Here is a 57,671-nt window from a genome sequence, read left to right on the forward strand (position 1 = left end):
TAACATCTGTAAATAAAGTCACAAACCCAATTCTAAATCAAATCCAAAACTGACTCGAATACGTGTCCCCCGCTGGCGGGGGTGGATTCGACGACAGGAGGAAGGAGAAGACGGGGGTGGGAAGTTCGTCCCGCCTATCGCGGGAACTTCGTCTACCGCTCACTTTTTGTCCACGGATGTGCACCAATGGGCACGAATGGATTCGAATGGATATAAATGAGCACATATGAGAGTTATACCAAAATAGAGTCGAACACGTGTCCCCCTCGGAGGAGTGGGTGCCGACGAAGGAGGCGGGGTGGGACTATTTTGGCTTGCAGCCAAAACCTAGCATCAGGAAGCCCAACCTCTTCTCTTTAATCCCATATTGTCAGCAACCGGAAGAGTGCTAATTTCACCCCAAATTCAAAAACCATGCTCCCACCCTTTCACCTGGCCATACCCGTTAGCGATTTAGCATTAACCCGCAACTTCTACCACAAGGTATTGGGTTGTGAAGAAGGAAGAACGGATACCCATTGGGTGGACTTCAACTTCTTCGGTCACCAACTGGTTTTACACCAAAAAGAAGGATTGAAGAAGGAGTCCGTTTCCAATCCCGTGGACGGAAAAGAGGTGCCCGTCCCCCATTTCGGTGTGGTCCTTTCCATCGACGATTGGAATGCGCTCGCCGAGCGTTTGAAAAGTCAACATATCAAATTCATTATCGAACCTTATATCCGTTTCGAGGGTGAGGTGGGCGAACAACGGACCATGTTTTTTCAAGACCCTGAGGGAAATGCTTTGGAATTTAAAGCATTTGCCGACATAAGCGGACTCTTTGCAAAGGATTGATCCTGAAAAGCCTCAAGTATTTACGAAGACTGAAAATATGTATCTTCGCGGAAATTTAAAACACATAACCATTATGAAAGGCTTACTATTGGGATTGTTCGTGATTGCTCTCGGGACAACTGTTTCAGCGCAGACAACTAAGAGCATGAAAAAAATGAAGAAAGACGCGAAAACGGAAGTGAATGCTACTGCCGATAAGCAAGACGAGCAGATCAAGGATGCTTTGATGAAAGATGAGGAGATTCAGAAAGCGACTCTTGACTACTTGACAGAAAATGAAGAAACACAAAAACAGGTGGCAAAGATTGCCAAGGAAGCCGAAGGTTCTAAAACAGGAATCATGGACGCAATCCTAAAGAACGAAGCATTGACGACTGCAGCGATTGATTATGTGAAGAGCAATCCTGAATTGCTGGAAAAAGCAATGAGCTTAATCGGAATGTAATTCGAATACCTATTGAATTGAAAAGAGCAATCTCTATGGAGGTTGCTCTTTTTTTGTGGGCTACTATTCCTGTTTTATTAATGAAGTTAAACTCCGATTCTCAATCATACCCAAAAGTGGACATCTGCGCACATCCTCCGCTTCAGGCGGATGAGAACTATCCAAACTTCACCACTTTTAGAACCTTGACTTTCGCATTATATTCGTCAGTATGAAACAGGCTCTTAAATTTTTTCTTTTTCTGATCTCCTTGTCGACATGCTTGAATGGAACTGCTCAGGAGCGAGAGATCAGCGTGCTCTTGTACCCGAGTTATGTTCGCGGAGGTTTCCCTGACGACCCCTCATCTTTGCAAGTTTGCTTTCTGCGCACGGCAGAGTGTGTTCCCGTTTCGAAAGAAGGCTTTTTCAGAATAAAATTACCTACGCACCGGGATACGGTGACCCTCTATGTTTCGAGCATTTACCGTGGTGTGGTTCCCATAGAGGTGTCCACTCATACCGATTCAATCCAATTTGTACGAAACGACAGGTATTCCATCCGTAACTGGATTTATCCATACAGCTACCCCAACTCGCCTACTGTTCAATCATCATTCGACTGGGGAGTTGACGGCAGTATCGGGGTGGATTTGTCAAACTATTCCCTAACGGGATTTGAAAACCTTCTCACTCCGGATGAGTTCGGGATGATGACGGATTCTGTCACATCCTTATTTCTTTTCGATATAAACATCCGCTACAAGAGACTGGAAATGGCCATTGGCTGGGGATTTGCAGATCGGTTCGAGGATAAGGAATCCATTCGTTACGACGCAAGAAGAAGACGGTACGATCTCCGTTTGGGATACCGCTTAATCGACAAAGACTACTTTTTCTTTACCGGATACGGATCCATTCGTTGGGCGAGATGGCGCATTCTAAGTGGATATGACAATAAAGTCGATGACGAAACCTTCAACGAACGAAGAGATACAGATATTCGCATCAATCAGTTTTTCTGGGAAACGGGTATTCGATCGGGGCTCATCCTTCGATTCAAGGACTCAGACTTAGCAATTCAAGCAGGCTTTTCCCTTGGTTATCTCTTCCGGATGCATGATTCGCCCGGTGTCGCTTCAGACATATCTCGAATTGACAATAACGCTAAAGTTACGGCTCAAGACCCCAGTTTCGGTATCTTCTTTAGTTTGGTAGTGCCCTGAAAAAAGGATTAAAATGGGGAGGACAAAATATTGTACCGAATTCAGTATCAATCCGTCCTTTTGTACTTGGAAATAGTGAGTCGGTTGAGGGTACCCGAAGAATCTGACTCTATTTCGAGGTTGGCCTCCAGTTGCCTGCTAAGGCTAGTGATCAGCTTTTGACCAAACCCTTCGCTTTCTGAATTGACTTTGGTATCGTACCCCTTCCCTGTATCACTTACCTCAAGAAGCAAGGTATTTCCTTCTTCTCGAAGAGCAATGGCAATGGTTCCTTCTGCGGTTTCGCTTTGGGAAAACGCGTACTTGAGGCTGTTTGTGATCAATTCATTGATGATCAAACCCAATGGAACAAGTGTATCAACATCCAAACTGAAGGGATCTATATCGAGCTTGAGTTCGATTTCATCAGATTCGATCTTGTAGGTAGAAAGTAGCTCTGCACTTAGTTTTTCGAGGTACGGTTTTACGGCCACCCCTGTCAGGTTCTCGCCCTTATACAAGTTTTGGTGAATAAGCGCCATCGAACGCACACGGCTCTTTCCTTCGTTGATGGCCTGTAGCACGCCCGCATCACTCACACTTCTGCTTTGTAAGGAGAGCAAGCTCGATACGATCTGCAAGTTGTTCTTAACCCGGTGGTGAATTTCTTTTAGCAGTAGTTCTTTGGCACTTAATGCCGAAGAAAGGGCCATTTTTTGACGAAGGTATTTCCGCACCAATATGTAGAGGCCCAAGATCAACAAGCCAAAAATGATCAGGGCCGCCGCCCCAATCCAGATGGTCTTATTCTTTTGGGCGATGACTTCAGCAGCAGCAGAATTTTGGGTATCAAGCAGAGCGACTTTATTCCGCTGTTCGGCCAAATCAAACTTGGCATCCTTCTCGGCCACCGTCTCCAGAATGTCTTCGTTTAGAATAGAATCTGAAATGAGTTTATAAGCCTTTTGCTGCTCCAATCCGAGGCGGTAGTTGCCCATAGCCTCATAAGCTCGAGCCAGCGTTTCATGCGCATTTTGTTGATGACTCAGTGAGTTGTGAAGGTCTTTATCAGCCAAAATCAAATTGGCCTGCTCGATGGCCTCGGGATAGCGCTCCATTTCGAGTAGAATATCACAAAGGCTAGAACGTGTTTCGCTCACATTGTAATGGCTCTCAAGTCCTTCCCTAATGCTCAAGGCAGTGAGGTGACTTTGATAGGCTTCGTCTAATCGGCCCTGCATACGCCGCAGGTAACCCATAAAGTCGAAGTAAAACCCAAGACCCCATTGCGTATTTAAGAGGCTATCGAGATGTCCTTGCTGATTCAGGTGGTACTCGGCGAGGTCGTACTCTTTCATATCGATAAGGAGGAGTCCCAAATTGGCGTGAACATTCCCACGACCCAAAGTATCATCCACTGCTTCATAAAGCACCAGTGCTTCTTCGTATCGGTCGCGGGCCTTTTCGTTTTGATTGATATTGCTGTAAAAAATGGCCAGACCATTAGTAGCTCCTGCAATTGCAGCAGTATCTCCTCGTGCTTTTTCCAATTCGTACACCTCGTTCATGTATTTCTGTGCAGCTTCATTGTAGCCCATAAATACATGCATGGATCCGAGATGATCGGCCGAAAAAACCCAACTGGACGTATCTTGATGATGACGGTAGTAGGCATAGCAGAGCTTTAATTCTTCGATGCTGCGCACGTAGTTTCCTATCCACCTGTTTGCACCACCCTGTATGCGCAGAGCTTCCATGTATAAGCTGCTATCGGCTTTTACGATGGGGTGCTCTAAAAGAACTGAGGTATATTCAACACAGCGCGGCCGATCTTCCGATTCAGCCATTTCAGCGGCCTCCATCATCAAGGCTACTTTTTTCTCTTCAGCATCGGTTTGTTTCAAAACCTCGTCGATACTGTCGAGCCGCGAGTCAACGGTCTGTCCATAGACGGAGTTGACACAAATCGATCCCACGAAAAACCATCCGATCACGGAGAATTTCAGCATTCTAATCACCATAACTTCCACCAAGGATAAGATTGTTTCTCAACCACTTTTGAAGATGTTAAACTCTCGCTTTCGGTGTCTCCACTCACGCGGGCTTCTTCCAGTTTTTTACTTAAATCCAGCAAATCTATCCCCAAATACAAGAGGCTCAACTCTTTCTCTGTCTCTCCTGTTTTTGGATCGCTCAAAGAGTCAATAAAACTATTTGCCTTAAATGAAGCCATAGATGCAACTACCCGAGATTGAATTCGGTATCTCGAAGCTACGAATTAAGGAAGTTTAATTGATTGGCGCTTCACCCTTATGGGTGATAATCAGAAATAGGAGGTGCGTTTGGCTTATCCTCGCTAGCAAAATTTAGTTCGCCAAGATTCTAGCGCTTTATCGGTTTGATTCTTCTTGTATTGAACGGCACGCCGATATAGCCGGAAATGGCAAAACTCACGTAAGTAACCGCTCCGGGCTGTGCTATCGCATTTTCCAAAAGGTCGGGGTACCATCCTCCTTCTACTTTTAAAAAGAGGTATTCATTTTTCTTTTCTTCTCTTTTCTCGGTACTTCTGAACAATTGCTGCAATTTAATATCCACGCAGAGGTTAAATCCATAAGCAATGAAGGAATCCGTTTCGACATCGTCCAAAACATCATCACCATCACTAAATTCAAATTTCCGCCTTGAACCCATAACCGACGGAGTGATGGTAAAAAAGTCGGAGTTCAATACCTGATAACCCAATCCCAACTCGCCACTTACTGAGGAAAGACTGGTATAAGATGTGTCCGGAGCTACCTCTGCGGCGGGCTCAAAGTCTAGAATAGATATCCTCGATGCCACCCGAACCCGATTAAATATGAAGCCCAAACTTACCGCATTGATGATATAGCCTCTATTTTCTTTCAGCCCTGATTCGCCATTGAACCAAGCAGGCCCCACTGCCGCAGGAATATCTGCGTATAATCCGAAATAGTCGAGGCCTGAGGCGAGTCTGTAATTTGATTCTTGTGGTTGGGTAGAGATGGAGTACTCTACAGTCGGCGATAGATCCCGATCCTTTAAGTAAGGTAAGGTTATGGATTTTCGATCTTTTGAAACCTGTACCCTCTTGAATCGACCAACTATGGTGGTGATGGGCTCCTCGAAATTCAGGATAAGTAGCGTGTATAACTCTTCATATAAACAACTCTCCGATTTTTTAGATTCGATTGATGGATAGTCTATTTGAATGTATTTCGCACTGTCACTCAGTGAAAAGGTTTGGTTGCCGCAGTGAGGAAAAACTTCAGAAATGCTATCAACCGGTACATTGTAGAAGGTGGTATCGACATACTGATGCACTTCTCCTTTCTCATAAAAAACGACTTTATTCACATCAGCTGTATCACCTTTTAAAGTGACGGTAGTGTACGCAGGGGCGCACGCCGCAGTGACCAGTAATAACAAAGCGCTGCGTGCCGCGATTTTTGAGAAATGCCTGACATCATCTGAAAATTTCATCGCGCAAAGGATTAAAATTGGAAATGACCTTAACAGAAACTCAAGGAGTGTGTTAATCCTCTATTTCGAATACCCACCTTTCACTGTTAGATCCAAGAACCAATATCAATTCACTATCAGAGATTCCAATGATGTTCCATACTTTTTTACCCTCATCACCGGTTATAATGATGGAAGAATTGTCCTCTCCTAATTGCCAGTTTGCCTTTTCAGTAATACCCATGATATGAGCTTCTGACTTTCCTTTTGCAGAAAGTTTAAGGTAACTGCCTTTGAATAATTCAGCCTTGGCTTCTTCTACAAATGCTGAGGTCTCGTTGGTACTTTCCTTGCTCTTCAAAAACCACTTTTTGGCTACTTGATCAGTAGTGGCACTAACCAACTCGTATTTTGGATTGACTTCAGTGAGCACCTCCATCTCTTCTACGGGCATTTTGACCATCACAAAAGAACTTCGCTGTATAGACATGGTCAGGTTTTCATCCGTCAGTTCCATTATATTCATTGGGTTTACCGCTCCCTTATCTGAAGCTAAGAGAACGCTTGTATCATCTTGCATCTCCCATTTACCCTGCTCTTCCGTTCCCATAATAAAGGCTTTGTACAATCCATCATCGTTGAACTGGAAGGTCATTTCTCCAAAAAGTTTCTCCATCATCGCGACTCCCGTCGAATCGAGTTTTTCACTTTCGTAGGCACTTTCAAATTTCCATTTTCCAATGAGTTTATCCGAATTGCTCTGACCAAATGCGATCAAAGTCAAGCAAAATGTGACTGCGGTTAATGCTGTTTTCATAGTAGTAAGTTTAATAATGTAATGTGCACTATTCGATTGTCGGCCCAAAGTATTAATGATTTTATGATTTCCGGCTTTGTTTTTAGAGTAAAGACGACAAGCTAAAAATGATCGGAGAGCCGAATGCAGCAGGTGTGCCTACCCACTTCTTGAGCATCCCGATTAATCCTCCGCTTATCATGGTAAGTGATAGCGTCGAAAATAGAGTACAAAAGATAATTATCAAACTTCAAATCCCGATGCATCACACATTGAGAAAATATTTACTTTCGGCATTTGGAACGAACGTTTTGTAAATAAAAAGAAATGACTGAGAGTAAAACAACCCTTAAAAAAATCCTATTTGCTTTTTTAGCTATAGGTATGATGACTGCTTGTTCTAATGAAGAACCAAAAGCTGCAGACGCGGAAGATTCAACAATGGAGCCAAGTGAGGAAACGACCGAGGTAATCATTGAAGAGTACGACTGGATTATATTGGAAGATGGCTTTGGCTCAGACGGAGAGGACAAAGTATCACTCACTGAAACGAAACCTGCTGAAGAAGGAGAAGCTGCTGCAACGGTTATGGAACCAATTTCTCACGATGAATTTGCTGAGAGAATCTCACCTGTGGTATACATTGAGCCTGCACCTATAGAAGTTGAGATTACGGAAACGATTATTCCCGTTTTAGAAACTGAAACAGTTACAGCATACAATAGCAAAGGAAAGGAAAAGGGAAGAATCGAAGTGGTTCACAACTCTCAATCCGGAGAAATCGTTTCGGTTTCGTACACTCACAAAGGCCACAAAGACGAATATGGCGCACAGCCTGGCATGAGTGCAAAGGAGGTGAAAAAGTTGCGTAAAGACATGAAGCACATGATGCACCGAGGGAAGTACTATCTCTACTCAGATGTATCGAATGTAATGTATGTGCTCGATGCCAAAGACAATATGGGTAATGAGATTACCGAAATGGAAATGGACGAATATGTAGTTCAAGCCATCGTTTGGAAGGATAAAAAGCACCACACCGATATGGCTGAAGTGACATTTCTAAGTGAGTAATGAACTCAGCAGAGTCAATATAGTAAAGGGGAGCTAGAGGCTCCCCTTTTTTGTTCAATGAATTCTCTATTACCGATACGGTCAGTCCTAAGAAGATGAGCCAACCGAAGAACCAAGGTTCTCTCCCTGTCTATTCTTTAGAATTCTCGGCTACCAATTTCACAAAATCCATGGCGCTGATCATTCCGCGAATTTCTCCATCGTCCATTACGACAAGGTGATGCACCTGATGCTTAATCATCATCTTGGCAGCAGCCTTGGCACTGGAAGTGGTGTGAACAACGTGGACAGTTGATGAAGTCATCACATCATTCATGACAGCATCATTGTGCAGTTCCTTGTTGATATCGCTGGAAGTCACAATGCCTTTGATTATCATTTTGCGATCTACGGTATCCGTAGTGTGGAATACAATCGGAATGGCATGGATGCCCTTATCCTTCATTAGCTCTCTGATATCTTCCACGCTGTTTTCTCCGATTGCAGTAATTACCGGTGCAGACATGAAATCCTTTACTTGAATGCGCATAGACCTTTTTTCTTTCAATATCGTCATTTTAAATTTTGTACGATATTTAAAATAGTCCTTGATTTACAGAAACAGTACATTCGCTGCTTGAGCCAACAGGAGCCCGGCGGAGGTAATTGAATAACCGAAAAATGTCAACAAACATCAAAGATCAGCCTGAAGACAAGCGTGATAATCTCACCGAATCAATTCTCAAGAAATTTGATATCGTCGCGCTCAATGCAATGCAAGAAGAGGCGCGGCATGCGATCCTGACAAAGTCGGATGTGGTACTCCTCTCCCCTACCGGTACGGGAAAGACGTTGGCTTTTCTCTTGCCGTTGATCGAATCGCTGGATGAGAGCTGTGAAGAAATCCAATTACTGATACTCGTTCCCTCGAGGGAGTTGGCGCAACAAATAGAGCAGGTAACTCGGGAAATGGGTTCCGGTTTTAAAGTTAATGCCGTTTACGGTGGCAGAGCAGGCGCCCTCGACAAGATTGATTTAAAACACCGTCCTGCCATTCTCATTGGCACACCGGGTCGCATAGCTGATCGATTTCGCAGGGATCGCTTTTCTTTGGAATCCATTCAAACCCTCGTTCTCGATGAGTACGACAAATCATTGGAAGTCGGCTTTGAAAATGAGATGTCGGAGATCATCGAAGCTCTTCCGAATGTCAAGCAAAGAGTGCTCACGTCGGCTACGAGCGATGTGGAAATACCAAGCTTCGTGGAATTGCACAAACCAATTGTGATCAATCATGTTCCTGAAGAGAAATCACAATTGAAAATCAAGACCCTGCTTACTTCTAAAAAGGACAAGCTGACCGCATTGGTGCAAGCTCTTGGGATCATTGGCAATGAACCCGGAATCATCTTCGTCAATTTTAAAGAATCACTTGAAAGGGTAAGCGATTTCTTAGCAGAGCACGAAATCCATCACCAGTGCTTCCACGGTGACATGGAGCAAATGGATCGAGAGCGATCTCTTATCAAGTTTCGAAATGGTACCACACGGCTCTTGTTAGCTACAGATTTGGCCGCTCGCGGTCTGGATATTCCCGAGATAAAGTTCATCCTGCACTATCATCTTCCACCTCGCCTCAAGGAATTTACCCATAGAAACGGACGCACCGCGCGTATGAACCGCGATGGTAGCGCTTATATCCTTCAATGGGATGGCGAGGAGCTTCCTGAGTTCATTCGTGAGATGGAGCCCGAGAGCTTGATTCTCGAAGAACAAGCTGTGCCGCCGATCTCCAAGTCTACTCAATGGGTTACCATGTATGTAACGGGCGGCCGAAGAGATAAAATTTCCAAAGGCGATCTGGCAGGATTATTCTTGAAGCAAGGTCAAATTCAGAAAGATCAACTTGGGGTTATTGAACTCCAACAAAACAGTTCCTACGTCGGAGTACGAGCAGAGGTAGCAGAGCAGTTGATTGAAAAGACCAATAACACCAAGCTAAAGAAGAAAAAGGTACGGATTAGCCTGATTTGAAATCGAGTGATTCAGTTGCTTAAAAGGAAGCAGAACGGGTTAAGCAAAAGCCTCCCACAACTCAGGATACCTGGATGGTAATTCCTTTTGCTTCCAAGGTTTTCCCGGTATTTTAAATCCCTCTTCATCATTATCCGGGCGAAGTGGAATTAGAGTGCTCGTTTTTTTAAAGTAGAGATCCGCAATCAAATCTTGGATGGTTCGTCCTTCCAATGCATTAAAAGACTTGCCAATAATCAGGTTAGGGTTATGACATGCATTTTTGAAAAATACTTCTCCTTGCATGATGAATAAATTCATCAGGAGAATGGCCGCACTTGGTGATCCATCGCCAAAAATAATGGCAGTGGTAGCAGTAAGATCCTGGTTGATATTTTCTTCTATTAAAAAAGAGTACAAATTATCGAGTTCAATCAATTCATCTTTCTCAAGATTGGACAACTTATCCCTCAAGACCCCTAGCTGAAAGGTGTAGCCGTCTTTAGCTCTTGAAGTGGTGTCATCAATCATTTTCCAAAATCGCTCTTCTGAAAACTTCTGATCGTTAGTGCGTTCTTCTCTGGTTTCGATGATGCGGGTCAACTCTTTTTTGCGAACCTCTTCTTGGTAGCTAGCTTCCTCAGATTGCTGCTTTTTTGCCTGAATATGGCGAAAAACGGTCAACACTAATAAAACCAATAGTGCGAATGAGCCGGGAAAGTAAAAGTCAGATATTGAAAGAAACATGTCGCAAAAATCTTAAAACTTATTTCAAGTCACAATTGCCGTAAATATCAAACATTGAAATTTTAAACGGAGTGAGGAGGTCGAGTACCTCCCACTCAGATTCGTAGTTTGACTAAACCCGAGAAACAAACCACATCTCAATATCTCCTTTCCCTTTGGCTTTGATTCTTCCACGGCTTTCAAAAGTGTATTTTGCTTCGTCCTTGATGACATCATAAACGGCTTTGCTGATATTTACTTTCCCCACTTCTCCATTCGACTCAATGCGACTGGCCGTATTTACCGTATCTCCCCATAAATCGTACTGAAACTTCTTGACACCTACGATACCTGCTACAACCGGACCTGCATGGATTCCGATCCGCATTTCAAAAGCAGGTATCCCCTTTTTGTCCATTGAAGATTTGCGCTCACGAATGAACTCCTGCATTTCCAATGCCGCATCTACTGTATCTTTTACAGTGTTTCCCTTTTGATGCGAGAGTCCGCCGGCTGCCATATAAGCATCGCCTATGGTTTTGATTTTTTCGACTTCGTACCTTTCCATGATGCCGTCAAAGGCTTGAAAGCAAGCACCGATTTCTGCTACTAATTCCTTTGGGCTAAATAGCTCCGACTTTCGCGTGAACTCTTTAAAATCAGAAAAGAGGATGGAGACTGTGTCGTACTCGCGGGCATCTGCTTCTCCCTTTGCCTTGAGTTCTTCCGCCACATCTTCGGGCAAAATATTCAGTAGAAGATCATCCGAACGCTTCTTTTCAAAAGTGATCGCTTCATTCAACTCAAGTAAGGACTTTTCTGAATCCCTCTTAATCTTGTATCGGTTGAAAACCAAGACAAGTAGAACCAGCAATAGTACGGATCCCAGTATAGTAGAATTGCGAATAATCTTTTCCTTTAATATTTCTGCTTCAGCAAGTTCCCTGTCCTTCTGTTGACTTAATTTTTGAAGATTCATTTCCTGCTCAAAGGCGAACATACTCTTCATATCAGCCACCTTTTGCTTCAGGCTACCTGCAGTTACGTTATCATTGGCCCTATTGAATATTTTGAGGTACCGATGTGCCTCCTCGTAGCTGCCTTTTTGCTCATAGGCTGCAGCCAATACCTTAGCCGCTTGAGTGATATTTATTTCATCTCTCGGGTTCTTTTTGCTGTCTTCGATTGCAAAGCATAACTGACCGTAGTAAATGGCTTTATCAGGATCTCCTGATTCCAAATACACCTCTGCAAGAAATGAGTATGGCCGCGAAAAGGAATAGGGATCGTCATCCTCACTTCTAACATCTATGGCTTTATTGATATAGTGAAAAGCCGAATCGAGAGAAGCCGTTTTTAAATATAGCTTGCCCAGATAGAGGTAGCACTCGCTAAGTCTGTAGGTATTCCTTTGATCGGCATAAGACGTAATGGCTTTAGAGAAATACATTTTAGCCAGATCAATACTATCAAGCTCGGTGTAAGAAAGAGCCATCAGATAAGTGGAAAAATCATTGTTAGAGGCATTCAATGAATTGCGAAAGTTTGCAATAGCATCTTCATAATACTCCAACATATAACTGATGAGCCCAAGCTGCATATAACACTTAGAAACGCCTGCATCATCTTTAAATGAGGAAAACAACTCCATAGATCGGAGCAAAAAACCCGTCGCATCAGCAGGATTATTCTTTATGGCCAAATGGTACTTCCCCAAATCGTAAAGTGCTTCTGCCCTACCGTGATCGTAATTTAGCTTCTCGGCCAGCGCATTGGCTTTGGTGGAAAACAAGAGTGATGAATCTTTTTGAATCGACGTGTTGCTCCGATAAAAAGCATCCGACAACTCACAGAGGAGATCGACTTGTTCGGTAGTTTCCGACTTCTCATCCAGGAGGCTGATCAGTGAATCTCGAACGGCTTGAGAAGCATTTTGAGCAGATACCATACAAGTCGAAAAGAGTATCAGCATGAAGAGAAATGCAGACTTCGTCCTTGCATTTTTTGCAAAGATCAGAATAGCTCTATGGATGGCAGAGTTCAAGAGGTTTAGTAGCTAGCGTGCAATTTAATCGAATTTTGGTTTTCACCTGATTAAAGATTCATTATTCACAGCTTTTCACGGATGGAGATGCTTACTTAAAAAAGGAAAAAAGACAAGCTGTGCGCCCTTTTCTGACCGCGGTTATTGCTTTTAAAAAGACACGCATAAAGAGGCTTTAAGTTACGAATTTTTCTGCTTTTGACATATAACCTAAGTCACTATAATTCAAAGTATCCAGAGTTAATTTTGCGGTGCAAACCATAATACCACACACCATGAAAAATACACTCTTTACGGCAGTGCTGTTCCTACTGTCGTTTTCTCTATTTTCTCAAACTACCCTTTACGTTTCACCTACGGGAACGGGTGATGGATTGTCGCCCGACGATCCAATTGAATTACAATTTGGTCTCAGCACTGCTTATAACAGCGGCGGCGACTATGAATTGCGCGTTTTACAAGGAAACTATTCAGGCTTTACTCTCTACATCGATTTCGATGATAATTCCGGTTTTGAAAACATCACCGTTTCCGGAGGCTGGTTGGCAGGTTATGTAACCCAAGAGGCCGATCCAAGCCTTACCATTCTCGATGGTGAGGAAGTTCGGCAAGTAATTGACATTACACCAGGCTCGCAAACTTTAAGTGGCGATTTGGAGTTCTCAAACCTTACAATCGCCAATGGGTACTCAAACGATAAAAGTGGAGGAGGTATATTGGTAGAATCAGGCGAGGGAGAAGTTAGTGCGCTTATCACTTTGGTTTTTGATCGAGTCCATTTCTTGAACAATGTCGCCGACGACATCTATTCAGGAGGCGCAATATCTACTGGTTTAGGGTTCCGCATCAATGATTGTCTCTTCGATGGGAATTCAGGTAGCAGCGGTGGAGCCATTCATTCATATTCGTCAGAAAACACGCTCGCCATGGATAGGCTGATTACAAATACCACCTTTGAGAACAACTCCAATTACGGAAACCAAGGTTCGTCGATCTACACGAGTAGTTCTACTTTGACGATCGAAGACTGCGAGTTTTATGGAATGACAGACGGTACCGATTCAGGGAATGGCTCAGGAATCTACTCTGCCCATGGTCACTTGATCGTAGACCGATGTAAGTTCGAAGGCATCCGTATTAATTATTGGGCCAGTGCCATTCAGGGATGGAACTCAAATGTAGATATCTACAACTCACTTTTTCTGGACAACAAAGCAGGAATTATGAACGGCTACGGTACTGTAGCGTACTACCATGCCAACGGCGTAGACGATCAATTGATGCGGATTGTCAATTCAACCTTTGCGGGAAATGAAGCCCAAGGAGCGGGTAATTTTGCCAGCGCCGTTCACTTCCGTGGAAACGGTAACGACCAAATAGATATTCACAATTCCATCTTTTGGGACAATGGAGCAACCGCCGTATACCGGGAGTCGGGTATTGCCAACATCGGATGGTGCATCAGCGAGAACGACGCGCTTGGGTTTACCAATGAAGGTTCTGTTATTAACGATGATCCACTGTTTGAAGATGGTCATAGATTGGCCACTAACTCACCTGCCATCGATGCAGGAAACAACAGCTACCTAGACCCCGAATGGACTGATCTGGATGGGGGCATTCGCCTGTTGGGTATGGCGGCTGACTTTGGAGCTTTCGAATTCAATGAACCTCCGTCAGACATATGGGTAGGTATTACCCAAATCGAAGAAAACAACATTGCGGGAATGAGCTTCACCACCCTCGAAGCTGAAGGGCAAACGGGAGATGAGCATGTCTTTACCCTCGCAACGGGAGATGGTTCAAATGATGCAGACAATGATAAATTTTCAATTGTAGACGACCTATTAGCCTTGGATGAATCTGCCAACTTTGAAGAGCAGAACACTTACTTCATTTACCTCAAAGCCACTGATACCGACGAACAGGAAGTAGAAGTGCCTGTACAGATTTTGGTATTGGATGTGAATGAAGCGCCATTCATCGTGGGCAACTTGATGGACCAAGACGGCTTGGTAGGGGAATTCTCTTCCTTCACTGTTGACCTCGGTATTTTTAACGACGAAGATGAAGGAGATGCGTTGACCTTCTCTTCTACCCTCGCCAATAGCGATGATCTTCCTGCATGGCTAAGCTTCGACCCCGAAACGGGAAGTTTTGAAGGAACACCAATACAAACGGAATTATTGGAAATCAAAATCATCGCTACGGATATGATGGGGCTTCAGGCCGAAGACACCTTTATTTTGAACGTCATGCCACTTGGACTTTATGATCGGGACTACTTAGACTTAAATATCTATCCAAATCCTACCCGAGATTATGTTTACTTCGATGGAGAAATCGGTCAAGGTCGATACACGATTTACAACTTGGAAGGAAAGGCCATGGAATCAGGAGTTCTGACGGTAAATTCCACGAGAATCGATGTCAGAGCGCTCAAGTCGGGAATATACATCCTTGTTCTTTCAGGCGAGGACTGGTATAGCTCCTACCGCTTCATATTTGAGTAATTTAGGAATCACTTTATCAAAAGATAGAATGGCCGACCAAAAGAAGGGCGAAATCTCAGGATTTCGCCCTTCCTCAATTTTGGGTTTGACGAATAACGAGTCAGTAAAGAGACAGAATGGATTTGGCTACCTCTTAGGCACCTCTCTTCTTGTAAAACCTCTCCATCACAATGGAGTGTGGAAGCGTAAGTACGGAAATGAGGATGAAAACCAAGAGTAAATTGGATATCGGGAGCCAATCCATGTAAGAAATAAAAAGCAATAGCCCTGATCCAAAAAGGCTCAAAAGTGTATACGGCCAAAGCATTTTGAGAAAAAGGCCAATGGAGAATTTAGTGCGAAGATTCAACATGAAATCGTATTCATCCGAAAGGACCTTCAGAGAATGAATTACCACAAAGAAAAGCGTGAACGAGGTCAAAATCGGGAATACCATAAAGCTGAATTGAATCAATCCCATTACAAAGACCTCAATTGCTAAGCGCTCGAATGTGATCATTCTTCGGCTAAGGCCAAATATCAATATGCCCGCTACTATAGCTCCTGATACGGCGAGTAGAATCAAGTAAAATTGTGGATCCATGACTGCAGAAAGGTTGGCCATTTCTTCATTCGAACGGGCGATTTCGGCTATCTCTGATCGATTGAAATAAATCAGCCCTGACAATACGGTACTTCCCCAAGCGAAATATAAGAGAGGTTTGAGCATTCGGGAAAAGGAAAGATCGGCAAACTGGGATTGACCAAAATGATAAGCTGACAGCGCCAAAAACAAAGCCATACTCAACGCTGGTGCCACCAGCCACAATGCTACGTAAAGCCCTATCAGACCAAGATAAAAAAGGTAGAAGACCAAAGGTGACCAAGATGATTTTTCCAAGAAGAGAATATGATCTATAGCACCATGAGGAATTCCCAAAAGGGCTATAAAGGCGATGGCGGGCACAACTTGTACGGTTGTATTAAACTCGCTGACGCCCGAATAGAGCGCTAACAAGATGAAGAAACAAGAAATGAAAACGAAGGTAATCTTGTTCATGGATGATGGATAGGTATCAGTATAACCGAGTTCGGTGCCGTATTGTTGGATTTGACTTTCCTATCGATTCGCATTTTGGTGATAACCGGAAACCAAAACAACTTTTTACCTTCGCACAATTGCTGGCTTTATTTAAAGAAATTCAATTGCAATAGATGAAATACCAACCCCAATCCTCTATCTTATTCACCTCGGGCCACACCATGAAGAACCGCTTTATGCTGGCCCCGATGACCAATACCCAAAGCCACGAAGACGGCACGCTCTCTGACGATGAATACCGTTGGCTGACCATGCGAGCAGAAGGTGGATTTGGCTTGACTATGACTTGCGCAAGCCATGTACAGGCTATCGGCAAGGGGTTTCCGGGTCAGTTGGGAATCTTCTCCGATGTGCACATTGAGGGTCACCAAAGACTGGTCGCAGGAATCAAATCCTACGACAGTCTGGCGGTGATTCAACTACACCACGCGGGAATGCGTTCTCCTGAAGAGCTGATTGGAGAAAAGCCAGTCTGTCCATCTGACAATGAGAAGACCGGCGCTCGTGCTATGACTTTAGCCGAAGTGGAGCAACTGCGCGACGATTTTATCACCGCTGCTTTGAGAGCCAAAAAATGTGGCTACGATGGTGTAGAGGTGCACGGAGCGCATGGGTATACCCTCACTCAGTTTCTCAGTAGCGAGATCAATCACCGCACCGACCGTTACGGCGGTAGCCTGGAAAACCGATCTCGTCTGATGTTTGAGATTGTGAACGCCATCCGCGAAAAATGCGGCCAAGATTTCCTTTTGGGAATAAGGCTTTCACCCGAGCGGTTTGGCATGAAGCTCAGTGAAGTGAAAGAAGTGGCTCAACGGTTTATCGACGAAGGAAAGATTGACTTCTTGGACATTTCCCTTTGGGATTCCTTCAAAGAACCCGAGGAGGAAGAACACCAGGGCAAGTCCTTGTTGGAGCATTTTGCCGAACTGAATCGAGGAGATATCAAGCTGACGGTAGCAGGACAAATAAGAACAGGAGAAGATGTTCGAAAAGTTTTAGATTCGGGAATTGACTTTGTTACCGTCGGTCGCGCAGCCGTGCTTCACCACGACTTCCCGGAATTGGTAATGAAAGATCCTTCCTTCACTCCCATCGATACGCCCGTATCCGAAGATTATCTTCGCAAAGAAGGCTTAGGTGAAAAGATGGTGACGTATATGAAGCGTTGGCCCGATTTCGTAGCTGAGTAACCTCAAAAACGAAAGAGTCAATTTAAACGAAGACCGCTATCTTTCGCATTCTTGATCTTATGGATGGTCGCATTGTTTGGTCTTTCCGACAATCCATTGAAAGCTCTAGATGAGAAATACAAATAGTATATGATCAAATTCTTTAGACGCATCCGTCAAAAATTGGTAGCCGAAAGCAAATTCTCGAAGTACCTGATCTATGCAGCTGGCGAAATCGTCCTGGTAGTCATCGGTATTCTCATAGCGCTGCAGATCAACAATGCAAACGAAAACAGAAAACTGCGGAATGCAGAAATCAAAATTCTGAAAGAGTTGGTGGTCAATCTGCGAACAGATTCAATTGACCATTCGGCAAATCTTGAATGGTACGTCAAGAGCGCGAATGCTTCGAGATTGGTTGTAGAGGCCCTCGAGTCGAAATCGCCTTGGAACGACTCTATGGGAGTTCATTATGGCTGGATATTCCTAAAAGGCTTGTCCAATCTCAACACATCGGCATACGATAACTTAAAAGCTCAAGGCTTTGGCCTGATCAGCAATGATAGCATCCGCCTTGGCTTAACCAATCTATACTCCGGTCATTATGACCGATACTTGAAGTACGAACAGGAATTTGCAGTAATGAACTACAACCAGGTGGTCTCGCCGGTGCTTCTCAGTCGTTTAAAAATGGACCGATGGTTTCATGCTACACCCTTAAATTACAACGCGTTGCTTGAAGATGAGGAGTTCAGGGAGGTCGTAAGATGGAAGGGGATTAATATGGCATTTGTCGGGACCCACTGCCGCACTGCCCGAGATGGTGCGAGTGAGCTTATCGCCGATATTGAACGTGAAATTCAACGACTTGAAAACTAGCTTTACCTAGCTGGTTTCATACGTAACATTTAGATTTGTCTACTTTTTTGCAAAAGCCTTAAACACAATCTGACATTTATGGCTTCTAGCTTTTTCGCCCTTTTCGATGATATCGCCGTGCTGATGGACGAAGAAGTGTTGGAGTTTGCTGATCACATCCAAACTTTTGCGATGGATGGATTTGACAGGGATAAGGCGCGGCAAGTCTATCTGGCTCGCTCTGTGTGGCGACCAAGGTTTTTAAAAGATCCCTCAAATCGGATCGAAGTTCCCGCTATGAGATACTCCGTTCCCGGTCAGGCCGGGATGTCTTTCAATCTAGCCTTTGGAACCAGAGAATCGTTAGAAAGAACATTGGAAACGCCTATTGAAGACAGAGATGAGGCGAAACAGTACATTGGTGCACTGCTTCAAGATAGTCTGCGACATGAGTCTCTATGCCGGAAATTGAAAGATTGCAATAGACCTGATGACGTCGAAAAAGGAATGAAGAGGGCTTTTGGCGATAATCTAACCACGATGGAGGAACCTGAGGAATTCAATGCGCAAACTATGGAGTCATATATCGGCATATTGGACTGGCAGCGAAAACACATTTTTTAGTTTAAGCAAAAAGTGTTGAAATAGGACATTGGATAGATGACTTGGTTTCTCACAATAGGACTACTTATTATCGGCATCATCTTGCTGGTCTCTCTGATCAGATGGAATGTAATCAGGGCACTCCGCAAAAGCCTTACTCTTTCAGATTACGATATCTACGATAATAAACGCGTAACGGCTATAGCCAAACGCAAAACGGGAGATACCTTCGGGTTTCCGTTAAAATGCACTGTGGCTATCGGTCAGCGCGACATTCACGTTATCCCACTTCGATTCAACCCGTTCTTATTTATGACCGACTACCCGATTGCGTTTTCTAAAGCCACCAATAAGAAATTGAAAATTCAGCGTTCAGAGTACACTGAAATTATCTTCATCGGAAAGCAACGAAAATCGAGCGTTTTTGGCTCAGTAGTTGAAATCACCATTCAGGTGTACGATCAAGAAGAAAAGAAGGAATTGGTCCGTAAGCTGAAGAATTGGAAATGAATGCCGGGTGTTCATATGCCCGATACCTTCTCAAACGATTTTCTATCGATCGAATTCGCGTAAGTTTTTATGATATTTTCGGCGTCTAATGAAGAAAAAAAAGAAAGGTCTTCTCCTACGCCTACTCACATCGCTAGGGTTTCCCATTCTCTTGGTGGTTTTACTTTTTGGGCATTCCGATATTCCGCTGAAGGATCTCAAAGACAAATATGCTTTGACGTCATCTGAGTTTATGCCACTTGAAGGAATGGACGTTCACTACGCCAACGAGGGCAATCAGAGCGATTCTATCCCGGTAGTTTTGATCCACGGAACGGGATCCAGCCTGCATACCTTCGATGGATGGGCTGATCGCTTGCAGGAAGAACATCGGGTTATCCGCATGGATCTCCCGGGTTACGGATTGACGGGTCCCTTTCCCGATGGTGACTATTCTAAAGAACACTATGTGGACTTTTTGAAATCATTTCTAGACGAGTTAGATATAGATCAATGTGCTCTAGCAGGAAATTCCCTCGGCGGAGGAATAGCTTGGCGATTTGCGGAACATCACCCGGAAATGGTCGACAAGCTAATATTAATCGATGCCGCCGGATATCCTAATAGAGCGAGCATTGAACCGATTGCCTTTAAAATCGCAAAAGTACCTGTGCTAAAAAATATTTTCAAGTTCATTACCCCTCGTTTTGTTGCCAAATCCAGCTTAGAGAATGTTTATGCCGATAAATCGCTGGTAAATGATGAACTGGTAGATCGCTATTTTGAGCTGACATTACGAGAGGGGAACCGACAAGCTTTTCTGGATCGGTTTGAGGCAAAGAACGACACAGCCGCTTATTTGAGAATACCATCAATCGAAACTCTAACACTGATCCTTTGGGGAGAAAAAGATCAATTGATCCCAATTGAATCGGCAGATCGGTTTCACGAAGATCTACCGAACGGTACATTGGTTATTCTTCCAAATTTGGGACATGTACCGATGGAAGAAAGTCCAAAAGAGAGTTTGCTACCTGTTCTTGAATTTTTAAATCGAAATAATCATTAAGACGCTTTACTCAGATTTGTCTTCTTCATTAGAAGTGCATAGATACAGTAGCTTCTATGATTTTCACTTCGGGAATCATCTAATTAAAGACTAACTACACAAGACTTAGATTCGCCTAACTCTTAATTGCTGTAATGCGATTTGTGCTGATTGAATCGAGATTCGTTGATCAGGTAATCCAAGTTGATGTGATAGGCATTTGGAGTATCCCAGAACGATTGTTGGGCGTTGGTGTAGACTGTCTCTCCCAAAACGTCAAAAATATTGACATCAACTATAGTTTCGAAATGCTTTGGAGAGATGGAAGCTCCCGTTCTGTGGCCTTTGGGATCTTCCAAAGATTGATTCTCAGTTGCAAAAGAATCCGAACCGTCTTGTGTGACAAATATTGGAGTGACCAAAACACTGCCATACACAACATATTGAACACCTAGCTTGTCACAAATTTCACCAGGAGAGTAATCTCTAATATTGGTCCAATCGATGTCGTTCTGCGCCAAAAGCAAATTGGTAGAATCTGCAGGCTGTATTTTGAGGTAATCATTTACGCGCCTTAAATCTTCTATACAGTCTTTTTGAACGATAAGGCTAATATTCTCCTTCACGTTTTTATTGTAAGCATCAGCATACACAAATGGGACAACGGCAATGCGATTCTGATACATTTTCATTTTCGTCTCCCAATCGACGTAAGTTCTTGGTGGCAAACCGAAGTTTAGTAGCTCAGTTTCGCCATCTCCAAAATCAATTCTGACAATATCTGATTTATCAATCCGAACGGGTATATCTTGTCCTGTCAAATGCATTGTAATAGTGGTTTCGTCTTGAGCTTTTACGTCACCAACTTTAATTAGACCGCTCATCAGAAACACTTTGTCTAATGAGTTTTTGTCTTGTGAGAATAGGTTCCCTCCGAAAAGAACAAGCAGAGATAGAGTGACAAATACAGGCTTTAAGCGACCAAGGCTGAAAAGAGACATATGTATAGCTGATTAATTTAAGCGCCAAAGTAATAAAATCGGTTAAAAGGAAGTCGGACAACTTCAAAAAGGTAATACCATAAAGCCGATGATACCTGTGCGAATAACCGTTTCAGAAAGCTGAACGATAATCACCAAATGCATTGAAGCTCTATACTCTTACCTCAGAAAAAAAATCTCTGCCTAGGTCTCTGTTTCATCAGGAGCGGAATCAGCCTGATCATTTGGTTGATTCAAAACAATTTGCGGGTACGGTATTTCAATTTTTGCTTTATCAAAGGATTCTTTGACCAGCTTCATGGTATCACTTTTTGTCTGGAGCCAAATCTTTTGGTGTACCCAAAAAAGAATCCGTAGGTCAATGCTACTGGCTGCAAACTCATTGACGTACACAACCGGTTCGGGTGACCGTCGAATACGTTTATCCGCTTTGAGTATTTCCATCACAATCACCGAAGCCTCTTCTAGATTGGTTCCGTAATTCACCCCTACCAGTAATTCAACGCGCCTGAACTTGCTACTGAGCGTCCAATTAATCAAATGGTTATTCAATAAATCTCCGTTTGGAATAATAACATCTGCTCCGTCAAAAGATGTAACGGTACTGCTTCTGAAGCCGATGCTCTTCATCTTTCCTTTTTGCCCGGCTATTTCTACCACATCTCCAATATTCAGAGGCTTTTCAAATGCGATAATCAAGCCCGAGACTAAATTGCTTACCAGGCTTTGCAGACCAAAACCAATACCAACACTTAATGCCCCAAAAATGATGGCAACTTTATCCAGTGGTATACCTGTGGCCGCAAAGGCGAGTAAGACTCCACAGGTGATTATGACAATTCGGATTAGCAATACCCATCTACCTATACCTCCTCTTACGTCTTCTGAATTCACATTCTCACCGTCACCCGCGAAATACGAAACCAATTTCGAACTCACCGCTGAAATCAATAAAATACCTGCGAAGACGAGAATGTCTGTGATGCTGAATTCCAATGAGCCAATAGCATAATCAGTCTGTAAGAACTGCTTTATCGGGAAAGCAATTTCTTCATAGATGTAAAAATTCCTCCCAACCAAAACAAACCAACCCAAGAAAACCAAGTAGTATAAATAAGACGGGGTTTCTTTCTTTATTCGGTCAAAGTCTACGTAGTATCTTTTCTTCTCATCTTCTCTGTAAGCTTCTGCGCTTAGGGCGAATAGATCGTTAATCAAGTGCATGGTCCACAAGAGGTATGTGCCTATGATAATATTAAAGACGCCTGAGGTAAACATTGCCTTGCTCAGATTATACCTCCCAAAGACATTGCCAAAAATGGAAACCGCAACAAACACCAAGAATACAATGATGAAGAGAAAAATTCCACGTTGTCGAAGTTCGGTCACACGCCCGCTGAAAACGACCACAATTCCGAAGACGAGACTTATAGATGAAAGTATCAACATAAATTCTCTTTCCAATCTGGAAGCTTGCAAAACGAGATTCAAGGCACAAGTAGCTAAAAACACCAAAAAGAGAAACGAGAAAGACAACTTCCAAAACGTTGAGGTCTCAAACCAAATCACCCTTGCAAGCATAATGGTGATAAGGATCCATATCAATGCCTCAAATACGAATGGAGGTGACGGAAAAATGAATTGCCCCACAGCCAGAGTTATGACGGATGCTGATAGCACGGGAGATTTTAAAGCTTCTTGGGTCAAGTCTGTTTGATTCGATGACTTTGCCGCGAAAATATTGCGCTTTAAATTCTTAATATACCTGTTTATCAGAAAGAAAACGAAGAGCAAGAGAAGGATTTGAAATACCTGATTCTCGATATAAAAAATGAGCACCAAGAATGATTTGAGTGCTGAGTAATGAATTATTTCCTCAAACGGCCTGGTATATCCAACAGGGCCATAAATATTGGCCAATTCTCGTTTGAACGAAAGCCCCGACAATTCCTCCTGAAATTTGCGGATTTCTTCTCGTTTAAGCCTCAAATTGGCGATCATAACATTGGCTCGGACCTGTGTAGCACCCATTTTTTTCAAATAAGCATCTAGCATCTTTTCAGTTGGGCCAAAATCACTTCGGATCGATGCTACTTTTTGAATGTACTCCTCAACTTCCGCAGAGTCTCTCGGCAAATAAAATAATAAGGTGTCGCTAGCAACGGAATCAATGCGCAATCTAAAACCCTCGAGGCGTTCCTTAGTCCGATCAATCTGTTCCTTCTTGAGCTCTAGATTCTTTTCAAACCCGAGAAGCAAAGCTGATGATGTCGCTAAGTTGCGTGAAGTTTGTATGGTTCCCTGATTGTAAAAAATACCATCAAAAGCCGTTTGAGCGCCTTCTTTAATCTTCTTAATTCCTATTTCATAAGAGGCTGTGTCTATACCAGGCTCTAAATAATCGCGGGCTTTTTGAAATTCCGTTCTAAGGCCATTAAAAAGCAGATTTTGTCGGCTTAAAATACTGCGCTCACGCAACTCCCCTTCCAGCATTTTACTGCTCTCCAACATTTTATCCTCAAGTACCTCGCGTATCGAAGAATCAACGACAATAGGCTTTAATGCTGTATCAATCTGGCCTTGAATCCTTGTAAAAGAAATGGCTAGTAGCACCAATAAATAAATGCGAAATTTCATGCAGGTGTCTTACAAAGAGTGATGAAAATTATTCTGGCCAAAGATAAATGATTGTGTTATGATTTAATTCGACTTGATTTTTCAGTAATGTGCACCATATTAGATGAAAGCAGTGCTTTCAAAAGTTTTCGTTTTAATCTCTCGTTAGAGTCCCTTTCACTAGGCGTAAAACGTTGTGTCCTTTTCACCTCAGCTTTGTACCCTTTTCACAATCAATTTCATACTTTTCAGCTCCAAACACTGGAATTGATACTTCACAAATTTGCAATTTTGGCAATGATCGCGCGAAAACAGAATTATCCTGTCGGAATTGGTATTCTTCTGCTATTCTTGAATTCGGTAGCTCCAGCTTTGTTTGGACAAGGCGAAGACACAATCGTTGCACTCGATTCGGAGAAATGGATTGAAAAGATGAACGATAAACTAGCCATTGATCTCTCAGCCAATAACGATTTTCACCGATTTGAGTTGCGAACAGATGATTTACGACTCGTATTATACCCAAACACACCAACCAATTTGAAGTTAAAATTGAACTATCGATTTCTTTCCGTTGGAATTAAATATGCTCCAACCTTTATTCCAGGCAATGACGATACAGAACAGCGGGGTACTACAAAAAACTTTGGGCTGCAAACTGAACTCATCTTTGACCATTGGTTTCTTGATCTCGCTTACAATTCCGTGAATGGTTTTTATTTGAGAAATTCGGATGAACTGATTTCAGAACTTGAAGAAGGTGAGTATCTCCTTTTTCCGGATTTAAAATACCGAGGTTTTCGAATAAGTTCTGGGTATTCGCAAAACACAAATTTCTCGTTGCGAAGTTTAACGACCCAAACGGAGCGCCAATTGAAGAGTGCAGGAAGTTTCATGCCAATGATTAATTTCAGATACTATATTATAGATGACCAATCTGATGGGAATACCACACAAAAATCAAATAATACTGAAGTTGATATAGGCCCAGGATACGCCTATACCTTCGTCATGAATGAGAATTTTTACTTTTCTCTGGGTGGATCTGCCAATATGGGCTATTTACGCACCAAGCTCACTACTCGCTTTCCCGATGGGGATTTGGTTACGAATAGCGATAACCTCGTGCTCAGACTCGATGGAAGAACGGGAATAGGTTACAATGGCGATCGATTCTATACAGGTCTTTACGCCACCTTGTCAGAAACGCGCTACCGTCAAGAAAGTACCACTGCGATAAACTTTGACACACGTCTCCTCTATCACCTCTTTTTCGGAGTCCGGATAAAAGCTCCTCGATTTATTGAGAAGCCAGTAAAATCAGTGGAAAAAAAGTTGCAGTAGAGCTAAGGGAGAGACAGTATCGTTGTACTCACTTCGACAATGTTTCTTGAAAAGGAAATTAATCTTTTGCACCCATATATAAAGAGAATTTGTACTTGTTCCTTTGAGCACAAAGGAAATAGGCAAGCCTTTATTAATAGTTTTGACGGGGTAAAAGATGCAGGAGCATGTTGGAAATTCCATCCGTTAATGCACGGAAATTGATCCCCTTGGGGAAGAAGAAATTTATTGAAAATTAAAATGGCGAGCACTAAGGAACCTAAAATCATCATCGGCTGCATGTCTTGGGGAGCATGGGGAAAGCGACTCTCACAAAGCGAGCAAACTCGACTCATTGAGTCTTGCGTCGAAAACGGAAACACCACCTTCGACCATGCCGATATCTATGGCGATTATACCACCGAAGCAGAGTTTGGTTTGGCCTTTCGGCAAAGCAACGTCAGTCGAGATCAAATTGAATTGATCACTAAATGTGGTATCCAATACGATGGAAAATCGCGAAACAACTCAATCAAGCATTACGATTACTCCAAAGACTACATCATATGGAGTGCGGAGGAATCGCTTAAAAACCTCGGGACGGACTACCTCGATACCTTTCTGCTCCACCGCCCCAGCCCTTTGATGCACCCCGATGAAATTGCCGAAGCCATCACGCACCTTCTGGAATCGGGTAAGATCAAGGAATTCGGAGTCTCCAATTTTACTCCTTCACAGGTTTCCCTGGTTTCCGGCAAGGTCAATATCTCGGTAAATCAAGTGGAATTCTCCCTGACCCAGCACTCTGCCATGGAAGATGGCACTTTTGATTACCTTCTTCAAAACGGCATTCGTGCGATGAGTTGGAGTCCTTTGGGAAGCGTTTTCAAAAAGGACGACGAGCTAAGTCAACGCGTGAAAAAGATTTTGGCATCGCTTACTGACAAGTACCAAACAACCGAAGATGTCCTTCTTCTTGCGTGGATTCTAAAACATCCTATCAAAGTTTCGCCGGTGATCGGCACCACCAATCGCGAGCGAATCAAAAACAGCAGCCGCGCATTGGAACTCGAGCTGGAATTGGAAGATTGGTTTGAATTACTGAAAGCAAGTCAGGGGCGTAAGGTGCCTTAATTCGAATCGGCCATCAGTCGAAATCCACCACCAATTTCTACTTTAGGGATCTGAAACAATAGACAGTAACTTGATTTTTGATTTTCCTTTCAGCTTTGGACAGAAAAGTTCCTTGCTGCTTATCTTTTTCTTTTTCGGCTTGGTGTTCTCTCTGCTCACTTTGAGAATAGGAGTACTTCGAGAGAACAAAGCAAGCAAGTGGCTAAGCCTTTTACTCTTCCTTTGCACGATGTATATCACGCCCTATATGCTGGGGTATGCGAATTGGTATTCAGGAGGCGTTACCCGCGAGATTCTATTCTTTGTCCCTTTCATGCAAGTGTTCCTGATAGGTCCTGTGGTATTCTTTTACATGAAAAGCTTACTGGACAGTGGTTTTCGTCTTTCACAACGGGAATTTTTGCACTTTTTGCCTGCCGTTCTCTATGGGGTCTACAGTTTAGTCGTTTTCGTTACCGACAAATTAATCCTCGATGAATTCTACTTCTATGCGGATGGACGGGATAAAGATCTGGCGAATTGGTATCAGGCATCGGGCTTATTCTCGATGGCGATCTACTTAATTCTCAGCTTAAAATACTACACAGATTACAAGAAACGGATATTCAATGAGGTAAGTTATGCCGACACCATCTTGTTTCAGTGGATCCGAAATTTTACGATCGCGTTTTTAGGTATTCTCATTTTGAGAGTGCTGTTTTTTATTATCAACCCCGATTGGGGAGAATTTGGCAGTCAATTTTGGTACTACCTCTCCTTCTCATTCATCTTTTCATATGTTGCGATTGCGGGGTACACCAATGTAGTGAAGTACACAACACTTTCCGAGATTGGTCAGTCAGGATTTAATAAATATCAAAAGGTTGAACAGAAAGAAGTCGAGCAGGATGATAAATCTCAACCTGACTCCTCCTTGCTAAAAGAGACCAAGCCGAATCAGCTAGACGAAGCCCGAATTGTTGAATGGAAAACAAAACTTCAACATTTGATGGGTGAAAATCGGCTCTATGAAAACCCGAGACTAACCCTCACCGATGTCGCTCAAGAATTAGGTACGACTTCAAAACTAATTTCCACTGTAGTGAATCAAGGCTTCCGAATGAACTTCAATGACTACGTAAATCAATTTAGAGTAGAAGCGGTGCAGCAACGACTCAAGGCAGGTGAACATATTTCAAAAACATTGCTCGGTGTGGCATTGGAATGTGGCTTCAACAGTAAGGCGACTTTCAATAGAGCGTTTAAAAAGAATACCTCCATTTCGCCTAAAGATTTCCTTGAATCTTTAACAAATGAGTAGGTCTCAAATCAAGATTTGCAGCGATAGCAGCCTTTACCAAGTGCACCTTTGACAAAACAAATCGCCCTAGATATGAAAAAATTGATTCTGCTACCCGCCTTGCTTTTTGCAATCGCTACCTTTTGTCAAAGCCGGAAAATTCAGCTCGATTCATTGGTCAATTCGAAGATTGGTACAGAAGATCCTTCTGTTATGGTCGGAGTCGTCAAAGATGGAGAGATCATCTATACAAGCATTCGAGGCATGGCTAGTCTCCAGCACATGGTTCCTGCCAATGAAAATACCCGATCAAATATCGCTTCTACCGCCAAGCAGTTTACCGCTTTAATGGTTTTGGATCTTTCTATGAAGGGAAAGCTTAGCTTGGAAGATGACATCCGCGAGTTTATTCCAGATCTGTATCCTGAAGTCAAAGAGGAGATCAAAATCCGTCATTTACTCAATCACACGAGTGGTGTAAGAGATTACTGCGATCTGATGGGCATTCAACAAGATCCATGGTGGAGACGAGAAGGTCTTGATAACGACGAAGTGATAGAGTTTTTAACGCAACAAGAAACCGTCGCTTTTGAACCAGGGTCAGAATATGAATACAGTAATTCAGGCTATATACTTCTAGCCAAAGTTATAGAGGTCATTACGGAAGAGGAGTTTCACGAGTATTCAAGGCGCTACTTTGAAGAAATGGGAATGAATCAAACTAGATTTTTGGAAGACTACATGCGAATTGTTCCTAATCAAGCCCTGCCTTACTCCGATTGGGGAGATGGGGAATGGAAGCAATTCCCAATGATGACAAGCACCTATGGCGAAGGGTTTCTATTTACTACTCTCAATGATCAACTCTCTTTTGAAATACTGATTCAGCAAGCGACAGAATCTGGAAACGAACTATTGATAAAAAGTCAGGAGCCTATTCCAAATAGTGAAATTGAACAATATGGATTTGGGTTGGAACTATCGGATAAACTGGGATATATATCAGTCCATCACGCAGGTGGAACAGGATCTTACGGTTCGCAAATGGTTAGATATCCTGAAGAGAAGCTTTCCATATTTGTGATGAGCAGCAATAGTAAAGTATGGACAGGAGGGCTGGCTGACGAAATAGCCAGTGTATTCTTAGAAGAAATAGTGACCCCGATTGAATACGCCTCTCGTCTTGACTCAGTTCCCACGAAAAAACTCTCCAAGGACTTCAAAGGACAATATCTCGCATCTGATGGTCGATTGATTCGCATCGAAGAAGAGGAAGGTAATGTCGTTTGGAAATACGCCAACCAATATTCTATTCCGATTATTAAGGAGGAAGAAAATCTCTACCATGCCAGTTATGACGAGAACCTAAAAATCGGATTTTTTGAAACAGAAGTGGTGCTTTTCGATCCTGACGGAGAGACGACCATTTTTAAAAAGCATAAAATTGAAGAGCCTACACTAGCAGACTACGAGAGTTTTGTAGGCAAGTACTACAGCGATGAGTTGGACATGAACTTTAGCCTATCCTTGGTAGAAAACGACTTAATGATCGACTTAGACGGGTGGAGCAAGAAGAGAAAAGTAGAGGTTCTAAACCAAGATGACTTTTTGGTACGCAACTATATTCTCAAAGTGGAAAGAGATGAATTCGACCGTGTAGTTGCCATTTCAGTTAGCCTGAGTCGCGCCAAGAATAATAGGTTCGCCAAGAAATCCAATTTGCAGTTTCAACCCAAAATTGAAATCGCAGGTGGCACGATCAGCGTCACGACTATTGGTTCTGTAGATGGATCAGCCTCAGATATTTTGCTTACCAAAAACTACGAGAACGGGAATGAGATTTGGTCTCAGCAATTTGGCGGAAGCAGCTACGACAAGGCTAGCTCAATCATCGATACGGAAGATGGTTATTTGATCGTTGGCTCGACAAGTTCATACGGCAAGGGCAATTATGATATGTTCGTCATAAAGACCAATAAAAAAGGAAAGAAGGTGTGGCAAAACACCTTTGGTGAAAAAATGAATGAATATGGTTATACGGCAGAAATTACACCGACCGGTTATTTGATCAAAGGAACCACACAACATTGCACTGATGGCGATGTCTTTGATTGCACTACCAATATTTGGATGGTTTCTATCGATGAAGATGGCAACCAATTATCGAGCAAAGTTCTGGAAGAGATGTAATCGCCAAAGAGTCGATCGAAAATATCTCAACCCGTTTCAGAATTCCAACTCCCTACTGCTGATAGTTCAATAACCAATGGAACTTCTGACGAAATGCCTTTATTTGTTCTTAGAGCAGATGATAAAATTTTAGGAGCCGCTGTTCTCAGAAAATAAAGCACTTTTTCTCAACAGCTCTATATCTTCAGGGCTGGCCATAGACTGCTCAGCTCGGCTAAAAGCTCCTTTTGAATGCTTGAGAGATGCCTCTCGAATGATTCTATTTTTCATGAGGTGCAGCGAATGAAATGCCTTTTGCATCTTCAACATGACTTCAATATTACCCGCACCGTCACGGGCAACTGCTCTGAAGGAGTCTTCAAACAGATCCTCCAAATTGAGCTTCGGAACCTCAATACGATCATATTTAACCCTTTCGTCAGATTCAGGTGAGTATTGATCCCACAAATAAAATAGTCGTTCATTGGTACCGATGATTTGAATTGCCGTTCCCGGATCGTTTATACCCGTTGAAAGGGCGCGGCTCGCAATTTCTGATAGTGCGATCAGACCGAATCGCGGGTCGGAATCGAAATCACGAGTTTTACCTATTGAGAAGCCCTTATTGATAGCTTGATTTACTTCTTTTCTCTCTAATGGTCCGTCAATATTGATAAATGCAATTGGTGTTCCGGGGTTGACAAATCTCCCCGGCATAGAATTAATACGGATCGTCAATTCCCTCTTTTCCGCGAAAGCTTGAAGTTTTTGAAAATTAATACTCTGGATATAGCCCGTTACGTTGCTAAACACCGCAGTGCTTGGAGGCTGATTGTTATCATATGGCTTAGCCTTGAGGTAAGGATATTTGAGTCGTTCAATGATAGCTATGCTGGTAGCTTCCTCTATTTTATGGATGGTATGCTCAAGACGGCCTAATCTTGAAATACGATCTACCCAACGCAAAAACACCAAGATGATTAAGGCAAAAAATACCAATGCAAAAAGAAACAAAATAAATCTCCCGGATTTTCCAAAGTAACCGTTGTTGATAGCAACCGATGCAACTATTCCAAATATAAACGCACTTATAAATACAGAAAGCGCATTTTGGGAGACATCGTCGGCAATTACTAGTTTGAAAGATCGAGGTGTTGCTGCGTTTTGTGCTGCAGAAAATGCGGAAAGCATTGATGTAACTGCAAAAATGGATATAACCAACATGCTGGATGCAATAGTATCCAGGAGCCATTTTACTGATTCCATTTTAATTTCGGGAACAAGATCATCTAAAAAAGTTCCATCAGCCTCTGAAGCTATCAAGGCTAGTACAATAGCAGCTGCACAAAACAAGGCAGGTCTAAACCAAAGCCGTTGTTTCAGCTTGGACCAGAAAAGGGTAAGTTTATTCTTCATTAATGTGAAACTTGAACCGTGTTGAAAGGATAAGCATAATAACTTAAAGACCTAGGCAAATATGCCAAAAGGTTCGTACCAAGAATAATTCTCCTCCAATTAAACCATTTCTTTGTCCTTGAGTCCAAGGGACTATTACACTTCGAATACTCACTAAATCTATCATTCGCTCATCGATTTTCGATGCGAGAAAGCACAAGTACGTCCAGCATGAAAAAACTCTTTTCACTTTTTGCCCTTTTGGCGCTCTCATTGATCAGCACCGCTCAATCTTTTTACGATATCAACACCATCCAAACCATCGAGCTCACTTTTGAGGAATCGAATTGGGATGCGCTGCTAGACGCTGAAAAAGCAGGAGACGGCGATTACATCATGGCGCAAAGCGTTTTGATCAACGGACTGGAATACGACAGCGTAGGTGTGAAGTACAAGGGAAACAGCACTTACAATGCCAACCAAGTCAAGAATCCGTTTCATATCGAACTCGATACTTACAAGGATCACGAGCACGACGGATACACGGATATCAAGTTGAGCAATGTGGCCAAGGATCCCTCATTTTTACGAGAGGTCCTCTCCTACCAAATCCTACGAGATTACATGGACGCTCCGCTTTCCAATTATGCCAATGTATATGTAAACGGAGATTTGATCGGGCTTTACAGCAATTCAGAATCGGTGTCAAAGAAGTTTGTGAATAGCCGTTTTGGCTCAAATGACAATACATTTATCAAATGTAATCCCGTGGATGGCGCGGGTCCTGGTAGCAATGAATTGCCCGATCTGGTTTATCTGGGTCAAGACAGCGGAGACTACGATGAAGCCTACGAGCTCAAGTCTGACTTTGGTTGGGAAGACTTAATCAACCTGTGTGACACGTTAGAAAACCACATCGGAGATATTGAGGAGATCCTAGACGTAGACCGGGCACTCTGGATGTTGGCCTTCGACAATATTTTGGTCAACTTGGACAGTTACATCGGCGGATTCAAACAGAACTACTACCTCTACCGTGACGACAACGATCGATTCGTTCCCGTGGTTTGGGATCTCAATGAGTCATTCGGAACCTTCTCCATGACGGGATCTGGAAATCTCAATAACACCACCTCGAAACAGCAGATGAGCCATCTTCTTCACGAAAACGACGAGGATTTCCCATTGATAAGTCAATTGCTGAGCAATCCTTCTTACAAGAAAATGTACCTCGCTCATTGCAAGACCATCTTGGAAGATCACTTCGCCAATGACGATCAATATGTCGCAGCGGCAGAGGCACTGCAAGATATTATCGCAGCCGATGTACAGGCCGACGACAACAAGTTTTACACCTACAACAACTTCATTTCCAACCTCAATTCGGATATCGGAGGAGGAGGCCCTGGCCCAGGCGGAATGAGCGTCCCGGGCATTACCAATTTGATGGACGGGCGATACAGCTACTTGATGAATCAAGATGATTTTGAAGCTACTCAGCCGACCATAGACGATATTCAAATATCCATTGAGACACCGACTGTTGGAGAGCCTATTACAGTTACAGCTACAATTCTCAACGAGAACACGGCCTTTCTCGGGTACCGATCGGAGCCCAATACTCCCTTTCAGAAGGTAGAATTGCTTGACGACGGCATGCACAATGACGGATCGGCAAATGACGGCGTCTTTGGCGCAGAAATGCCGATTGAGAGCAATTTAGTGGAATACTACCTCTATGCCGAAAACGATGATATCGGAGCCTTCTCTCCCACCAATGCCGAGCACGAATTCTATTCAGTGTCTGCCACTAATGTGGTGATTGGTGATATCGTCATCAACGAGTTTATGGCTTCCAATGATGCCACTGCCATTGACCAAGACGGAGAATACGATGATTGGATTGAGCTCTACAACCGTGGCGATGAAACGGTAGAATTAGATGGCTACCACTTGAGTGATGACGAATCTGAACTAGGAATATTTACTTTTCCGGAAGGAGCCATTTTACAAGCCGATGACTACCTCGTGGTTTGGGCCGATAAGGATCTTGACCAAACAGGATTTCATGCCGACTTCAAACTATCGGCTAGCGGCGAGTCTATTTACCTTTCAGATTCTGAGTTCACTCTACTCGATGCCATCACTTTCAATGAACAAACTACGGATATCTCCTTTGGGCGTTCGCCAAACGGGACTGGAACTTTCCAATTTATGGAGCCGACCTTTGCTGCGGAAAACGATGTGCCATTGGGTATTGAGGAAGCGGTAAATCAAGACGGTACGATGAAGCTCTACCCCAATCCGACGCAAGAAAACTTCACGATTGAACTCTCAGGATTTGAAACCACCACGCAGGAAATCCTCGTTTACGACCTCCAAGGAAAAACCGTTTTCCAAGGATCGGTGCGAGATACCATTATCATAGACGCGAGCGACTGGACTGCTGGATTTTACGTGGTAACGGCTGGTAGCTTGAGAACGAAGTTGGTGGTTTACTAGCCGTCAACTTGCCGACCTCTTGATCATAATTTGCATAACTAAACGATAGCGCTTTGTCGAGTTCAGGTGCTCTGCAACCCTTTCTGAAGTGATCTCAAAAGAGACTTACACATTGAACTCAATTTTGATCTTCTCTGAAGTCAATTTTTTAATAAGCCATCCATAGAGAACGCTAAAACCAAGTGCCACAAGAATTGAGAAGAGACCAACTGTAAAAACAAATCCATCTAATTCCTGATCGGTCCCGTCAAAATCACTAAAATACTCCCCTGCAGGATTCATCGTATAGATAAGCGTACCGACATTATAGGCAATTCCAATACCGAACAAAATCACGTAAGAGACTCTTGCCCAATTTCTTCTCCTCAAAAGTCCGATGGCGCTGATAAATGCGTAGATGATTATCAACGGATATGCGAATACCCAGAGGATTTGTATGCTATCCCACAAGCTAACCGATGAATCAAATAATGAGTCCAACACTTCCAAAATGAAGCTGAAAAAAAACAATTGAAAAATGGACATCACCGTTGAAAGTGCCGATAGTACGATGAGTATCCACGCTAAAACCGTTATAAAAGTTGACTCCTTATGTACTTGCTCCATTTTCTTTTCTATAGACCTATTAAACTGCTATCTGACTTACAACAAGCCAAAAGTAGACGAATCAGATTTGCCGACAAGTATTCACCAATTTTAAACTGATCCCAATAATAGAGTAGCCCTGACGGGTGGATAGTTATCAGTCTATTTATAAGGCACTCTCGTTCTTTGGATCAATACTTGTAAATCTGGATCTCGGTATTCGCCTATACGCATATGTACTGTTTTGACGAGCTCAGAGAGATTGACACCTCATTCATTTGCTTGGTCATTAAGGAAAACCCCATAGGCTATGTGTGCATATGGGGTTGACCTTTAAAATTAATCAAAGGTGTATCCCTTATTCTGAGGCGGCCTGGAAATTGTAATTAGAACCCAAACATCCCGTTTTGATTCGCTAATCCTTCGGTAGGAATCTCTTGAATCACATCCCAGTGCTCGACGGCTTTGCCATTTTCGAATCGGAGTAAATCGTAGAAAACATGACTCTTTCCGCTCCACTGGCCTTCGCTTACGGTTAGCACAAAATCTCCTTCGCCCAGTACTTTGTGAATCTTCGTGTACTTAAACATGTTGTTTTGTGAAGTGAGGTATTCCACGGCTTCTACAATGCCTGATAGGCCGTCTTTGATACCAGGATTGTGCTGGTCGTATTGCTCGGCACTGATGTAGTCGGCGATCTTACTGGGGTTCTTTCCCATCAAGATGTCTTCTACCATTGACTTTGCAATCGCTTTGTTTTCCTCAGTTTTGTCGAGGTCTTTGGGAGTTGTCGGCCCGTCGGTTTGAGATCTGCCGCTCGCAGTTTCTTTAACAAGGGGAGTCATGGCGTCCCAGTGCTCAGCCACTTTTCCATTTTCATCTACACGTATAATGTCAAACGACACCATTTCATCAGCTCCGAAAGGAGCGGCGTTTCGCCAGATATTGTGCATGAAAACATAGTTTCCGTCCTGGAACATTCTCACGTTTTCGGCGGTGGTTCCATTTTCCTGAAGCACGGGCAGCATTTTTATAAATGGCTCAAGTCCCGTTGGGATAAATGGATTGTGCTGGATATAATCGTCATTGGCGTGCTCACGCATGGTCTCTTCATCTCCTTGAAGTACGGCGCCCAAGAAGGTGCCTACCGTTTCTTTATTAGTCATTGTTTTGGATGTTTTTGTGTTCGTTTCACTAATAGTTGATTGCGCTGTTTGTGAATTTGTGTCTTGGCATGCCCATAAAAGGGCTGTGAGCGTTAGAAGAGTTATCGTATTTTTCATTTTCTATAGTTTATTGCTTGCTTTATGAAAGCAAAATTACACAATAGCTTTTTAAATGCAAGTAATAATTGAAGATTAATTTCATTTTAAAAGTAATTTTCATGAAATTTGTCCCATGCCACAGGATTTTAGATGCGATTGCCCGATCACCTCAGCCCTTGATATAGTTGGCGATAAATGGATGCTAGTTATCGTGAAACAGATGCTAATGGAGGGAGCGGAAACCTTTAAGGATTTCACTAACAGTCCTGAAGCCATTGCCACCAATATTCTTTCGGCAAAGCTCAAAATGCTCGAAGAGGCGGGTATCCTTACGAAAAACAAGTTACCCAACAACAAGAAGACAAATATCTACCTGCTGACCGAAAAAGGATTGGCGCTCACACCCGTTATTGTAGAATTGGCCAATTGGAGCGATAACCATCTCAGAGATGTACATCCCAAAATTCAGGATGGAGAAGGCATGGAGTTCTTGCGGTCTGATAAGGAAGGGATGGGCAAAGCTCTCGTGAATGGCTACCGAGAGAAAGTTGCCGAACGGGAGTATCTGGATTAATTAGGATATTTCACGCTGTATCTAAAAAGCAGATTACTACATTCAACGCCTTTAAAATAAAGAAGATCGCCATTCATGGATTTTATCGAATACGCAAACAATTGGGCAAAAAGCGAGGTCACTCAAGGGCATATCATGATCGGGCTGGGTGTGCTGATTCTTGCCGCCTTAGTCGGCATAATAAGAAGTGAGGTAGAATTTCTGAAAGGAGCCACTATTCCTATCGCGCTGATGCTGGTGATATTGATAGGCTATGGAGGATACATTCTTTTTAGTCGACCTGCACATGCCAAAGAAAGTATTGCCCTTTTCCAAAAATCTGAGAAAGAGGCAATCGAACAGGAGATTGTCAAACATACCAACGACAATAAAGCGGGTAAAACGCTGATGAAGATTTACCCCATCCTGGCTATCGTTTCTCTAGCACTCTTGATGTTCCTTTCGAGTCCATATTACAAAGGGATGGCGGTAGGATTCGGATTCTTATTTTTGATGGCCTATGTAGTTGACAACGGATTCGTTTCGCGTTCTGACGCGTTTCTTGAATATTTGAACGAGTGGAAAGCATAGAAATTCACCAAAGCTCCATTGCTTGCGCGAGCAAACCACCAAAGCCCTGCTTCACCTATTTCGACTATTGATGAGTTTGTTTTTGTAAAATCGGTAAGAAATTATTCCTTCTAAATTTGTCCGAAAACCAATGAAGAGAAGCCTCGAAAATTCCTTAATGTGCTTATTCATTGCCTTGAGCTTGTCTTCATTCGCCCAATTGCTTACAGGTAACTCCAAAGAATTCATCTACCCATTTCAATCGCAGCACGACGAGGTGCTTTCGAACCATATCAGCGCCATAACCGACGGTGCTGCGATCATCGGATTGGGCGAAGTGAGCCACTACACCAAGGAGTGTTACGAATTGAAGCACCAAATAATTAAGACGCTGATCAACCAGGGATATGACGCTTTGGTGCTGGAAGTAGATTTTGGACAGGCAGTTTTGTGGAATGATTACGTGACCAATGGAAACGGAAATATCGATTCGCTGATTGCGGAGTCCGGCTGGTTTACCTACCGCACCCAAGAATTTAAGAACCTACTCATTGACGTCCGTAATCACAACCTTACCGCCGACCAACCTTTTCAGGTATTTGGGATGGAAATGACCGCCATGCACAACAATCTGCCTTGGCTGGAAAACTACTTATCGGAGCATTCTGCAGCGTCTGAAGAACTGGTAGCGCTTCTTATAAAAGAACAGCCCGTAGTCGCTTTTCAGCAGCACAGCCGTGTGGAAGTAATGGACTATTGGAATTTGTACTACGAACTCAGTGGATTCTTATCAGAGCACCGTGATGAACTGATTAATTCAGGAGGAGAAAAGAACTATGCCACGGCCCAACGGATCTCCGAAATAACCCGCCAATATGCCACTTACATTTCACAGGATGAGTTTATGATACAAGTAGAACTGCGCGATCAGTTTTCTTCGCGGAATGTAATGTGGTGCATGGAACAACTCGGAGAAGACAGTCAAATCGCTATCTGGGCTCATAATGGACATGTGGTTAAAGAATCTGTCCTGTTTGGTTACGATATTCTTGGCTATTATTTGAGCAAATGGTTTGGTGATGAGTACTATTCCATTGGGTTTACGTTCAATCAAGGAGAGTTTGGCGCATACTCTTCCAATGGGTTTAAGAAATGGGAATTGCCCTCGGTTCAGGTACCGTCATTAACCAAAGAGTTAGCTGAATTCAATAGCCCATATTTGCTCTTCGATATCCGCCGTCTTCTTCATGCCGAGCCTGATCTTCCTCTTTTTGAAAAGTCCGTCCCCATTCGTACGGATGTTTCAGAATCATTCAATGATGATAACAACCCAATGATGGAAATTGACCTTTCCAATTCTTACGATTGTTTGATTTATATCGATCATACCAATTATCCAACAACGATAGAATGGAAGCAATAGCAGCGTTCTGTTCGGAAATTTAATCAGCTAGAACTATGAAATTCGCCTACACCATCCTCTACGTCCGCGACGTGACTGCCACCATCGAGTTTTATGGAAATGCCTTTGGCTTCCAACGGAAGTTTATCACCCCCGAAAACGATTACGGTGAGCTGGCCACAGGAGAAACCACTATCGCATTTGCCTCTGTTGAATTGGGCAATTCAAATTTCAAAAGTGGTTTTCAAAAGAGCTCATCGGCCGACAAACCTTTTGGCATTGAATTGGCTTTTACTTCCGAAGATATCGAGGCCGACTTTCAAAAAGCGCTAAACGCAGGAGCCATCCCATTTGAGCCACTCATCGAAAAACCTTGGGGTCAAAAAGTAGGATACGTGAGAGATATCAATGGATTCCTCATTGAGATTTGCACTCCAATGAAAGCTGAGTAAGCCCATTTTTGGGTCGGTATGATCACTCCTGTTTGTACTTAGAATAGTTCAGAACTATCGGTAAGGACTGTAGAAGAAAAGTGAGTCAAGAGCATTCATCCGGATGTTCACCAGTCTCTGGCAAATTTTAGGGCGAGCATTCCCTACATTACTTTTATTCCATTCAATGATTGGGATGACCCCGCATATTCTAGTACTTTTCGAAACCCGAAAGGCAAAACTTCCGACAAAAAACTAAACTGCAAAGAGCCTTTTTTCAGGGCGCATCCCTAAATAAATCACCCGACTAGAATGACACAGAAAAGAGAAAACTCCATAGAAATGAGCAAGGCCGAATTTCAAAAGATCGGTTACGAGCTCGTTGACACCATAGCTGGTTTTTTTGATGTCATTGGCGAAAAACCCGTCACCACAACCAAGTCTCCGTTGGAATTGCAAAAAGAGCTGGGGACTTCTTCCTTACCGGAAAACGGAAAGCCCGCTGAAGAGTTGATCCACTCTGCCGCTCAACTATTAATGGACAATTCGCTGTTCAACGGCCACCCAAAGTTTTTTGGTTTCATCACCTCGTCGGCTGCGCCAATCGGAGCATTGGCAGATTTGCTGGCGGCTTCGGTCAATCCCAACGTGGGCGGACAAATACTGAGTCCGATGGCCACCGAGATCGAAAAGCAAACGATTCAATGGTTGGCTGAATTTATTGGGGTCTCCCCCACTTATGGCGGCGTATTGGTGAGCGGTGGCAATATGGCCAACTTTACCGCTTTCCTCGCTGCGAGAACCGCCAAAACACCCAAGAGCATCAAAGAAGACGGTCTTTCAAACACGACAAACCAACTGATCACCTACTGCCCGAAATCTACTCATACTTGGATTGACAAAGCAGCCATCCTTTTTGGACATGGTTCCAAATCGGTGCGTTGGATCCCGACTGATGACTCCAATAAAATGGACAATGCTATTTTGGAGAAAACCATAAAAGAGGATCTGGCCTGTGGACACCAACCCTTTATGGTGGTGGGCACCGCAGGAGATGTGAGCACGGGTGTCGTGGATGATCTCGAAGCCATTGCCGCTATTTGCAAAACCTACGACTTGTGGTTTCACATTGATGGTGCCTATGGCATTCCCGCTGCCGTTATTCCCGAGTTAAGGGAATTGTTCACCGGAGTAAAAGACGCTGACTCCATTGCGCTCGATCCACACAAATGGCTCTACAGTCCGTTGGAAGCGGGTTGCACTTTGGTGAAAAATCCCCAACACCTGATCGACACCTACAGTTCACATCCCGAATATTACAATTTTAGTCTAACGGAAGAAGGTGGGTCAGTGAATTTCTTTGAGTACGGACTCCAAAACTCACGCGGATTCCGTGCATTAAAAGTATGGCTGGCCTTGCAGCAAATAGGTAGAAGTGGCTACGAGAAGCTTATAAAAGAAGACATCGAATTGTCAGAGCACTTCCATGACTTGGCCGTCAAAAACACCGAACTGGAGGCCATCACGCAAAACTTGAGTATTAACACACTCAGATACGTTCCCGATAATCTCGAGCTATTTGGCGAAGAAAGAGATACGTATTTGAATACATTGAATGAAGAAATAGTAAACGAGCTACAAGCCGGTGGCCGAATGTTCTTATCCAATGCAATCGTAAAAAAGAGGTATTGCATGAGAGCTTGCATTGTCAATTTCAGAACGACCGAAAAGGACATCGAAGAGTGCATCGACATCATCATTGAAGAAGGTCGAAAGATCAATCAAAGACTTCAAAAACTATCATCAACCCATTGATCAAGAAAAAATGAAAATAGCCATAATCGGAACAGGCGGAGTCGGAGGATACTTCGGAGGAAAATTGGTGAAGGCGGGATATGACGTCACCTTCTTAGCCAGAGGAGAACACTTAAAGGCGCTGCAAACCGAGGGCCTAAAAGTAAAAAGCATTCAAGGCGACTTCGAGGTGCGCGACTTTCGAGCTATGGATCAGATTTCAGACATGGGAAGCCCCGACCTGACGATGGTTTGTGTAAAAGCCTGGCAGATCAAAGAAATTCGAGAGGATCTTAAAACGCTAGCAGACTCAGGCAGCATGATCTTGCCTTTGCAAAATGGCGTGATGGCTGCAGAAGAATTGATGGAGGCCATAGACAGAGCAAGCATTATTGGCGGACTCTGTCGGATCATCAGCATGATAGAGGCTCCGGGAGTAATCAATCATATCGGGGTCAACCCCACGATCATATTCGGGGAAATCGATGGGCGACAAACCCAACGAGTGAAGGACATTCAAGAGGTGTTGACAACCGCAGGAATTGAATCGAAACTAACCAATAACATTCAGGCCGAACTATGGAAAAAGTTCATGGTGATTTGCACCAGTGCCCTCCTCGGTATCACCAAAGCGACTTACGGTGAGATAAGGGAGCTGCCCGAAACCAGAAAGTTGATGATCGACTTGGTCACTGAAATCTACCACCTCTCACAAAAAATCGGAGTAAACATCGAACCCGATTTCGTGGAGAAAACCGTTTCGTTTATCGACACCTTTCCACACGATTCTACCTCGTCGCTTACGAGAGATGTCTGGGAGGGAAAACCATCGGAGATTGAATACCAGAATGGCACCGTGGTCAAACTAGGAGAAAAATACGGCGTTGATACTCCTATCAATCGTTTTGTTTACCAATGTGTTCTGCCGATGGAACTGAAGGCAAGGCACAAGAAGTAAAGTCCAGTGTGAATTGCTCATTGCGACACCTCTTTCAAAGGATCAGTAGTTTTTGAAAGTAAACCCGAAAGTCAAGAATCGGTCTTGTTGCTTTTGATCGGCCACAACAATACTCTCGTAGGTGTGGAGGTAGTTGACCTTGAAGTTGATGAATTTTGAAATGGGCATTTCAAGGCTTAGATCAGCTTGCCAGCGAAAATTATTGCTCTCTTCGAGTGATTGTTGGAAATAAGCTTCATAACCCGCGATGAGCTTCTTCTCGAATAAATAGTGCTTTCCATTGATCCAAAAGGTACCGCGCAACGTGTTGATCGATTCGCTTCCATTGTACTCTTCCAAATTAAACCGACTTCTGGAGAAGTTTGTGCTCTCGTATTCGCTGGATACCGAAAACTTTAGCATGTCCTCCTTATCCCTCAAAAGTTCATAGGTCACTCCAGCTCCAAGGATGGTTCTCAAATCTATTTTTCTTCGAAAGTTTGAGCTTATAATCCCAATAAGCAATGGAGACCATGTGGCGTCAGGAGTGAAGTACAAAAAGTTGAGACTAACGATGTCCAAATCTGCTTTGTCTCTGTCAAACTCCTGATACAAATAAGAGTTTCGGTTGTTGAACAGCCACTTGTTCCATGGTTTATAAGCTATATCTGACTTGGCTCTGAAAATGATAGTCTCCACATTTCCCGACTGGAAAATACCCGTGAGCGAAAGGCTGGCTTTCAATTTCAGCGAGTCTGTCTCGCTCGCAAGCGTATCGCTTTTGCTTGTTTGGGCTGACAGCCAAAAAGGGAAAAACAAAAGGCAATAAAAAAGCTTTTTCATGCTACTTCACTGAAAATATCTCGTCTTAAAGTGCTTGACAAGCTATACCCCGCTGGCTGCAAGTTTCAAAGATAGTTGCTTCGCTACTTGAACTGAATACAAGCGGGTTAAAGTCTGTACACAAAGGTTTTGTCGTATCACTTAGTCATCGTTCATCACATGCTCTTGCTGCGTAATACTCTCGTCGTGGACGCTTTGTAAATAGGCTTGGATAAAGTTCTCGCTCAAACCGTGGCTCTTGGCATATTCTCTTCCCTTTTCCAAGATCGCATTCCACCTTGTTTTCTGAAGAATGGTCAGGTTGTTTTCCTTTTTGAACTTACCAATGTCTCTGGCCACTTTCATTCTGTTGTCCAAAAGATTTAATAATTCATCGTCAATGTGATTGATCTTCTCACGCAGCATATCCAGCTCGGCGTGATCCGTCCCCTCATCAAATTGAGGCTCGCGCACCACGATGGCGTTGATCATGTCATTCAACGTTTCAGGCGTCACCTGCTGTGCCGCGTCGCTCCATGCATTGTCGGGATCGATGTGCGACTCGAGCATGAGTCCGTCGTAGTCCAGATCCATCGCCTTTTGGGAAATGTGGTACAGCAATTCTCTGCGTCCACCGATGTGACTCGGATCGCAGATCAGTGGCAAGTCGGGCATCTCGTTGCGGTAAGCTATGGCCAATTGCCACTGCGGACGGTTGCGGTAATGCGTCTCGCCGAGGTTGGAAAATCCACGGTGAATGGCTCCAACGCGCTTCAATCCCGATTGGATCAAACGCTCGGTAGAGCCAATCCACAGCGCCAGGTCGGCATTGATCGGATTCTTGATCAAAACGGGAATATCAACTCCCCGAAGTGCTTCAGCGATTTCCTGAACGGTAAAAGGATTGACGGTAGATCGCGCTCCGATCCACAGCATGTCGATATCGTGCTTCAGCGCCAGCTCCACGTGGGCGGCATTGGCCACCTCGATGGTTACGGGAAGTCCCGTTTCGGCCTTCACTCGCTGCATCCACGGCAGTCCGATCTCCCCTACTCCTTCGAAGGAACCGGGTCGCGTTCTGGGCTTCCAAATCCCCGCGCGGATGTAGTCCACCTTTCCCGTGGCGGCCAGCCTTTTGGCGGTTTCCAATGTCTGCTCTTCCGTCTCAGCGCTGCAGGGGCCGCTGATGAGTATCGGCCCGCGCCCCGTGGAAATCCACGATTGCAATTTTGTAGTTGTCTTTGTCCCTTCCATACGTTCTCAATTAATCTATGTCAGTTGTATTTTGTTCGTTTCTATCGCCGCCAATACGCGCCGATGTGCTTCTTTAAATAGCTCTAGATCTCCGCACAAAGAGATTCTCAAATGCTTGGTTCCGTTTTCGCCAAAGATCATCCCCGGGGTGATGAATACTTTGGCTTGAGCCAAAACTTCTTCCGAATAGGCCTCAGCCGAAGCTTTAAAGGAAGGGATTTCTGCCCAGACGAATAAGCCCGCCGTGTCTGCCTCGTATTCGCAGCCCAGCAAAACCATTATTTTCTGCGCCCATTCCTTTCGCTTGGCGTATTCCTCGTTTAGCGCAGCAAACCAGTCTTCGCCCTGCTGTAAGGCGATCACCGCAGCTTCTTGCACGGCTTTAAACATGCCCGAGTCCATATTGCTCTTAAACTTCAACACGGCGTTGATGTATTCGGCATTGCCGGCAAGGCAGCCCACTCGCCAACCCGCCATATTGTAACACTTGCTCAGGGAGCTTAGTTCCAAGGCGTGTTTCATCGCTCCTTCCACTTCGAGGATGCTCAGCGGCTTCTCGTTCAGGATGAAGGCATATGGATTGTCGTGGCAGATCAGTATGTCGTGCGCTTTCGCGAAAGCGATCAAATCCGCAAAGAAATCGAGATCGGCTTGCGCTCCCGTGGGCATATTGGGATAATTGATCCACATGATCTTCACGGCACTCAGGTCGCGCCGGGCCAATGCCTTCAGGTCGGGGCGCCAGTTCAAGTCTTGTTCGAGCGGATAGTAAACCGATTCGGCTCCTGCCAATTTCGTGGCCGAGGCGTAAGCGGGATAACCCGGATCGGGCACCAATGCCTGATCGCCGGGGCCCAGGAAGGTCATGGCGATGTGCATGATTCCCTCTTTGGAACCGATCAGCGGAAGGATCTCCGTCTCGGGATTCACCTTTGCACGAAAGTGCTCGCGGTACCAATCGGCAAAGGCCACGCGCAAGGCGGGCAGCGAGCGGTACGACTGATACATATTGGCTTCGGGCTCGTGCACGGCTTCCTTCAATCGCTCGATCACGGCGGCGGGAGGCAGCATATCGGGACTCCCGATTCCCAAGTTGATGACTTGGTCGCCCGCCTCGTTCATTCGGCGAATCTGAGCGAGCTTATCGGCAAAGTAGTAGGTGCCGATTCCATCCAAACGTTTGGCTGTTTCAATCATCGATCTCGGCTTTTTTATAAGTTCCCAAAACTTCCAGCGACTCGGTGCATTCCTTCAAATCGTCCATGCAGGCTTCAAATTCGCCCAAGTTGTCAAATTCCAAATCGAGGTGGAAGTAGTAGCGGTTCAGCTCTCCCAATACGGGGTACGACTGCAGCTTGCTCAGGTTGATGTCGTGGCGGCTTATGGCCTCCAGCACCTTGAGCAGTTTCCCGCGGCCGTCCACCACCGTGAGGTAGATCGAGGCTTTATTGACCTGCACGGGCGGCACGGGTTTCCCCTTGGCTTGCACGATAAAGAAGCGGGTATAATTGACTTTCGACGTCTCGATACCCTCGGCCAGTATTTCCAGACCGTAGAGTTCTGCAGCTCGCCTTCCGGCAATGGCGGCAATGCCCGTAGTCCGGTTCTCGGCGATGCGTTTGGCGCTCAAAGCCGTATCCTCCGATTCGACCATCTTCATGGGCTTGTCGCGGAGGTACACCAGGCATTGGTTCAAAGCCATGGGGTGGGAAACCACTTCCTTGATCTGCTCCATGTTTTGCCCGGGCAAAGCCATAAGGTTGTGCCTGATGCGCAGGTACACCTCTCCCACTATCCTGAAACCGTGCTCGCGCAAGATGCGGTAATTCTGCAACAGACTGCCCGCAATGGAGTTTTCGATGGCCATAATGGCGATGTGGTCGCTCGGGTGCTTGTCCAACTGAGCGGCAAGAATCGGGAAAGACTCGGCGGGAACGAACGCATGTCCGTTTTGGCCAAAGTACTTCAGCGCCGCCTCCTCGTGGAAGCAACCCAACTCTCCTTGTATGATGATTTTATCTCGCATAAAAAAAGAGTCCCTGTTTGTAAGGACTCCCGTATTTTTAATCAGTTGAATGATTCAAATAGCAGCCCCGTTCTATTGACTAAAATAGAAGCAGAAACGGCTATAAAAATTCGTTGGTTTACTCATGTTTTGTTTTGACAAGTGGATAAATGTAAATGATCCAAAAGGGATAACCAAGACTTTATCTGCAGAATTAATGAAGTAAGTGTCAAAAAGACGCAACGGGGTATTGATTTGTGGAAAATCACTTAAATCGGATAGAGACCACTTTGACCAACTCATTCTTTGGCTAACTTCATGGAAGTAAAAACAGAAATGGCTAACTTGCAACAGAGGTGAGACCTTATCCGAGACTCATAGAACCAAAGAACATTTGTTATTCTCAAGCACTAATTCCTCTGATACAATTTCGACCAATGCAGACAAGACTTATTTCTACCTTTTTGGCGTGGGTCATTGCTATAGCGGGGTTTTCGCAAAACTTGGTGCCGAATGGTAGCTTTGAGGAGGGCACTAACTGTCCTTCCTTTATCGGGAATTTCGATGAAGAATGTCTGGATTGGTACAGCAGCATTCAGTATACTGATGGGTCAATCAATCCTACTCCTGAATGGTACTTCAACTGCGGAGATGCAGAAAATCTTATGCCACCCAACGTGGCTTTTGGGTTTCAAGAACCGCTTGATGGTGAGGGTTATGCTGGAGTAATTATACTTTTAGACCAATTTGGAGTGGAAGAGTCTTACAGAGAACCTATCGGAGTGCAACTAATCGAGCCTCTTGTTACAGGAAATAATTATTTAGTGGAATTTAGCATTGTTCGTTTGTATTCCCAAGCTACCACTCTTGCAGCGAATAACTTTGGATTCAAGTTTACCAATGTGCCTGTATTCAGCCATGATTCTTTGTTAATAGACAATACGGCCACTTTCAAGATTGATACAATTGTGTCGGACACTACCAATTGGTTAACTATAAGCACGGAGATCGTCGCCGATTCTAATTATTCATTTGTGCACTTTGGTAATTTCTTCGACAATGCGAATACCGAGTTTATTGCAAATACTGATATCGGCATTTACGCTTATCTAGCATTAGATGCGGTAAGTATCACTGAAGTTCTTTCAACAAACGATGCTCGAGGTGCCAGTCTATCAGTTTACCCCAACCCCGCTTCCCAATATGTAAGTCTCGAATCCGCGGCAAATGAGATAAGAACTGTAAAGATACTCTCGCTGTTGGGAGAAGTGGTCTTTGAGCAAAGCTATGTGGGCCAAAAAGAATTGTCCATTGACGTTTCAGGTTTTGCTAAAGGTCTCTATCTGGTGAAAGTTCATGTTAGCCGGAATGAGTTTTCTACAACAGAACTCTTTATACGATGAAACACTTTATAAAATACATAGTGTACTTTTTGTCTTTTCTATCCTTTAGTGAAGTTTCAGGGCAATCTACAACTGATAATAATGTCCCTGTTGCGGGCAAATATCTTGGCTACAACGGCCCGGGAGACCTAGACTTGCGCACCAATAACATCAACCGCATGCGGCTAATGAAAACGGGAAACACAACAATAAGCGGATAAAATGTTTACACAGGCGGTCATCTCGGTCTCAGCTTAACCCCTGACTTTTTCGGGACCGGACCTACAGGAAAAACGCCTTTTTCACTGCTGCAATTGAGTGGTTTTCAAAACAGCCCAATCACCGGAGCGCAGAAGACTTGAATACTGGATAGAACGGAAATCTATCTCTGTGCCAGGCATTACCTAAGACGCATGCGAGATTTCTTTAAAACGAAATTGACTAATTTCAGACTGAATTAGCGTTTGCATGGGCACCAACGTATTCCACAAACTTTACGTTTCTTAGCCGTAGCGATTGGTTTGACACAAAAGAGAATAATGACCAAAGAATTAATCATAGACATAATAGAGTGGGATATAGAAAATTGGTCAAAAGCAATTGATTTTTGGACAGAAAAAATTGATCTAAAAACCACTAAACTCACTTGTCTTGAATTAGGAGGAAGAAGAGGAGGACTTTCTCTTTGGCTCGCTATTAATCACAATGAAGTTATTTGTTCCGACTTAAATTCACCACAAGAGCACGCTTCAGAATTACATGAAAAATATTCCTGCTCAGAGTATATTGAATATCGAAGCATTGATGCAACTGATATTCCATTTGATAACGCGTTTGATATTGTCGTATTCAAATCAATTTTAGGAGGAGTAAGCAGAAATGGAAAAGACGAATTAAAGAAGCAAACTATAGATGAGATTTATAAAAGCCTCAAACCAAATGGAAAATTACTGTTTGCAGAGAATCTTGAAGCATCATTCCTACATATGTACATTCGAAAAAGATTTGTCAAATGGGGAAGCAGGTGGAATTACCTAAAATACAATGAAATTGACGAGGTGTTCGATTCATTTGATTCTATCCAATACGAAACGGTTGGTTTTCTCGCAGCATTTGGAAGAACAGAAAAGCAGCGAAATTTATTAAGCAAAATTGATCATATAATTAATCCATTTATACCAAAAAGACATAAGTATATAGTTTTTGGGATAGCTGAAAAAAGTGCTGAAGCTGCCCCTCTGGATCTCTGAACCTAACACTCAGCCGTGCAAGAATTTCTGCCTGCATGACTTCTGCCCCCTCCAACACCAGCAGCAATCTTCCCATTTTTTTCATTAACCGAAAGAATCTCAATCCAAGCCACCGCCTTTTCAGCATAAGTTATCTCAAAATCAACACAAATCGTGGCCAAACTTAGCTAAGTTACAGCTACTCTTATATTGAGATTTGCTATTCAAACTTATCAGAATCCTATTCGAGTATATATCCACAAATTTCCGTCGGCATAAATCATTCTCGGCTGGTCCTCGAACAGGAAATTTGAACTAATTTTAGCTCAAGCTTCACCTACGTTATGAGAAGGAAAAACGTCCATTTTAATGTTGAGCCTTTTGGGCATAAGATGAAGGCAATAAACCATCGCTATATTCTGCTTTTTAGTTATTCGCTCTTCTTTCTCTTATTATCCTGTGGAAACACAGAGAGTGATGAAATAGAAAAAGCCGATAAGGCCTCTTCAAAAGACGAAAAAGGAAATACAAATTTCTTGGAGGATTATGAAGCTATCGGCGCAAATGGAACTGTGAATGCCATAATTGAAATTCCCTCAGGAACGGTCGAAAAGTGGGAGTTGAATAAGACCAATGGACAAATTGAACCTGAGCATGTCAATAATGCCCTAAGAATTATCAATTACTTAGGGTATCCCGGCAATTATGGGATGGTTCCGAAAACCATACTCTCAAAAGAACTGGGTGGGGACGGCGACCCTCTCGATATTATAGTGCTTGGACCGCCCGTAGATAGAGGTGGCATAATTGAATGCAAGGTTATAGGTATTCTATACTTGATGGACAACCAAGAACAAGATGATAAGCTGGTTGCCGTGTCTCCAAATTCAATGCTGTATGAAGTTGATGATGTCAGCGAGCTTGAGGCAAAATACAACGGAATTTCAGAGATTTTAGAGATCTGGTTTACCAATTATAAAGGACCGGGAAAAATAACATCAAATGGATTTGGCAATAAAATCAGTGCTCTAGAAGTGCTGGCGGCCGCCATCAAACAATATGAGTTAAGCGATGCAGCTACAATACCAAAATAGGTTCAAGAAAAAGAGTGTAAATTTAGAATTATGAGAATGTTCAATATGAAACGATCTCCATTTGTTCTACTACTCGTCCTAGTTGGCCTGTCTGCTCAAGCTCAAAATGATTTTGAGCCCTACTCATTCTTTGTGGCGGGGCATGTCTATGGAGCGGTAGGGGCTAATAATATTGGGGTTCACCCACCGTTTAAGGCAAAGTTTCCCTACGTACAAAGCAGGTCTGAAATAGAATTTGGTGTTTTCGCCGGAGATATTGTACCTAGTACTCCTGTAGCCCAAGATTGGGAAGAGATTGACGCGGACGTCGAGGACCTAGGCATACCAGTGCATTTTGTCGCCGGTAATCACGAAGTGCGGAATCTACCCTTGTTTGAAGCTCGGTACGGCGATACATATTTTGACTTTACATACAACAACGATTTGTTTATCATTCTGGACGCCAACATAGATGGATGGAGCATCGCAGGTGACCAACTGGAATATTTGAAAAATGTAATTAATGGTAAATGTGCCTCCATTGAAAAAGTCTTTGTTTTTTTTCATCAAATCCTCTGGAGAGATGATGATCAATTTAACCACATAAGCCCTAACTCATATGAGGGGAGAGTTGCTCCTGTGAACTTTTGGACAACTGTGATTCCAATTTTTGACTCCATAACAAATGATGTCTACATATTTGCAGGCGACCTTGGAGCCAGTTGGTCTTCAGTAGTTTCTTACGACCGCTACAACAATATTACATTCATTGCCAGTGGCATGGGAGGGCAAGATGGAGATAATTTCGTTGTGGTAAATATTGATTCAGATAAGACTGTTAGTTACGATTTGATTTGTTTAAATGACCAAGATCTATTTTGCTTGGGAGAGCTCAACGATTACTTGACTGTCGACATCACAACCTCTACAGAATCCGAAGAGCAAACCGGCACCAATTTTATTTATCCGAATCCTTCCGACCAATTTATCAATGTTTCAACCAATCAAGCGAGCATCCTTCAACTATACGACATGAAGGGAGCACTAATTCTTGAAGAAAACTGTAATGAATACTCAAATCAACCGATAAACATCTCTCAGCTGCAAAATGGGCTTTACACCGCCAAGCTTAGCAGCGAATCAGAAACCAGGGTCCAAAAGCTTATTATCCAATAGCCACCCTCTAAGGCCCCTTATAATTGTTGTTGAAAATTCGATTCTATATCTTCAGGCTCATTGACTGGACGCTGAAGCTTACTTCAAGTGAAAATCAATAGAAGATTTCATACACATCTTTCGCCGTCCCTTCTATTTTTCTTTCCTCTAAATACACCGAAGAACCTCTCTCAATCAGAAATTTAGTTTCGCAATTCTTTATGGATAAACCTTTTGTTCTCAGCGTAGCGCCGCCATACTCAGGCTTCTTTTGCAAAGCAACCAGTCCATAATTGGAATTGATAATTTCTACATCTTTAAGGTTTACCTGAGATAAATCCTTTGAAGCAACACCAATGTTGCAATTCTCTACGGTGCAATTGGTCACATTCAATGTTGACTGCTCTCCCCCACTTATTCCCTTATCGTTCGCATTTAGGATGTAACAGTTTGCTATGTCGATTTGGCTCGTGCTAAAATCAATGGCGTCATTCCCGATTTTGTCAAAGGTGGAATTCAGTAGTTGTCCTGTGCAAAAATCAGAATCAAATGCATCGGAGTAAATGCCATAAAAGAATGAACTATCAACTAAAAATGTCGACCGAATTATGTTCAGTGCGTCCTCACAATGATTATCCTCAAAGGTGGTGTGACTGAAGGTGACATCCGATTCATAAAAATTCACGGCACCGGTTAATCCCCATCCTTTGTAGCTTAAGGTGCTCAAATTACTGAAGGTGGTATGGGATACATAGGATTCTCCATGGGCTTGAAGTACATTAAATCCATTGGCTGAGGAATCGGAAGATTGAATCAAGATTCGCTCTTGTCCGGTACCATTGGCAATAATTCTGGAGTGAGAAACGATACAGGCTGAATCTATCATATTCAAATGAACACCGGCTTCGAACAGAACAACTTTACCCTCGGGGATGAGTATCTTATTTCGCAGAACATAGTCCCCTTTCTTCAGAATCAAAGAATCACCATTCTCAATGAACAGTTGATTTGGATTTGAGCTAGAGTCACTTTTCAATTTCTGATAAGGAGATTTCAGCGTATTCTTCTTCCATAGAGATAATTCGGCTGTGTACTCTTCATCTGAGTCAAGAGCTTTCAGCACAGCATATTTTGCCGTTGTGAAGTAAGGCATCGAAAGCATTGTATCAACCAATTGGCCGCTATAATTATCTAAAATCAAATCGTCAAAGCTGTACAACTCTCGTTTCTGCTCATTCAATATTGCCATAAACTGAACCGGTCTCGCATTGTAATTCTCAACCAAGAGGGAAGCTTCATTTGCATTGGCTTTGGAGTAATATAAATTCACGAAATAAGGAACGAGTGATTTTGTCAAAGCCGTATTGAAAGGATAAGTTGGTTCTTTAAATTCAATATCTGTGAAATATCCATTTGTTCTTTTCTCTCTTAGCTTAGCTATTTGCGCTTTTAAATCCAATGCATTGCTCTGCAAAAAGTCTTCAGGTAAGTTATAATGCGAAAACTCCATATTTATCAGATCGGCGTGTTCATTGAGTTCATCGTCTCGTTGAACCAGAAATTCTTGAATAAACTCAGGATCAGTATACTCTTCCAAATAATTCAAGTACAGCTCAAGTAATTTTTCCGAACCAAAAAAGGAATGGATCATATTTTCATACTTCAGGTAAGTACTGTTTTTGTCAAATACTAAAGCCGACAAAGTAGCGCTACCGTCTTCATACTCTTCCGTATAATTGTCAAAATTTATTGGTTCAAGTTTGCACAAAACGGGATTGTAATAAAACCTCATATTGTGCCAAATAAACCCGTGTTTGCCATCTACGAGATCCATTAATGCCAGGTATTTGGCCAGTTTATCAAGATCAAACAAATCGTCAATTGAACTCTCTCTGTTTCTGAATTGATTGAGGAGACTTTGCGCGATAAGGAATTGGCCATACATTATCGTATCAGACAGCACTTTGTTCGTTCCAAACGGGGTGATTCTGCTCGTCTCGAACACAGGCATGTATGGGTACTCCACCCTGTCAGTCCCTACCGTTAATGCATTAACTCTCCAAAACGGATCTTCATCAAACCTAATAATTGGTCCTTCCCTTCTCAGGTTAAATTCAATCAATTGCTTGGCGAAATGTTCCTCAATTGCATAAAGGCCAAAGTTTTCCGTATTGAGATAAAGTGGAGTAAATGAATATCTGGTCGTCAGGATACCTTGATCTGTAAACAACTCATGTGCAAGGTATTCGTGTAAAAAATTTCGGCTAGCAGGAGTTTGGACTGAGAATGATCGCATGCGGCCAAACGTCCTATCTTCTCGTGTTTTCACCCGGAAAGACCATTTTCTGCCTTGCATATGATCCAACCAATCACCTTTCAAGCGAGCTTCTATGGGTATTACTATTTTCTCATCTGATAAAACCCCCTTAGACCAGCGGTCGCGGCTAAAATGAACACCTTCTCTAAAAGCTTCTTCTCTCTCACTCTCAAAGAACGCCAACTCCTCTTCTGAGAAATAGAGATGTAAACCGGATTGACCCCTGAATTCAGGGTATTCTTTTCGACGAAAGGATTCTATAACCAGATCATCAAAATATCCTTCGTTTGACGGAGCACGCGCATAGATAGAGATAGCCTCCACCGCCGGCGGAAGTTCAAATTCTATTTCCAGTTTTTCCCATCCGTTCTCTCCCTTTTCTACCACTATCGGTTTTTCGAGATAGATTATACCCTTGGGTTCGCCGTCTATGACCAGTTTAGACGTTTTGTTTGGGTCTTTGCGCCAAATAGAAACTTTGAAATATTGATCTGTTTCTGCGTTTTCGATACGCGTGGTAAAGGCAAAAGAATTCTCTTTATCAATGCGCAAAGATGTGGGAGCACTGTGAAATTCTTTATCCGTCTTTTCACCACCCAAGGTGGTTGCTATTCTTCCATTGAATCCCGTATTCACCTGCTCTTCCTCGTCAGAATTGCATTCAATTCTGTAGCTGTCCTTGGTGTCATTGGTAGTGTTCTCCGCGCATGAAACGCAGAAAAACATGACAATGATTATACTCTTAAGAAGTAGTGGCTTCATTATTCCGTTAGCCGAATAATTCATGTCGATCTAAACAGCCAAATGAGGGTGAAAGATTTCAATACCCCTGACATACTTAGAAAACTTATTCAAACGCACCGGTAACTGTGATGTGATCATCGAAACATTTTCGGCTTGTCGCTCATCGTATTTTAGTTCAACAATGATAGTGTTCTTCTCCTCGGCAAATTTCTTGAAATTATTGTTCTTCGACTTAAAATTATAAAACCTCAAAGCAATATCTACTGTAATTCGATACTTACTATCAAATGATTTGTAGTACTCACGTTCGTAGCTATTTAATAGAGTCGGAACTAACCTTTTAACCTGATTCAATACATCCTCAGGTAAGTCTGAGTTTTGGAACGAGGTTATTAAATCTTGTTTGGTAGTGGCAGAATTAAGCTCAAAAGGTAGGAGTTTGTACGACTTTTTTTTTCCGACCAACGCACGTTTGGTCTTGAATTCTAAAATCGGATTCTCAATTTTGCCAAAAGTATCTCCATACCACCTTATTCTAACCTTGGTTCTTGCGCTTTTACCAAAGTGGTTGTCATAGTAATTGTTAAGGTTGGGTGAGTCAAAATAAACGTTGTTGATACGTCTTGCTTGGAATACCTTGCGAAATCCGACTGGATTGACCTTGATCATCTGCCTGACGAATTGAACGGATTGGTTTTCAACTACAAACTTCCTTTCAAATCTTGCATTCTCTAAAACCGTGTATTCATCGCTATTCCGCACGATTAATAGCTTTTATTGTCTAGAAAGGAAAGGTTGCTGTTGGGATAAGTGCCCCGCAGTTCGTTTCTAAACTTTTCTAAATCTTCCGATTTCTTGGCTTCCACTACAAAAGACATTTCTACAGACTCATTCTGCTCATCAAATCGCTTCAATTGGTGCTTTTTAAAATGCGCTTTAAGAAGTGCAGTCACTTTATCCAATGAAATACCATCTTTCACATCGGAATCTATGTTTAAAAATATGCTATTGATAGACTCTTTCTTTTTTACGAGATGTCTTCCCCAGAGAATTGCCATAAAGACGGCGAAGGCGATCAAAACGATAGTAACTTGATTTGCACCTAAGCCCAGACCTATTGCAATAGCAAAGAACAGAAATGAGAGTTCTTCAGGCTCCTTTATGGCAGCTCTGAATCTGACAATGGAGAGTGCTCCTACCAAGCCCAATGATAGAGCGAGTGATGATTTAACAATCGTTATGATGAGCATTGTAGTAAATGCCAGCACCATGAAGTTAGATGAGAAATCTTTTTTATTCGATAGGCTCTTAGCGACTTTTTGGTATGTCCATCCCAACAACCCACACAATATGACGACCAATACAGAATTGATCAAAAAATCCTCAATTGAGATGTTCTCATTCTCGACTATCAAGAACTTCTGAAATAGATTCCACTTATCCTCCATAAGAATCGTTTAAAAAGGGCCACAAGATAGGCATTGCGTTAAGAAAGAATAAACCCAATGTGAAATTCCTTGATACATCAGCAAGTGCAGACTGACTCGATAAGGATGTGATTGCGTTTTTGATAAATAGAAACGCCAGGTCTAGAGTGCACTGAGTATATTGTCTTGCTCAAATAGTTCCTTTGTTTCGCCCAAACCTTCCGCCTCCATCACATCTCACACACAGTCGAGTGCACCTTAACAGTCCTGAGCTTCTCCCATATGTCATGTTCAAAGGGCAAGGGTGAAAATCGAAAAAGCAGAATAAGCTGATCTTTTTCTCCACAGTAATCCGAATAGATTCTGGCATGAAGAGTTAATGGTTCTTGAGTGACAAATCCATCGAAGATAGTTAGTTCACCGGTAAATGCCACGCTGTCCTTTAGGTCGGTGTTGGGTAGAAATTGTGCTTTGGTCTTTGTCAGCTTAGACTGATCCGTCCGACTCAAGCCACCAATCAATCCGTCAAAGTACAATTTCAGGTTGCCTTCCAATTCCTCGGCTGTAGTAGCTTGTTTGTCTTCCAATGCCCACACAAATACATACGACCAAAAGTCTATGCTATCGGGCTTGATCCAGTTTACAGGAAATACCACTTCTTCTACTCCCCTGTATGGAATCTCTTCGGCAAAATGCAGCGGAAAATGAAAGAACTCTTTTCCCCAATCAGTCACCAACAATCCCATCCCCTTCAGGATGGTAATCTGATCTACTGCGTGGTAATTCTTTGGGTCCAGTTTCACGGACATTTCGTAATTCACAATAGCGAGCGAGTCCTCACCTGCAGCCATATATCCCTCTCCCAAGCTGTCATACGGATTAGCCGAATCGGGAAACTCTGTTACGAGCAATTTAAAAATCTCAATAGCCGACCCGATTTTTCCTTCTGCAAGGAAATCATACCCCAACCGATTCAGCTCCTGCTCGTTTTCAAAATTGTAGTCGTTTGGCGCATCGTGCTTCAATTGGTAATAAAGACCGATAAGCTCCTCCACCGAGAGGTGACTGTTTTGTTGCAGTTTCACGTAGACCGATCGCTTTTCTTGATGAGCGATATAAACTTTATCCTTGTCGGTTTGCCTTGGCTGGAGGGCACTTGCATTGGAGCAGCCAAAAACTGCAAAGGCCAACACAGCGGTAAACCCTGCGAACCTGATCTTTTCACGAATCATAATTTCATTTGCTTTGACCTGAAGATACGCGCCTCAGCAAGGCGTCCTGTGAATGAATGTAAAAGATTGTAAAAGCATGCTAAACGTTCGTTAGCGTTTATTTTTCCAACTGTCCATCGAAATATATCACGGGCAGTTTGAGTTTTACTACTACCACATTTCACCTGGTAGCTCATGTGATTTTCTGAGCTCTACTAATAAAGAGAATCCAGAGAAACTCTCTTCGCAATTATTTAAAAAACCCTTCGTTGATTTAAACAATAGTTTACAACTTAGCGCACCAAACTGTCCTAGCATGTCACCAAAAGTAAAGTCGACCTTTTTCAAACTATCCGAATACTACTTTATCATCATGGCCATCTTAGCCGGTTACACACCGCCATTGGAGCTCAATCCCATTTTCATGTGGATAGCCTTGATCATTTTGGTTCAACTCATCTTTCGAAACCGGATAATGGGACTTGTATTGGGCAGCATTTTCTTTGTAGTCAATTTACTCTTTCTGGGCGCATTGATTTCTGAGTTTCGAGAATTTGCTCAGTTTACCGACGATGCACAGCGACTGATTCTTGTCGGCATGTCAATCTGGATTGGAAATGTGATTTTTAGCATAGCAATGATTTTCCATTACGCCAAGAAAGAGAATCGTAGTAATCCATTACCTGCGTAACCAGAATCTCGATACACGCCTATATTGCTCAGCGCTCATCTCCTACACCTCTGAAATTATTGCATTCTGAGAAAGCCGAGGTGAATCTCTATCTATGTGATCATTAGACCCACACTTTTTCTCATCATCATTGCCATGCTTCTAAAAAAAAACCTATTTTCGACCTGACATGTCACTGAACACAAGAAATACAGCCACCTCAAATACCTCTTACGGAGTAACGGGGCCGTGTGCAAGGCTTATTACCATTATCCAGTTCACCCTCACCCTTCGGGGTTCTATCTAAACTTCGGACATTCCGCATGTCAATCCAAAACCATAGAAATCTGCATTTCTATTTCACAAGGCTATTTATAACACAAAACCTATCGCAATGATTGTGATGAAATTCGGAGGTACCAGCGTTTCCTCCAAACAGAACCTCGAACATATAGAATCAATACTACTTAATAAAGACGACAATTACATCATCGTTGTTTCCGCCTTCTCGCAAGTCACCAACAAACTAGAGAATCTTGCCCGACAGGCCTTGAATGAAGATGTTTCTGATCTTCTGGAAGAGATCAGGAGAGTTCATTTTGAGCTAATCGGTCTACTGTTTACAGCTCAATATCAAACCGAATTGCACATGAAAGTTCAGCAAAAATGCACTGAACTAGAAGCCATTTGCAAAGGGATTAACATCCTGAAAGAGCTTTCTCCAAGAACTCTTGCCAATGTGTCGAGTTTCGGAGAACAACTTTCAGCCGTCATTCTCCACAAATACCTGGAAAGCAGTGGAAGCGAAATAAACCTTTTGGATAGTAGCAAGCTCATCAGGGCCGAAGGAGATTACCTCAATGCCACGGTAGATTTGACCAAAACCACCAAGGCAATATCTGAAAAGGTAACCGACAAAAACTACATTGCAGGAGGGTTTATCGCCTCCAATAAGGACGGCGAAATTGTGACACTCGGCCGAGGCGGATCTGACTATTCGGCTTCCATTTATGCCCATGCGGTGGATGCCAAGTACCTGGAGATCTGGAGCGATGTAAGCGGAATGCACAGCGCCAATCCCAAAA

The 57,671-nt window shown here is 43.2% G+C and carries 50 protein-coding genes (1 of these 50 running past the window's edge); 29 read left to right on the top strand and 21 right to left on the bottom strand.

The genetic code is table 11. The features are described 5' to 3' along the window. Positions 1-414: 414 nt before the first annotated feature. The 3 genes from O3Q51_09290 (at position 415) to O3Q51_09300 (ending at position 2,483) form a co-directional block, all read left to right on the top strand. Complete coding sequence (locus O3Q51_09290) at positions 415-834, top strand: VOC family protein (GenBank protein MCZ4409001.1); 420 nt, start codon at positions 415-417, stop codon at positions 832-834. Positions 835-907: 73 nt separating this feature from the next. Beyond that, entirely contained in the window at positions 908-1,279 is a 372-nt protein-coding gene (locus O3Q51_09295; protein ID MCZ4409002.1) for a hypothetical protein, read from the top strand. A gap of 211 nt (positions 1,280-1,490) precedes the next feature. Then, positions 1,491-2,483 carry a hypothetical protein gene (locus O3Q51_09300; GenBank protein MCZ4409003.1) on the top strand — a complete coding sequence of 331 codons (993 nt, stop codon included), beginning with the start codon at positions 1,491-1,493 and terminating at the stop codon, positions 2,481-2,483. A gap of 47 nt (positions 2,484-2,530) precedes the next feature. Here the strand turns inward: O3Q51_09300 and O3Q51_09305 are convergent, their stop codons facing one another. The 4 genes from O3Q51_09305 to O3Q51_09320 form a co-directional block, all read right to left on the bottom strand. After that, positions 2,531-4,471 carry a hypothetical protein gene (locus O3Q51_09305; protein ID MCZ4409004.1) on the bottom strand — a complete coding sequence of 647 codons (1,941 nt, stop codon included), beginning with the start codon at positions 4,469-4,471 and terminating at the stop codon, positions 2,531-2,533. A 5-nt stretch (positions 4,472-4,476) separates the two neighbouring features. Next, positions 4,477-4,695, bottom strand: a complete 219-nt coding sequence (locus O3Q51_09310; GenBank protein ID MCZ4409005.1) for a hypothetical protein — start codon at positions 4,693-4,695, stop codon at positions 4,477-4,479. A 149-nt stretch (positions 4,696-4,844) separates the two neighbouring features. After that, complete coding sequence (locus O3Q51_09315; protein MCZ4409006.1) at positions 4,845-5,966, bottom strand: hypothetical protein; 1,122 nt, start codon at positions 5,964-5,966, stop codon at positions 4,845-4,847. Positions 5,967-6,018: 52 nt separating this feature from the next. Further along, complete coding sequence (locus tag O3Q51_09320; protein ID MCZ4409007.1) at positions 6,019-6,762, bottom strand: lipocalin family protein; 744 nt, start codon at positions 6,760-6,762, stop codon at positions 6,019-6,021. 306 nt (positions 6,763-7,068) lie between these two features. Between O3Q51_09320 and O3Q51_09325 the strand changes: the two genes are divergently transcribed. Then, on the top strand, positions 7,069-7,815 hold the full coding sequence (locus O3Q51_09325) for a hypothetical protein (protein ID MCZ4409008.1): 747 nt from the start codon (positions 7,069-7,071) through the stop codon (positions 7,813-7,815). 130 nt (positions 7,816-7,945) lie between these two features. Here O3Q51_09325 and O3Q51_09330 read toward each other — a convergent pair whose 3' ends face one another. Continuing rightward, positions 7,946-8,371 carry a CBS domain-containing protein gene (locus tag O3Q51_09330; GenBank protein MCZ4409009.1) on the bottom strand — a complete coding sequence of 142 codons (426 nt, stop codon included), beginning with the start codon at positions 8,369-8,371 and terminating at the stop codon, positions 7,946-7,948. Positions 8,372-8,475: 104 nt separating this feature from the next. Between O3Q51_09330 and O3Q51_09335 the strand changes: the two genes are divergently transcribed. Then, positions 8,476-9,828, top strand: coding sequence for a DEAD/DEAH box helicase (locus tag O3Q51_09335; GenBank protein ID MCZ4409010.1), 1,353 nt, complete (start codon positions 8,476-8,478; stop codon positions 9,826-9,828). Between the two features lie 39 nt (positions 9,829-9,867). Here the strand turns inward: O3Q51_09335 and O3Q51_09340 are convergent, their stop codons facing one another. Beyond that, on the bottom strand, positions 9,868-10,554 hold the full coding sequence (locus O3Q51_09340; GenBank protein MCZ4409011.1) for a DUF4240 domain-containing protein: 687 nt from the start codon (positions 10,552-10,554) through the stop codon (positions 9,868-9,870). Between the two features lie 112 nt (positions 10,555-10,666). Continuing rightward, positions 10,667-12,505, bottom strand: coding sequence for a hypothetical protein (locus tag O3Q51_09345; GenBank protein ID MCZ4409012.1), 1,839 nt, complete (start codon positions 12,503-12,505; stop codon positions 10,667-10,669). A 347-nt stretch (positions 12,506-12,852) separates the two neighbouring features. On the opposite strand from O3Q51_09345, the gene O3Q51_09350 reads away from it, so the two are divergent. Then, entirely contained in the window at positions 12,853-15,090 is a 2,238-nt protein-coding gene (locus O3Q51_09350) for a putative Ig domain-containing protein (protein ID MCZ4409013.1), read from the top strand. Positions 15,091-15,223: 133 nt separating this feature from the next. On the opposite strand, the gene O3Q51_09355 is transcribed toward O3Q51_09350, so the two are convergent. After that, positions 15,224-16,129, bottom strand: a complete 906-nt coding sequence (locus O3Q51_09355) for a Brp/Blh family beta-carotene 15,15'-dioxygenase (protein MCZ4409014.1) — start codon at positions 16,127-16,129, stop codon at positions 15,224-15,226. Between the two features lie 155 nt (positions 16,130-16,284). On the opposite strand from O3Q51_09355, the gene O3Q51_09360 reads away from it, so the two are divergent. From O3Q51_09360 to O3Q51_09380, 5 genes are all read left to right on the top strand, one after another. Then, on the top strand, positions 16,285-17,364 hold the full coding sequence (locus tag O3Q51_09360; GenBank protein MCZ4409015.1) for an NADH:flavin oxidoreductase: 1,080 nt from the start codon (positions 16,285-16,287) through the stop codon (positions 17,362-17,364). A gap of 129 nt (positions 17,365-17,493) precedes the next feature. Next, on the top strand, positions 17,494-18,222 hold the full coding sequence (locus O3Q51_09365) for a DUF6090 family protein (GenBank protein MCZ4409016.1): 729 nt from the start codon (positions 17,494-17,496) through the stop codon (positions 18,220-18,222). 78 nt (positions 18,223-18,300) lie between these two features. Beyond that, complete coding sequence (locus O3Q51_09370; GenBank protein ID MCZ4409017.1) at positions 18,301-18,825, top strand: hypothetical protein; 525 nt, start codon at positions 18,301-18,303, stop codon at positions 18,823-18,825. Positions 18,826-18,861: 36 nt separating this feature from the next. Beyond that, on the top strand, positions 18,862-19,314 hold the full coding sequence (locus tag O3Q51_09375) for a hypothetical protein (protein MCZ4409018.1): 453 nt from the start codon (positions 18,862-18,864) through the stop codon (positions 19,312-19,314). An 88-nt stretch (positions 19,315-19,402) separates the two neighbouring features. Beyond that, positions 19,403-20,362 (top strand): alpha/beta hydrolase, encoded by a 960-nt coding sequence (locus O3Q51_09380; GenBank protein ID MCZ4409019.1) that lies wholly within the window; start codon positions 19,403-19,405, stop codon positions 20,360-20,362. A gap of 122 nt (positions 20,363-20,484) precedes the next feature. Here O3Q51_09380 and O3Q51_09385 read toward each other — a convergent pair whose 3' ends face one another. Together O3Q51_09385 and O3Q51_09390 are read right to left on the bottom strand one after the other, a co-directional pair. Further along, positions 20,485-21,225, bottom strand: coding sequence for a hypothetical protein (locus O3Q51_09385; GenBank protein ID MCZ4409020.1), 741 nt, complete (start codon positions 21,223-21,225; stop codon positions 20,485-20,487). Positions 21,226-21,525: 300 nt separating this feature from the next. Then, positions 21,526-23,979, bottom strand: coding sequence for a mechanosensitive ion channel (locus tag O3Q51_09390; protein ID MCZ4409021.1), 2,454 nt, complete (start codon positions 23,977-23,979; stop codon positions 21,526-21,528). 276 nt (positions 23,980-24,255) lie between these two features. On the opposite strand from O3Q51_09390, the gene O3Q51_09395 reads away from it, so the two are divergent. The 4 genes from O3Q51_09395 (at position 24,256) to O3Q51_09410 (ending at position 29,884) form a co-directional block, all read left to right on the top strand. Then, positions 24,256-25,302, top strand: a complete 1,047-nt coding sequence (locus O3Q51_09395) for a DUF4421 family protein (protein MCZ4409022.1) — start codon at positions 24,256-24,258, stop codon at positions 25,300-25,302. Positions 25,303-25,542: 240 nt separating this feature from the next. Beyond that, entirely contained in the window at positions 25,543-26,415 is an 873-nt protein-coding gene (locus O3Q51_09400) for an aldo/keto reductase (protein ID MCZ4409023.1), read from the top strand. Between the two features lie 112 nt (positions 26,416-26,527). Next, positions 26,528-27,715, top strand: coding sequence for an AraC family transcriptional regulator (locus tag O3Q51_09405; GenBank protein MCZ4409024.1), 1,188 nt, complete (start codon positions 26,528-26,530; stop codon positions 27,713-27,715). 72 nt (positions 27,716-27,787) lie between these two features. Continuing rightward, positions 27,788-29,884 (top strand): serine hydrolase, encoded by a 2,097-nt coding sequence (locus O3Q51_09410; GenBank protein ID MCZ4409025.1) that lies wholly within the window; start codon positions 27,788-27,790, stop codon positions 29,882-29,884. Positions 29,885-30,013: 129 nt separating this feature from the next. On the opposite strand, the gene O3Q51_09415 is transcribed toward O3Q51_09410, so the two are convergent. Beyond that, entirely contained in the window at positions 30,014-31,279 is a 1,266-nt protein-coding gene (locus O3Q51_09415; GenBank protein MCZ4409026.1) for a DUF2254 domain-containing protein, read from the bottom strand. A 210-nt stretch (positions 31,280-31,489) separates the two neighbouring features. Between O3Q51_09415 and O3Q51_09420 the strand changes: the two genes are divergently transcribed. Next, positions 31,490-33,760 (top strand): CotH kinase family protein, encoded by a 2,271-nt coding sequence (locus O3Q51_09420; protein ID MCZ4409027.1) that lies wholly within the window; start codon positions 31,490-31,492, stop codon positions 33,758-33,760. A 105-nt stretch (positions 33,761-33,865) separates the two neighbouring features. Here the strand turns inward: O3Q51_09420 and O3Q51_09425 are convergent, their stop codons facing one another. Both O3Q51_09425 and O3Q51_09430 read right to left on the bottom strand, forming a co-directional pair. After that, positions 33,866-34,366: a hypothetical protein gene (locus O3Q51_09425; protein MCZ4409028.1), complete on the bottom strand. Its 501-nt coding sequence runs from the start codon at positions 34,364-34,366 to the stop codon at positions 33,866-33,868. A gap of 365 nt (positions 34,367-34,731) precedes the next feature. After that, positions 34,732-35,511 (bottom strand): nuclear transport factor 2 family protein, encoded by a 780-nt coding sequence (locus O3Q51_09430; GenBank protein ID MCZ4409029.1) that lies wholly within the window; start codon positions 35,509-35,511, stop codon positions 34,732-34,734. A gap of 232 nt (positions 35,512-35,743) precedes the next feature. Between O3Q51_09430 and O3Q51_09435 the strand changes: the two genes are divergently transcribed. The 6 genes from O3Q51_09435 to O3Q51_09460 all read left to right on the top strand — a co-directional run bounded on the left by O3Q51_09435 (position 35,744) and on the right by O3Q51_09460 (position 41,318). Further along, positions 35,744-36,184 carry a helix-turn-helix domain-containing protein gene (locus O3Q51_09435; GenBank protein ID MCZ4409030.1) on the top strand — a complete coding sequence of 147 codons (441 nt, stop codon included), beginning with the start codon at positions 35,744-35,746 and terminating at the stop codon, positions 36,182-36,184. Between the two features lie 75 nt (positions 36,185-36,259). Further along, entirely contained in the window at positions 36,260-36,754 is a 495-nt protein-coding gene (locus O3Q51_09440) for a hypothetical protein (GenBank protein ID MCZ4409031.1), read from the top strand. Positions 36,755-36,884: 130 nt separating this feature from the next. Continuing rightward, positions 36,885-38,156 (top strand): erythromycin esterase family protein, encoded by a 1,272-nt coding sequence (locus O3Q51_09445; protein MCZ4409032.1) that lies wholly within the window; start codon positions 36,885-36,887, stop codon positions 38,154-38,156. A gap of 35 nt (positions 38,157-38,191) precedes the next feature. Beyond that, positions 38,192-38,587, top strand: coding sequence for a VOC family protein (locus O3Q51_09450; protein ID MCZ4409033.1), 396 nt, complete (start codon positions 38,192-38,194; stop codon positions 38,585-38,587). Between the two features lie 291 nt (positions 38,588-38,878). Then, positions 38,879-40,381, top strand: a complete 1,503-nt coding sequence (locus O3Q51_09455; protein ID MCZ4409034.1) for an aminotransferase class V-fold PLP-dependent enzyme — start codon at positions 38,879-38,881, stop codon at positions 40,379-40,381. A gap of 10 nt (positions 40,382-40,391) precedes the next feature. Further along, a complete protein-coding gene (locus O3Q51_09460) occupies positions 40,392-41,318 on the top strand; it encodes a 2-dehydropantoate 2-reductase (GenBank protein ID MCZ4409035.1) in 927 nt (308 codons plus the stop codon). A gap of 42 nt (positions 41,319-41,360) precedes the next feature. Here the strand turns inward: O3Q51_09460 and O3Q51_09465 are convergent, their stop codons facing one another. The 4 genes from O3Q51_09465 to O3Q51_09480 form a co-directional block, all read right to left on the bottom strand. Beyond that, positions 41,361-42,140, bottom strand: a complete 780-nt coding sequence (locus tag O3Q51_09465; GenBank protein ID MCZ4409036.1) for a DUF481 domain-containing protein — start codon at positions 42,138-42,140, stop codon at positions 41,361-41,363. 141 nt (positions 42,141-42,281) lie between these two features. Continuing rightward, entirely contained in the window at positions 42,282-43,373 is a 1,092-nt protein-coding gene (locus O3Q51_09470) for a chorismate mutase (protein ID MCZ4409037.1), read from the bottom strand. A gap of 15 nt (positions 43,374-43,388) precedes the next feature. After that, complete coding sequence (locus tag O3Q51_09475) at positions 43,389-44,570, bottom strand: aminotransferase class I/II-fold pyridoxal phosphate-dependent enzyme (protein ID MCZ4409038.1); 1,182 nt, start codon at positions 44,568-44,570, stop codon at positions 43,389-43,391. After that, complete coding sequence (locus tag O3Q51_09480) at positions 44,563-45,399, bottom strand: prephenate dehydratase (protein ID MCZ4409039.1); 837 nt, start codon at positions 45,397-45,399, stop codon at positions 44,563-44,565. Before O3Q51_09480 ends, O3Q51_09475 begins: the two co-directional genes overlap by 8 nt. Before the next feature lie 416 nt (positions 45,400-45,815). Between O3Q51_09480 and O3Q51_09485 the strand changes: the two genes are divergently transcribed. The 5 genes from O3Q51_09485 (at position 45,816) to O3Q51_09505 (ending at position 50,238) form a co-directional block, all read left to right on the top strand. Beyond that, positions 45,816-46,781, top strand: a complete 966-nt coding sequence (locus O3Q51_09485) for a T9SS type A sorting domain-containing protein (GenBank protein ID MCZ4409040.1) — start codon at positions 45,816-45,818, stop codon at positions 46,779-46,781. Continuing rightward, the gene (locus tag O3Q51_09490) at positions 46,778-46,981 is read left to right on the top strand and encodes a hypothetical protein (GenBank protein ID MCZ4409041.1); all 204 of its coding nucleotides are present in this window, start codon (positions 46,778-46,780) and stop codon (positions 46,979-46,981) included. Before O3Q51_09485 ends, O3Q51_09490 begins: the two co-directional genes overlap by 4 nt. Positions 46,982-47,299: 318 nt before the next feature. After that, positions 47,300-48,010: a class I SAM-dependent methyltransferase gene (locus O3Q51_09495; protein ID MCZ4409042.1), complete on the top strand. Its 711-nt coding sequence runs from the start codon at positions 47,300-47,302 to the stop codon at positions 48,008-48,010. Positions 48,011-48,333: 323 nt separating this feature from the next. Next, a complete protein-coding gene (locus O3Q51_09500) occupies positions 48,334-49,083 on the top strand; it encodes an inorganic diphosphatase (protein MCZ4409043.1) in 750 nt (249 codons plus the stop codon). Between the two features lie 30 nt (positions 49,084-49,113). Further along, positions 49,114-50,238: a T9SS type A sorting domain-containing protein gene (locus tag O3Q51_09505; GenBank protein ID MCZ4409044.1), complete on the top strand. Its 1,125-nt coding sequence runs from the start codon at positions 49,114-49,116 to the stop codon at positions 50,236-50,238. Between the two features lie 94 nt (positions 50,239-50,332). Here O3Q51_09505 and O3Q51_09510 read toward each other — a convergent pair whose 3' ends face one another. The 4 genes from O3Q51_09510 to O3Q51_09525 form a co-directional block, all read right to left on the bottom strand. Further along, complete coding sequence (locus O3Q51_09510; protein ID MCZ4409045.1) at positions 50,333-53,296, bottom strand: CotH kinase family protein; 2,964 nt, start codon at positions 53,294-53,296, stop codon at positions 50,333-50,335. Positions 53,297-53,326: 30 nt separating this feature from the next. Further along, a complete protein-coding gene (locus O3Q51_09515; GenBank protein ID MCZ4409046.1) occupies positions 53,327-54,040 on the bottom strand; it encodes a polyphosphate polymerase domain-containing protein in 714 nt (237 codons plus the stop codon). Positions 54,041-54,042: 2 nt separating this feature from the next. Then, entirely contained in the window at positions 54,043-54,726 is a 684-nt protein-coding gene (locus tag O3Q51_09520; protein ID MCZ4409047.1) for a DUF4956 domain-containing protein, read from the bottom strand. Between the two features lie 209 nt (positions 54,727-54,935). Then, positions 54,936-55,937, bottom strand: coding sequence for a hypothetical protein (locus tag O3Q51_09525; protein MCZ4409048.1), 1,002 nt, complete (start codon positions 55,935-55,937; stop codon positions 54,936-54,938). A gap of 295 nt (positions 55,938-56,232) precedes the next feature. On the opposite strand from O3Q51_09525, the gene O3Q51_09530 reads away from it, so the two are divergent. Both O3Q51_09530 and thrA read left to right on the top strand, forming a co-directional pair. Further along, on the top strand, positions 56,233-56,607 hold the full coding sequence (locus O3Q51_09530) for a hypothetical protein (GenBank protein ID MCZ4409049.1): 375 nt from the start codon (positions 56,233-56,235) through the stop codon (positions 56,605-56,607). Between the two features lie 373 nt (positions 56,608-56,980). After that, positions 56,981-57,671, top strand: partial view of a bifunctional aspartate kinase/homoserine dehydrogenase I gene (thrA, locus tag O3Q51_09535; GenBank protein ID MCZ4409050.1) — the 5' end (the start) only. 1,742 nt of this gene lie beyond the right edge of the window; only the first 691 of its 2,433 coding nucleotides appear in the window; it begins with the start codon at positions 56,981-56,983; its stop codon lies off the right edge, out of view.

Source organism: Cryomorphaceae bacterium 1068 (assembly GCA_027214385.1).
Classification (GTDB): Bacteria; Bacteroidota; Bacteroidia; order Flavobacteriales_D; family Cryomorphaceae; genus JAKVAV01.

Coding starts and splice junctions, on each gene's coding strand:
- O3Q51_09290 (MCZ4409001.1), top strand. CDS start 415: ATGCTCCCACCCTTTCACCTGGCCATACCCGTTAGCGATTTAGCATTA.
- O3Q51_09295 (MCZ4409002.1), top strand. CDS start 908: ATGAAAGGCTTACTATTGGGATTGTTCGTGATTGCTCTCGGGACAACT.
- O3Q51_09300 (MCZ4409003.1), top strand. CDS start 1,491: ATGAAACAGGCTCTTAAATTTTTTCTTTTTCTGATCTCCTTGTCGACA.
- O3Q51_09305 (MCZ4409004.1), bottom strand. CDS start 4,471: ATGCTGAAATTCTCCGTGATCGGATGGTTTTTCGTGGGATCGATTTGT.
- O3Q51_09310 (MCZ4409005.1), bottom strand. CDS start 4,695: ATGGCTTCATTTAAGGCAAATAGTTTTATTGACTCTTTGAGCGATCCA.
- O3Q51_09315 (MCZ4409006.1), bottom strand. CDS start 5,966: ATGAAATTTTCAGATGATGTCAGGCATTTCTCAAAAATCGCGGCACGC.
- O3Q51_09320 (MCZ4409007.1), bottom strand. CDS start 6,762: ATGAAAACAGCATTAACCGCAGTCACATTTTGCTTGACTTTGATCGCA.
- O3Q51_09325 (MCZ4409008.1), top strand. CDS start 7,069: ATGACTGAGAGTAAAACAACCCTTAAAAAAATCCTATTTGCTTTTTTA.
- O3Q51_09330 (MCZ4409009.1), bottom strand. CDS start 8,371: ATGACGATATTGAAAGAAAAAAGGTCTATGCGCATTCAAGTAAAGGAT.
- O3Q51_09335 (MCZ4409010.1), top strand. CDS start 8,476: ATGTCAACAAACATCAAAGATCAGCCTGAAGACAAGCGTGATAATCTC.
- O3Q51_09340 (MCZ4409011.1), bottom strand. CDS start 10,554: ATGTTTCTTTCAATATCTGACTTTTACTTTCCCGGCTCATTCGCACTA.
- O3Q51_09345 (MCZ4409012.1), bottom strand. CDS start 12,505: ATGCTGATACTCTTTTCGACTTGTATGGTATCTGCTCAAAATGCTTCT.
- O3Q51_09350 (MCZ4409013.1), top strand. CDS start 12,853: ATGAAAAATACACTCTTTACGGCAGTGCTGTTCCTACTGTCGTTTTCT.
- O3Q51_09355 (MCZ4409014.1), bottom strand. CDS start 16,129: ATGAACAAGATTACCTTCGTTTTCATTTCTTGTTTCTTCATCTTGTTA.
- O3Q51_09360 (MCZ4409015.1), top strand. CDS start 16,285: ATGAAATACCAACCCCAATCCTCTATCTTATTCACCTCGGGCCACACC.
- O3Q51_09365 (MCZ4409016.1), top strand. CDS start 17,494: ATGATCAAATTCTTTAGACGCATCCGTCAAAAATTGGTAGCCGAAAGC.
- O3Q51_09370 (MCZ4409017.1), top strand. CDS start 18,301: ATGGCTTCTAGCTTTTTCGCCCTTTTCGATGATATCGCCGTGCTGATG.
- O3Q51_09375 (MCZ4409018.1), top strand. CDS start 18,862: ATGACTTGGTTTCTCACAATAGGACTACTTATTATCGGCATCATCTTG.
- O3Q51_09380 (MCZ4409019.1), top strand. CDS start 19,403: ATGAAGAAAAAAAAGAAAGGTCTTCTCCTACGCCTACTCACATCGCTA.
- O3Q51_09385 (MCZ4409020.1), bottom strand. CDS start 21,225: ATGAGCGGTCTAATTAAAGTTGGTGACGTAAAAGCTCAAGACGAAACC.
- O3Q51_09390 (MCZ4409021.1), bottom strand. CDS start 23,979: ATGAAATTTCGCATTTATTTATTGGTGCTACTAGCCATTTCTTTTACA.
- O3Q51_09395 (MCZ4409022.1), top strand. CDS start 24,256: ATGATCGCGCGAAAACAGAATTATCCTGTCGGAATTGGTATTCTTCTG.
- O3Q51_09400 (MCZ4409023.1), top strand. CDS start 25,543: ATGGCGAGCACTAAGGAACCTAAAATCATCATCGGCTGCATGTCTTGG.
- O3Q51_09410 (MCZ4409025.1), top strand. CDS start 27,788: ATGAAAAAATTGATTCTGCTACCCGCCTTGCTTTTTGCAATCGCTACC.
- O3Q51_09415 (MCZ4409026.1), bottom strand. CDS start 31,279: ATGAAGAATAAACTTACCCTTTTCTGGTCCAAGCTGAAACAACGGCTT.
- O3Q51_09420 (MCZ4409027.1), top strand. CDS start 31,490: ATGAAAAAACTCTTTTCACTTTTTGCCCTTTTGGCGCTCTCATTGATC.
- O3Q51_09425 (MCZ4409028.1), bottom strand. CDS start 34,366: ATGGAGCAAGTACATAAGGAGTCAACTTTTATAACGGTTTTAGCGTGG.
- O3Q51_09430 (MCZ4409029.1), bottom strand. CDS start 35,511: ATGACTAATAAAGAAACGGTAGGCACCTTCTTGGGCGCCGTACTTCAA.
- O3Q51_09435 (MCZ4409030.1), top strand. CDS start 35,744: ATGCCACAGGATTTTAGATGCGATTGCCCGATCACCTCAGCCCTTGAT.
- O3Q51_09440 (MCZ4409031.1), top strand. CDS start 36,260: ATGGATTTTATCGAATACGCAAACAATTGGGCAAAAAGCGAGGTCACT.
- O3Q51_09445 (MCZ4409032.1), top strand. CDS start 36,885: ATGAAGAGAAGCCTCGAAAATTCCTTAATGTGCTTATTCATTGCCTTG.
- O3Q51_09450 (MCZ4409033.1), top strand. CDS start 38,192: ATGAAATTCGCCTACACCATCCTCTACGTCCGCGACGTGACTGCCACC.
- O3Q51_09455 (MCZ4409034.1), top strand. CDS start 38,879: ATGACACAGAAAAGAGAAAACTCCATAGAAATGAGCAAGGCCGAATTT.
- O3Q51_09460 (MCZ4409035.1), top strand. CDS start 40,392: ATGAAAATAGCCATAATCGGAACAGGCGGAGTCGGAGGATACTTCGGA.
- O3Q51_09465 (MCZ4409036.1), bottom strand. CDS start 42,140: ATGAAAAAGCTTTTTTATTGCCTTTTGTTTTTCCCTTTTTGGCTGTCA.
- O3Q51_09470 (MCZ4409037.1), bottom strand. CDS start 43,373: ATGGAAGGGACAAAGACAACTACAAAATTGCAATCGTGGATTTCCACG.
- O3Q51_09475 (MCZ4409038.1), bottom strand. CDS start 44,570: ATGATTGAAACAGCCAAACGTTTGGATGGAATCGGCACCTACTACTTT.
- O3Q51_09480 (MCZ4409039.1), bottom strand. CDS start 45,399: ATGCGAGATAAAATCATCATACAAGGAGAGTTGGGTTGCTTCCACGAG.
- O3Q51_09485 (MCZ4409040.1), top strand. CDS start 45,816: ATGCAGACAAGACTTATTTCTACCTTTTTGGCGTGGGTCATTGCTATA.
- O3Q51_09490 (MCZ4409041.1), top strand. CDS start 46,778: ATGAAACACTTTATAAAATACATAGTGTACTTTTTGTCTTTTCTATCC.
- O3Q51_09495 (MCZ4409042.1), top strand. CDS start 47,300: ATGACCAAAGAATTAATCATAGACATAATAGAGTGGGATATAGAAAAT.
- O3Q51_09500 (MCZ4409043.1), top strand. CDS start 48,334: ATGAGAAGGAAAAACGTCCATTTTAATGTTGAGCCTTTTGGGCATAAG.
- O3Q51_09505 (MCZ4409044.1), top strand. CDS start 49,114: ATGAGAATGTTCAATATGAAACGATCTCCATTTGTTCTACTACTCGTC.
- O3Q51_09510 (MCZ4409045.1), bottom strand. CDS start 53,296: ATGAAGCCACTACTTCTTAAGAGTATAATCATTGTCATGTTTTTCTGC.
- O3Q51_09520 (MCZ4409047.1), bottom strand. CDS start 54,726: ATGGAGGATAAGTGGAATCTATTTCAGAAGTTCTTGATAGTCGAGAAT.
- O3Q51_09525 (MCZ4409048.1), bottom strand. CDS start 55,937: ATGATTCGTGAAAAGATCAGGTTCGCAGGGTTTACCGCTGTGTTGGCC.
- O3Q51_09530 (MCZ4409049.1), top strand. CDS start 56,233: ATGTCACCAAAAGTAAAGTCGACCTTTTTCAAACTATCCGAATACTAC.